Origin of the sequence: Paenibacillus sp. FSL P4-0176 (assembly GCF_037975265.1) — a bacterium.
Taxonomy (GTDB): domain Bacteria; phylum Bacillota; class Bacilli; order Paenibacillales; family Paenibacillaceae; genus Paenibacillus; species Paenibacillus amylolyticus.
In genome coordinates, this window is the sequence record NZ_CP150242.1 from 4,094,676 (window position 1) to 4,152,346 (window position 57,671).

The 57,671-nt window shown below is 40.7% G+C and carries 55 protein-coding genes and 2 pseudogenes (1 of these 57 only partly in view); 5 read left to right on the top strand and 52 right to left on the bottom strand.

The annotated features are described in order from the left end of the window. From MKY95_RS18440 to metH, 15 genes are all read right to left on the bottom strand, one after another. Nucleotides 1–1,826, bottom strand: the 5' portion of a protein-coding gene (locus tag MKY95_RS18440; protein WP_339193732.1) for a hypothetical protein. Its footprint begins 241 nt before the window's first position; 1,826 of the gene's 2,067 nt are visible here — the first part of the coding sequence; its start codon is at nucleotides 1,824–1,826; its stop codon lies beyond the left edge, outside the window. Next, the gene (locus tag MKY95_RS18445; protein WP_339193734.1) at nucleotides 1,816–3,642 is read right to left on the bottom strand and encodes an ATPase, T2SS/T4P/T4SS family; all 1,827 of its coding nucleotides are present in this window, start codon (nucleotides 3,640–3,642) and stop codon (nucleotides 1,816–1,818) included. Before MKY95_RS18445 ends, MKY95_RS18440 begins: the two co-directional genes overlap by 11 nt. Nucleotides 3,643–3,649: 7 nt before the next feature. After that, nucleotides 3,650–4,480, bottom strand: a complete 831-nt coding sequence (locus tag MKY95_RS18450; RefSeq protein WP_339193736.1) for a hypothetical protein — start codon at nucleotides 4,478–4,480, stop codon at nucleotides 3,650–3,652. After that, entirely contained in the window at nucleotides 4,477–5,190 is a 714-nt protein-coding gene (locus MKY95_RS18455) for a hypothetical protein (protein ID WP_017688052.1), read from the bottom strand. The genes MKY95_RS18450 and MKY95_RS18455 overlap by 4 nt, the downstream gene beginning before the upstream one ends. Before the next feature lie 75 nt (nucleotides 5,191–5,265). Then, entirely contained in the window at nucleotides 5,266–6,285 is a 1,020-nt protein-coding gene (locus MKY95_RS18460; protein ID WP_339193738.1) for an SAF domain-containing protein, read from the bottom strand. A 24-nt stretch (nucleotides 6,286–6,309) separates the two neighbouring features. Then, nucleotides 6,310–7,788, bottom strand: coding sequence for a serine/threonine protein kinase (locus tag MKY95_RS18465; protein ID WP_339193739.1), 1,479 nt, complete (start codon nucleotides 7,786–7,788; stop codon nucleotides 6,310–6,312). A 230-nt stretch (nucleotides 7,789–8,018) separates the two neighbouring features. Continuing rightward, complete coding sequence (locus MKY95_RS18470) at nucleotides 8,019–9,068, bottom strand: SAM-dependent methyltransferase (RefSeq protein WP_339193741.1); 1,050 nt, start codon at nucleotides 9,066–9,068, stop codon at nucleotides 8,019–8,021. A 6-nt stretch (nucleotides 9,069–9,074) separates the two neighbouring features. After that, nucleotides 9,075–9,848 (bottom strand): ATP-binding cassette domain-containing protein, encoded by a 774-nt coding sequence (locus tag MKY95_RS18475; RefSeq protein WP_339200007.1) that lies wholly within the window; start codon nucleotides 9,846–9,848, stop codon nucleotides 9,075–9,077. 2 nt (nucleotides 9,849–9,850) lie between these two features. Beyond that, nucleotides 9,851–10,168 (bottom strand): thioredoxin family protein, encoded by a 318-nt coding sequence (locus MKY95_RS18480; RefSeq protein ID WP_036673857.1) that lies wholly within the window; start codon nucleotides 10,166–10,168, stop codon nucleotides 9,851–9,853. Next, nucleotides 10,168–10,506: a cyclic-phosphate processing receiver domain-containing protein gene (locus MKY95_RS18485; protein WP_017688046.1), complete on the bottom strand. Its 339-nt coding sequence runs from the start codon at nucleotides 10,504–10,506 to the stop codon at nucleotides 10,168–10,170. Before MKY95_RS18485 ends, MKY95_RS18480 begins: the two co-directional genes overlap by 1 nt. 19 nt (nucleotides 10,507–10,525) lie before the next feature. Then, nucleotides 10,526–11,374, bottom strand: coding sequence for a deoxyribonuclease IV (locus MKY95_RS18490; protein ID WP_076317611.1), 849 nt, complete (start codon nucleotides 11,372–11,374; stop codon nucleotides 10,526–10,528). After that, nucleotides 11,364–12,185: a DNA-formamidopyrimidine glycosylase family protein gene (locus MKY95_RS18495; RefSeq protein WP_076317610.1), complete on the bottom strand. Its 822-nt coding sequence runs from the start codon at nucleotides 12,183–12,185 to the stop codon at nucleotides 11,364–11,366. The genes MKY95_RS18490 and MKY95_RS18495 overlap by 11 nt, the downstream gene beginning before the upstream one ends. 6 nt (nucleotides 12,186–12,191) lie before the next feature. After that, complete coding sequence (locus MKY95_RS18500; RefSeq protein WP_076317609.1) at nucleotides 12,192–13,001, bottom strand: TIGR01457 family HAD-type hydrolase; 810 nt, start codon at nucleotides 12,999–13,001, stop codon at nucleotides 12,192–12,194. 357 nt (nucleotides 13,002–13,358) lie between these two features. Continuing rightward, the gene (gene rnz, locus MKY95_RS18505; protein ID WP_076317608.1) at nucleotides 13,359–14,297 is read right to left on the bottom strand and encodes a ribonuclease Z; all 939 of its coding nucleotides are present in this window, start codon (nucleotides 14,295–14,297) and stop codon (nucleotides 13,359–13,361) included. 77 nt (nucleotides 14,298–14,374) lie between these two features. Then, the gene (metH, locus tag MKY95_RS18510; protein ID WP_253509140.1) at nucleotides 14,375–17,815 is read right to left on the bottom strand and encodes a methionine synthase; all 3,441 of its coding nucleotides are present in this window, start codon (nucleotides 17,813–17,815) and stop codon (nucleotides 14,375–14,377) included. A gap of 179 nt (nucleotides 17,816–17,994) precedes the next feature. Here metH and MKY95_RS18515 point away from each other — a divergent pair, with 179 nt between their 5' ends. Next, nucleotides 17,995–18,540 (top strand): cupin domain-containing protein, encoded by a 546-nt coding sequence (locus MKY95_RS18515; protein ID WP_047843398.1) that lies wholly within the window; start codon nucleotides 17,995–17,997, stop codon nucleotides 18,538–18,540. Between the two features lie 96 nt (nucleotides 18,541–18,636). On the opposite strand, the gene MKY95_RS18520 is transcribed toward MKY95_RS18515, so the two are convergent. The 8 genes from MKY95_RS18520 to MKY95_RS18555 all read right to left on the bottom strand — a co-directional run bounded on the left by MKY95_RS18520 (nucleotide 18,637) and on the right by MKY95_RS18555 (nucleotide 25,726). Then, a complete protein-coding gene (locus tag MKY95_RS18520; protein ID WP_076317606.1) occupies nucleotides 18,637–19,311 on the bottom strand; it encodes a GntR family transcriptional regulator in 675 nt (224 codons plus the stop codon). A gap of 102 nt (nucleotides 19,312–19,413) precedes the next feature. Next, nucleotides 19,414–21,048, bottom strand: coding sequence for an extracellular solute-binding protein (locus MKY95_RS18525; protein ID WP_076317605.1), 1,635 nt, complete (start codon nucleotides 21,046–21,048; stop codon nucleotides 19,414–19,416). Between the two features lie 137 nt (nucleotides 21,049–21,185). Then, nucleotides 21,186–22,058: a carbohydrate ABC transporter permease gene (locus MKY95_RS18530; protein WP_036613592.1), complete on the bottom strand. Its 873-nt coding sequence runs from the start codon at nucleotides 22,056–22,058 to the stop codon at nucleotides 21,186–21,188. 12 nt (nucleotides 22,059–22,070) lie between these two features. After that, on the bottom strand, nucleotides 22,071–23,033 hold the full coding sequence (locus tag MKY95_RS18535) for an ABC transporter permease subunit (protein ID WP_036613590.1): 963 nt from the start codon (nucleotides 23,031–23,033) through the stop codon (nucleotides 22,071–22,073). Between the two features lie 555 nt (nucleotides 23,034–23,588). Continuing rightward, the gene (locus MKY95_RS18540; RefSeq protein ID WP_101313670.1) at nucleotides 23,589–24,380 is read right to left on the bottom strand and encodes an HAD family hydrolase; all 792 of its coding nucleotides are present in this window, start codon (nucleotides 24,378–24,380) and stop codon (nucleotides 23,589–23,591) included. Nucleotides 24,381–24,408: 28 nt separating this feature from the next. After that, nucleotides 24,409–24,918 (bottom strand): hypothetical protein, encoded by a 510-nt coding sequence (locus MKY95_RS18545; RefSeq protein ID WP_017688037.1) that lies wholly within the window; start codon nucleotides 24,916–24,918, stop codon nucleotides 24,409–24,411. A 125-nt stretch (nucleotides 24,919–25,043) separates the two neighbouring features. Next, nucleotides 25,044–25,253, bottom strand: a complete 210-nt coding sequence (locus MKY95_RS18550) for a DUF896 domain-containing protein (protein ID WP_017688036.1) — start codon at nucleotides 25,251–25,253, stop codon at nucleotides 25,044–25,046. 95 nt (nucleotides 25,254–25,348) lie between these two features. Then, entirely contained in the window at nucleotides 25,349–25,726 is a 378-nt protein-coding gene (locus tag MKY95_RS18555; protein ID WP_076210088.1) for a LysM peptidoglycan-binding domain-containing protein, read from the bottom strand. A gap of 297 nt (nucleotides 25,727–26,023) precedes the next feature. On the opposite strand from MKY95_RS18555, the gene lexA reads away from it, so the two are divergent. Next, nucleotides 26,024–26,650 (top strand): transcriptional repressor LexA, encoded by a 627-nt coding sequence (gene lexA / locus MKY95_RS18560; RefSeq protein WP_017688034.1) that lies wholly within the window; start codon nucleotides 26,024–26,026, stop codon nucleotides 26,648–26,650. A gap of 104 nt (nucleotides 26,651–26,754) precedes the next feature. On the opposite strand, the gene MKY95_RS18565 is transcribed toward lexA, so the two are convergent. Further along, nucleotides 26,755–28,056 (bottom strand): aldehyde dehydrogenase, encoded by a 1,302-nt coding sequence (locus MKY95_RS18565; RefSeq protein ID WP_339193744.1) that lies wholly within the window; start codon nucleotides 28,054–28,056, stop codon nucleotides 26,755–26,757. A 731-nt stretch (nucleotides 28,057–28,787) separates the two neighbouring features. Here MKY95_RS18565 and MKY95_RS18570 point away from each other — a divergent pair. Further along, nucleotides 28,788–29,099 (top strand): hypothetical protein, encoded by a 312-nt coding sequence (locus tag MKY95_RS18570; RefSeq protein ID WP_036673874.1) that lies wholly within the window; start codon nucleotides 28,788–28,790, stop codon nucleotides 29,097–29,099. Between the two features lie 104 nt (nucleotides 29,100–29,203). Here the strand turns inward: MKY95_RS18570 and MKY95_RS18575 are convergent. From MKY95_RS18575 to MKY95_RS18585, 3 genes and pseudogenes are all read right to left on the bottom strand, one after another. Beyond that, nucleotides 29,204–30,504 (bottom strand): annotated as a pseudogene (locus MKY95_RS18575) (IS3 family transposase). A gap of 148 nt (nucleotides 30,505–30,652) precedes the next feature. Next, nucleotides 30,653–31,072 (bottom strand): hypothetical protein, encoded by a 420-nt coding sequence (locus MKY95_RS18580; RefSeq protein WP_339193746.1) that lies wholly within the window; start codon nucleotides 31,070–31,072, stop codon nucleotides 30,653–30,655. 1,733 nt (nucleotides 31,073–32,805) lie between these two features. Continuing rightward, nucleotides 32,806–33,825, bottom strand: a complete 1,020-nt coding sequence (locus MKY95_RS18585; RefSeq protein ID WP_047843405.1) for a phosphotransferase — start codon at nucleotides 33,823–33,825, stop codon at nucleotides 32,806–32,808. 1,345 nt (nucleotides 33,826–35,170) lie between these two features. Between MKY95_RS18585 and MKY95_RS18590 the strand changes: the two genes are divergently transcribed. Together MKY95_RS18590 and MKY95_RS18595 are read left to right on the top strand one after the other, a co-directional pair. Continuing rightward, on the top strand, nucleotides 35,171–35,317 hold the full coding sequence (locus MKY95_RS18590; RefSeq protein WP_339193747.1) for a hypothetical protein: 147 nt from the start codon (nucleotides 35,171–35,173) through the stop codon (nucleotides 35,315–35,317). Between the two features lie 27 nt (nucleotides 35,318–35,344). Further along, on the top strand, nucleotides 35,345–36,355 hold the full coding sequence (locus tag MKY95_RS18595; RefSeq protein WP_339200009.1) for a site-specific integrase: 1,011 nt from the start codon (nucleotides 35,345–35,347) through the stop codon (nucleotides 36,353–36,355). A gap of 68 nt (nucleotides 36,356–36,423) precedes the next feature. Here the strand turns inward: MKY95_RS18595 and glnA are convergent, their stop codons facing one another. The 25 genes and pseudogenes from glnA to MKY95_RS18720 form a co-directional block, all read right to left on the bottom strand. After that, nucleotides 36,424–37,752 carry a type I glutamate--ammonia ligase gene (gene glnA / locus MKY95_RS18600; RefSeq protein ID WP_036613569.1) on the bottom strand — a complete coding sequence of 443 codons (1,329 nt, stop codon included), beginning with the start codon at nucleotides 37,750–37,752 and terminating at the stop codon, nucleotides 36,424–36,426. 129 nt (nucleotides 37,753–37,881) lie between these two features. After that, nucleotides 37,882–38,295: a MerR family transcriptional regulator gene (locus MKY95_RS18605; protein ID WP_017687924.1), complete on the bottom strand. Its 414-nt coding sequence runs from the start codon at nucleotides 38,293–38,295 to the stop codon at nucleotides 37,882–37,884. Nucleotides 38,296–38,377: 82 nt separating this feature from the next. Then, nucleotides 38,378–39,631 (bottom strand): methionine gamma-lyase family protein, encoded by a 1,254-nt coding sequence (locus tag MKY95_RS18610; protein ID WP_339193749.1) that lies wholly within the window; start codon nucleotides 39,629–39,631, stop codon nucleotides 38,378–38,380. An 83-nt stretch (nucleotides 39,632–39,714) separates the two neighbouring features. Continuing rightward, nucleotides 39,715–41,001 carry a GTPase HflX gene (gene hflX / locus MKY95_RS18615; protein ID WP_036672754.1) on the bottom strand — a complete coding sequence of 429 codons (1,287 nt, stop codon included), beginning with the start codon at nucleotides 40,999–41,001 and terminating at the stop codon, nucleotides 39,715–39,717. Between the two features lie 124 nt (nucleotides 41,002–41,125). Then, a pseudogene (locus MKY95_RS18620) lies at nucleotides 41,126–41,542 on the bottom strand (AAA family ATPase); the annotation flags it as partial. Further along, nucleotides 41,517–43,181, bottom strand: a complete 1,665-nt coding sequence (locus tag MKY95_RS18625) for a recombinase family protein (protein ID WP_339193751.1) — start codon at nucleotides 43,179–43,181, stop codon at nucleotides 41,517–41,519. The gene MKY95_RS18625 and the pseudogene MKY95_RS18620, both read right to left, overlap by 26 nt. A 205-nt stretch (nucleotides 43,182–43,386) precedes the next feature. Next, nucleotides 43,387–43,956: a Holliday junction resolvase RecU gene (locus tag MKY95_RS18630; protein WP_339193753.1), complete on the bottom strand. Its 570-nt coding sequence runs from the start codon at nucleotides 43,954–43,956 to the stop codon at nucleotides 43,387–43,389. 4 nt (nucleotides 43,957–43,960) lie between these two features. Further along, nucleotides 43,961–44,188: a hypothetical protein gene (locus tag MKY95_RS18635; RefSeq protein ID WP_339193754.1), complete on the bottom strand. Its 228-nt coding sequence runs from the start codon at nucleotides 44,186–44,188 to the stop codon at nucleotides 43,961–43,963. Next, nucleotides 44,160–44,294 (bottom strand): hypothetical protein, encoded by a 135-nt coding sequence (locus tag MKY95_RS18640; protein WP_339193755.1) that lies wholly within the window; start codon nucleotides 44,292–44,294, stop codon nucleotides 44,160–44,162. Before MKY95_RS18640 ends, MKY95_RS18635 begins: the two co-directional genes overlap by 29 nt. Beyond that, nucleotides 44,295–47,510: a PHP domain-containing protein gene (locus MKY95_RS18645; RefSeq protein WP_339200011.1), complete on the bottom strand. Its 3,216-nt coding sequence runs from the start codon at nucleotides 47,508–47,510 to the stop codon at nucleotides 44,295–44,297. Between the two features lie 81 nt (nucleotides 47,511–47,591). Then, complete coding sequence (locus MKY95_RS18650) at nucleotides 47,592–48,566, bottom strand: AAA family ATPase (RefSeq protein WP_339193756.1); 975 nt, start codon at nucleotides 48,564–48,566, stop codon at nucleotides 47,592–47,594. Nucleotides 48,567–48,665: 99 nt separating this feature from the next. Continuing rightward, nucleotides 48,666–48,941 carry a hypothetical protein gene (locus MKY95_RS18655; RefSeq protein ID WP_339193757.1) on the bottom strand — a complete coding sequence of 92 codons (276 nt, stop codon included), beginning with the start codon at nucleotides 48,939–48,941 and terminating at the stop codon, nucleotides 48,666–48,668. Next, nucleotides 48,932–49,876: a ParM/StbA family protein gene (locus tag MKY95_RS18660; RefSeq protein WP_339193758.1), complete on the bottom strand. Its 945-nt coding sequence runs from the start codon at nucleotides 49,874–49,876 to the stop codon at nucleotides 48,932–48,934. Before MKY95_RS18660 ends, MKY95_RS18655 begins: the two co-directional genes overlap by 10 nt. A gap of 501 nt (nucleotides 49,877–50,377) precedes the next feature. Next, nucleotides 50,378–50,644: a hypothetical protein gene (locus tag MKY95_RS18665; protein ID WP_339193759.1), complete on the bottom strand. Its 267-nt coding sequence runs from the start codon at nucleotides 50,642–50,644 to the stop codon at nucleotides 50,378–50,380. A gap of 409 nt (nucleotides 50,645–51,053) precedes the next feature. Further along, entirely contained in the window at nucleotides 51,054–51,611 is a 558-nt protein-coding gene (locus MKY95_RS18670) for a metallophosphoesterase (RefSeq protein WP_339193760.1), read from the bottom strand. Between the two features lie 232 nt (nucleotides 51,612–51,843). Then, nucleotides 51,844–52,095 (bottom strand): hypothetical protein, encoded by a 252-nt coding sequence (locus MKY95_RS18675; RefSeq protein WP_339193761.1) that lies wholly within the window; start codon nucleotides 52,093–52,095, stop codon nucleotides 51,844–51,846. 42 nt (nucleotides 52,096–52,137) lie between these two features. Next, entirely contained in the window at nucleotides 52,138–52,293 is a 156-nt protein-coding gene (locus MKY95_RS18680) for a hypothetical protein (RefSeq protein ID WP_339193762.1), read from the bottom strand. A 1-nt stretch (nucleotide 52,294) separates the two neighbouring features. Continuing rightward, on the bottom strand, nucleotides 52,295–52,675 hold the full coding sequence (locus MKY95_RS18685; protein WP_339193763.1) for a hypothetical protein: 381 nt from the start codon (nucleotides 52,673–52,675) through the stop codon (nucleotides 52,295–52,297). A gap of 288 nt (nucleotides 52,676–52,963) precedes the next feature. Then, a complete protein-coding gene (locus tag MKY95_RS18690; protein WP_339193765.1) occupies nucleotides 52,964–53,602 on the bottom strand; it encodes a sigma-70 family RNA polymerase sigma factor in 639 nt (212 codons plus the stop codon). After that, complete coding sequence (locus tag MKY95_RS18695; protein WP_339200012.1) at nucleotides 53,592–54,353, bottom strand: metallophosphoesterase family protein; 762 nt, start codon at nucleotides 54,351–54,353, stop codon at nucleotides 53,592–53,594. The genes MKY95_RS18690 and MKY95_RS18695 overlap by 11 nt, the downstream gene beginning before the upstream one ends. A gap of 137 nt (nucleotides 54,354–54,490) precedes the next feature. Continuing rightward, entirely contained in the window at nucleotides 54,491–55,594 is a 1,104-nt protein-coding gene (locus MKY95_RS18700) for a hypothetical protein (RefSeq protein ID WP_339193767.1), read from the bottom strand. Nucleotides 55,595–56,169: 575 nt separating this feature from the next. Then, nucleotides 56,170–56,526: a hypothetical protein gene (locus MKY95_RS18705; protein WP_339193768.1), complete on the bottom strand. Its 357-nt coding sequence runs from the start codon at nucleotides 56,524–56,526 to the stop codon at nucleotides 56,170–56,172. 2 nt (nucleotides 56,527–56,528) lie between these two features. Next, nucleotides 56,529–56,939, bottom strand: coding sequence for a YopX family protein (locus MKY95_RS18710; RefSeq protein ID WP_339193770.1), 411 nt, complete (start codon nucleotides 56,937–56,939; stop codon nucleotides 56,529–56,531). Nucleotides 56,940–56,952: 13 nt separating this feature from the next. Beyond that, on the bottom strand, nucleotides 56,953–57,339 hold the full coding sequence (locus tag MKY95_RS18715; RefSeq protein WP_339193772.1) for a hypothetical protein: 387 nt from the start codon (nucleotides 57,337–57,339) through the stop codon (nucleotides 56,953–56,955). Continuing rightward, a complete protein-coding gene (locus MKY95_RS18720) occupies nucleotides 57,340–57,516 on the bottom strand; it encodes a hypothetical protein (protein WP_339193774.1) in 177 nt (58 codons plus the stop codon). It abuts the gene before it with no gap. Nucleotides 57,517–57,671: the final 155 nt, after the last annotated feature.

Genomic DNA, 57,671 nt, shown 5'->3' on the forward strand with positions numbered 1-57,671 from the left:
TGTAATTTATCAACCAGTCGCTGGAACTCCGGCAAGCCCGCCTCCTCCTTTAATTGTTCAAGTGCAAGCTCTGGTCCATGTTCAAAATGCAACAAACATTTTTGCAGCGGGCGCTTGAAAATGACGGCAAATCGATTAAGCCACTCCAATATCTCCTCAACTGACATCCGGTCCATCTCACGCAAAATGGAAATCACTGTCTGGAATTGATAGATTTCATGTCGCATATCCAACCTTCGCATTTTCCGCTGAAATAACATAAGCCATACGGGCATGTAGTACCCCGCTGCACCCATGAGAATGGCTATAATCATTTCCCACCAGCGTACATATTGATTGTTATACACCTCAAGTTTCTGCATAATGCGCGTGATGGTCTCATTCTGGGTATCATGGTCCATCTGAACGGGAGATAACTGCTGTAACGCGTTGGCGACTTCTTCGTATGTAGCTCCTCGGTTCATTTCTACACTTTCCAGCACGGATTGATCCAATGCTGTTTTTTCCTCAGCTTTCCTGAGATCCGCTTCAGCCATTGCACCAAACATTCGATCATCCCGGATCGGATCATACAAGATGTGGTTACGTTCAACCTGGTGCAACAGCAAGATGCACACCATTGTAAGGACCAAACAACCTGCGAATAACATTACTCGTCGAATGGCAAGCCATTCGTATTTCAACTCTGAACTGCTCTCCCTCATGAGCCGTATCGTTTGACTGTACTGTGCACTGCCAGGTTTCGCTGCAAACAACATCGTCAATTTCCGTATGAAGGTCTGCCTGTACAGAAACTGATCCAACCATGAATGCTTATGCCCTGACCGGTAACGGGTCTCATCGTATTGCTGGAGCCTTTGCAGAAGCAAATAAGCAAGGATAATGATGACATAGATCGATATTTTGGTAACAAAACCGATTTTGCTGCGATAAAATTCATCCATCGTTGGGAAACTGACTCTGGCCCAGCGTTCGATTGGAGCGGTGAACAATACCGGAGCTAGCGCGATGATATTAAGTCCTTTGAGCAGGTAATCCAATTTATCACGCCGCAATATCTCCAGATGGATCTCCTGAGTCAGGTTACCCAGTCCGTTAAGATAAATAGAGCCTTGTGCTCTGTCCTTATCCCCAAACTCCATAACCATGTAAGAAACGCCGGCGAATCCTTTGAGAAAACGGTTGGGAGCCACTTCATAATAACGCTCAAGTGCTTCATTTGGATCTGGAGAAGTTAGAGCTTCGTAGATCAGTCTTACCTGTTCTGCTGCTTCTCCTGTACCTGCTTCAGCGGCTTCATAGAGCGCTTCCTCAACCATGCCATGCTGATGATACCGATGCCTTACATCTGCAAAGACATCCAACATCTGCACCAGCAACCTTTTTTCCATACGACTGAGGCACATATCCAATACCAAGCTGTTTAGCACCACAGCACAGAGTACGGAAAGTATTACAAAAGCGATACCCGGCTGCAGAAGAAATAGAATGACACTTATGCCTCCATAACCTCCAAGAATAATCAGAACCACTGTCATCGTCAGCCTGCGAAGTGAGGGCTCATCCCCAACATGGCGGAATGAAATACGTTTCTGCACCTGTAGAATATAAGCTGATAGCAGTGGCACTTTCATTCCAAGACGGTAGGACTGCAACAAGATTGATCCCAGTCCCTTGAATCCCTTCCCGGTAGGAGCAAAAATCACGCCGGATTGACTTGTTGAACCACCTCCTCTGTGACGTAACATGCTTAAAACCAGAAGTGTGATCAGCAAACCTCCTGCACAAATACTTAATACGAGGAGCAAAATCCATTTAATTGTCATGCTGATCACCCCAGTGTTGCTTCATAAACAGTTCAAACTTCTCGGCATCCTTTAATGTCATCTGTTCTCGCATATCCACCATGCTTCCAGAAGAGATTGGAGCTGTTGCAACATACGCTCCATCTCTGTACTCCACAACATTATGAAATGTAAAACCTGCCCTCTCTTCCACGCTATCACCTTGATTCGCACGAGGAAGACACTCCGTAATTCGTTCGATATATCTTCGTCCTTCAGCATCTTTCTTCATATGAACATCGAAGTTGATTACACTCACAACCTGCTCCTCAGCAATATGCTCATGCTGGAACATACCTGTCTTGAGCAAGGAATTACGGAGGGAGAAGACCAGATCACGAAACGTTTTGGCATGGTGGGTAAACAGGGTGAACAGACTGGCAACCTGAGACATTTGAATCATCCATGCGGCCACCTCATCACTCGCAACCTCACCGAGAATATTGACGGTACCATCCGTTTTTTTCTGCAAATCAAGCCCTTGTTGACCTGAAATGTGTTCGGTCTCTCGGAAACTCAAAATATTACGCCGACTATAGATCCGTCTTAATTGAAGTTCAAACGCCATTTCCTGCACCCGAAGGGTGTACGATGCATAGATGTGTTTGACCATAGCCATAAGCAACGTTGTTTTACCAGAACCCTGCGCCCCGGTCACAGCTGTGATCCGGCTTCCTTTCATCAGGTATTGAAGCAATGTAATTGGCAGATCTGCGTTGTTACCCGTAATTAACTGTTCAAGTGAAGCATTCGGAATATCGAACTTCCGGACGAAGAACGCCCACGATTCTGCAAAAGGAGGTCTAACCACAACGACACGGGAGCCGTCTTTCATCTCGTTCACCTTGTATCCACTTGCTTCCGACAACTGTCCGGGATAATTGTATTTGTATATATTCTGGCATACCCTTTTCAGTTCACGGATGCTTCCGAATGACAGAAAGGATAGATGAATGGACTTACCTTTATAGAAAATCCAGACACTTTCCATGCCGCTAAGCGGTTCTTCATGTGCATCATCCACCAGTCCTTGATCCAGCAAATCATTCCATGATGCCGGTTTTCGAAGTCCCATATTATGAAGAGTATCAAACATACCGCTAACACCACCACTAACACCGTCAATACGTTGGTCCCTTATCTCATCAACAACCGAGAATCCTTTATAATGTTGGTAGATACGTTGAACGATGATATCCGTCTTTTCTCTGAATCCAAGCTCTCGATATTCACACTCGAACACATACTGAATATCCTCCTCAGAAATATAATAACTTCCTCCATCGTCCGTACCTTCCTCCATTCTCAGTCTGCCAAGATCGTAGGTATCAATCATTCGGGAGAGTGCATCCACACCGAATTGCTGTCGGTACAGATAAAACACAATCTCGAATCGGTCCTGGATCGTCAGCAAATCTGGTTCTGCAAACAAAATAACTTCATCTACATTTGATTGGTTCAGCCCTATGCTTCGGGTCAGGAGATCCCCTATCAGATTTTTGACATACGTTTTGTCGCTGATACTGCCTGAGACACAGCCCTTCAGTGCTTTTCTCATCTCGGCACGCTGATTAATTCTTCGACGATACTCTTCTTCATGCAGACCCGCATCCGCGAGCTGACTATGACTAAGCTCATGAAGTGAGTTCTTCACCTTCTCAATCAACATGTCAATCGTGAATGATTCCTGTTCAGGAACACGAGCACTCTTTGCACGAAGAAACGTTCTATACTTGACCCAGATATAAGTCAGGCACAGAATCAAAATCAAACTTATCCATATGGTATTCCAGAGCATCGGAGGTTCAGGCTCCCCTTTCCAGCCTCTTCAGAACTGTGCGCATACCTGCACCGTCCATAATCAGGCGAGCGAGTTCGCTCATGCTTGCAGCAAAACTCCCTTTACGAATATCCTTATCCTCAGTCAAACTTTCCAACTGCAAGTATCTAGCGACATCTCGCCGATTCATTGCATCCAGGTATCCGGTTGTGTACGGTATAGCAGATATCGTGCCTTTATATCTGAACTGGCGCCGAATATTGGAAAGCGTTGCACGGGAATGCAAATCGTATTTGTTAATGACAACATGTATATTCTTATTGTTCATTCGTTCTGGCAGGATTTCTTCAAAGAACAACTCCAGATTCCGCATATTTTGATCGAGATTAATTACAACATAGTCCGCCTGTTGCAACTTAAGCTGTGAATCAACACCAGCATGATCCGCATCCAGAAGAACCAGATCATAATACTCGTTAGCTACATTCAGCAGCTTTTTCACAGTCTCACCATGTTCCTGCGTGGAACGTTCCATCTCATCAATTCTTCCGGTTAGGAAATCAAGTCTTTCCTTCAGAAGTGGCTTGGTATAATCCCTGAGATTGTGCTTATTCAGACTGCCGCTCGAATGCAGCCGTTCAATCGCATCCCAGCCACCCTCTTCAAAGGAGAACATAAAATCCGCTGAATCCGTATCTTTGGATGGTAGAGCAGCTTCTGTGCCAGTTCCGGCAAGACCTGTATTAACAAGTAACACTCTTGTCCTATAGTGAAGTGCCATCGCATAAGCACTAATTAATGTGCTCGAAGTGCAACCTGTTCCTGCAAAAGGGCTCCAAAAGGTAATGGTGCTCATGCTCTCATCCTCTCTGCTTCTTTCATCGCACGGCGACTGCGAACACTTTCCCAACCTGTTAACTGCTCGACCACGCGACACAACGATTTTTTGTAATTTCGTGACAGAGGTCCAAGATGAACTCGGCGATGATGCTCATTCTCAAGCTTAACCGCAGCTGTTAACTCATCCCACGGAAGCACTAAGGATTCTCCTGTCCACACAAACGGACTGCCTTCCAGATACGCCCATAGATAACGAGCTTCAAGCTTGCAGTCAACCCCGTTAATTAAGAGCCGCTGAAATGACAGCTCACCAGGTAATGACTGTTCTTCAAGCAACCGCTTCAACCATCCCTTGCCACGTTCCAGATTGTAACGTTCATAATCACTCACCCAGACTCTTACATCAGCGGTTAGCCAGAGATTACGTGAAGCAAAATGCGAGGTCTCCATGTCATATAACACATAGTCATAACTGTCCAATCGCTCTCCATTTACTTCAAGATGATTCTCTACAGCTGCTGAAGTGACAAAATGACAAGCGATATCAAATCCTTCAAATTCCGTAATTCGCAAAGACTGTTGACTGTCACCTACACCGTACCCATACTTCTGTTGTAAGGTTCCATCTACGAGTAAGACCTTGTTGCCTGTTGAAGCCAATATCTTGCAAAGATATAACATCAGATCATTCTTCTCACATAAACCCGCAAAGATCCATGTATGCATAGATGTTACAACTCCTTTCTTTTTCTCAAACTCCTTGTTATCTGAATTATTCTAAAGTAAACCTCAGATTTCACTCTATTCTCCACCCGTTAGCAAGCTCTGCTGTTCTGTTTGTAAAGCTTCAGCAGGATCATTTACGCTTCCAGAATTAGCTCCTGCTCCGTTTCCTGAACCATCATTCCACATCACTCCATCCGACGTTGCCGGATTATTTGATGATGGACGACTGTTATATGTAACTGAGGATTGTGCCACATCCTGTTCAACCCCTTTTGACGGTGCTGTCATGGAAGCGGCCAGTGAACTTTCAAGCGAACTTCGCACCTGTCTGGATAATTCCTGTTCGGCTCGTCGAACAATATTCGGATCACTCTCCAGCAGTTTTAACACTTCTGAATTGGCAGGATACGTCGCGATTGCAGGTGTCTGAAACTGTGGTTCTACATAGGTTAAGGCATAGATTGAAGCTTTATGTAAATAGGCATCTACAATTGCACTTGAGAGTGACAGAATTTCTTCCTCCGTCATCGTAATCCATAAGGTAGCTGCATTGAGTCGTTCCACTTTTTTCTTCGATAAGAGAACATAGTCTTGTCCGGTAGGGAATTGGATACGAACATCAATAATATCTCCCTTAACAAGTGAGGACGGCAGTAATACAACTTGCAGCTCTCGATTTCTTAAATCAGGCGGAGCCGGTACATCCTCATACACCATCTCGGTGGTAATGGCTGTTCCTTTTTTCAACTCTATTTTGGCCACTTGGCCTTCCATCTGCTTCGTACTGGACCAGAGGTTTCTCGGTGCTTGTGCATCCGGAACAGCAATGAGCTTCAGATCCTCCGGTAATATCGGTTCACCTGCTTCAATATCCCGAATCGTAACCCATCCTTGTGCTCCCGAATCCCATTGTTGCTTTAATTCAGCTTCCTTTTCCTCATATGCCGATAAATAACGGGCTTCTACAGCTGACCTGACATCCCCCATCGTTTTGACATTGTAAATAACATATCCTCCGAACACCAACCCTACAGCTCCTGCTCCGATAAGTCCGGCATAGATCAGTTGACGGCTTTGTTTTCTTAATTTAGACAAAAGAGGCTCTCCTTTCGTAATCTTCTAATCATGTACTTTCCTTCGTGAAAAGAACGAACGTTTCTTGGGCTGCTGTCCCATCATATGCGTTAAAATATGAGAAAACACTTTATCCATCTGTGCGTCCTTGTCAAAAGGGTCAATATGTAACGGCAACCCATATACACTTGATGTATCCAGAGCTTTACGAATGCGCTGAACTGCTTCACTTGCTGCCAGGGGCAGACAATATATCCATTTCTCTCGTGGATACCGATGATGTGATCGAACAAAAGCACCAATCTCCGCCTGTCTCCATTCGGCACCTGAGCCAATAACAATAGGTAGATCTGCACGCAGGAATTCTTCCAGCCGGTTCTGGTCCTGACCACTACCGAGATCCATCACGATGAACTGATAACTCCCCCCAAGCAAAGACAAAATATCCGCTCGCCCGGATTGTTTCCAATAATGCACACCATCCACTGCAAACTGTCTGCCTGCTGGTACCGGTTTACCCGCTTGAGCGATTTGTTGAATCCTTGCAAAGGATTGAGAGCGAGGTGACATTTCAATCACAGCTACTTTGAAGTTTTGCCTTTCGAGATAATGACTGATAGCTATAGCCGTGTGGGTAACCCCTACACCAGATGAAGCACCAGTCAAGGCAATAACTCTTGTTCCCCCATTCAAGGTCATCGTTGTATCTCCACCAGACGTTGTTCCGCCAGGTATTCGGAGCAGTTCCTTCCTTACCTCATCGGCAGATTGGAATCGCTCCTCGGCATTATACCTTAACAGTCTTCTCGCCACAGGGATGTATGTCCGCGGAACATCACTTCGGATAGAGCTTTCCACACCCTGAATCCATTCCGTATACGCACCACTTGTGATAAGATACAGGAGCAATGCTCCGAGTCCATAAAGATCTGAACGCGCATCGGTCTGACCCGCGCCATACTGTTCTGGAGCGGCAAAACCAGCGGTACCCAACTTAACGGTATCTTCAGCACTTTGCGGTTTGTAACTTCTGGCGATGCCAAAATCAATTAATCTTACTTCATGTTCCGGCGTGATCATGATGTTTGATGGTTTCAGATCCCTATAGATCACAGGTGGATTCAGATTATGCAAATAACTCAACACATCGAGCAATTGAAGTACAAGCTCCGTCAACTGCTCCATCGGGATCTTCCCACGACACTGCTTGAAATACTCACTGAGTGTTAACCCGTCGATGTATTCCATCACCAAGTATGTGTACCCGTCTTCATCCGGAACAAAAAAATCAACAATTTGCGGCAATCTTGGATGACGAAGAGATGTTAGCAGTGCTGCCTCCGTCTCCATACTGCCTTCATATGGCATAATCGTTACACTTTCTTTAATTGCCCATATCTTGCCCGGCAACTTCAGATCCTCCGCCTCGTATACATGGCTCATTCCGCCTGTTCCCAGAATGGATACGATACGATATCTACCTCCCAGCAGGCTTCCGCGTTCCAGCCTGGCCGGATGTCTCATACCAATTCCTCCTTCAATACACAACAAAAAAGGGAAAGCTTCACCGAAGAAGAACAGACCGGATATCCGGTTTCGTTCACTTCGGGATGCTTTCCCTCAGGTTTGTTATGGTTAATATTGGTATCATTATAGTACAGGCAGGAATAGATTGTAAAGCACAAAATAAAATGAGCTTAATCGAATCAATTTCATAATGCTGCCTTTAGCTACTTTAATCAAAGCTAGATCTCTTAATATTTGACCATATAGAGTGTAATCTCTTCTCGGTTATGGAACAACTGCTTGGAACGTTGAATCTGCATCCGCGAACGCTCAAACGTATCAATAACATCTTTAATGAGCGCTAGCGGTTTTTTATGCAATAACTTCACGGTAACAATCGCTGTTCCTCCGGGTTGCAGGCTATATAAAAGATCCGATACAAGTCGGCTCATCAGCTTCGGACTCCAACTCATATCACATACGAGCAGGTCGAATTCTCCTTCGCGGAAGCGCACATCCCCTGCATTCTTTTTCAAGAAAGTCAGTTTGGGTGATGCCAGCAGCGTTGCATCCATCTTCGCCGGATCTACCGCCGTTACTTCAAGCCCGCGTTCAAGCAGGAACGAGGTCCATCCACCTGGTGCAGCCCCGATATCAAGTGCTTTATGAAATGAAGTAAAGTCAATGCCAAACGTTAGCTCGGCTTCAAGCAATTTGAATTTGGCCCGCGAGATCTGCCCATCTTCTTTTTGAAAACGTACGGCTCCCCCGCTCCAATCTGACAGGTTCTGTTCAGGTCTGGATATGCCAGCATACAACATATCATTCGTTGCAAATACAGAAATGACATATTCAGCATCACGTACAACCCATTCACAGCCTAACTCATCCAGCTTTTCAGTTAGCAGTTGCTTCAATGAGGCTGCATTTTCTTGCCAAAAGGCCCCTTCTGTCTTCCGTACCTGTAGCACGACAGAGGCACCGTTCAATTCCTTATGATTCAACACAAATGCAATCAATTTCTCAATAGACTGCTCCGAATCTTCTGTATTCTCCTGAAACTGAACAGGTTGAATATGACGTAAAAACGTTGGATACTCTGCCCACAACTTATCTGCAACTTCTTCCTCCGCTACAGGCAGACCCGCAAGCAATATTTCTCCTGGTACGAGTACCGTGCTCTTCACCGCACCAAACGTACGGCGCAACTCTTCCTGAGCATAAGGGGCAAAGCCATGATTGGCCGTGCAGATAAAACGGGAGAAGTTGCCTTCTTCCCAAGACGATTGTGTACTCAAATTGTGTTACCCTCCAGAACGTATGCGTATCCACGGACGACCATTATCCCACTGGATATCGACCGGAACATCGTACGTATGCTTAATTGTATCTTGTGTCAAAACTTCATGTTTGGGGCCGGCTGCCGCAATACGTCCATCGCGGATCAAGGCCACATGTGTAAATAAAGGTACGATCTCTTCAACATGATGTGTTACATACACAACTGTAATGTTACGCTGGCGCAGACGATCAATCTCAGCCAGCATTTTCTCACGTTCATATAAATCTAGGCCGGCACAAGGCTCGTCCATAATCAGCAATTTTGGCTCGGCCATTAATGAACGAGCGAGCATGACTTTTTTGCGCTCCCCTTGGGATAACGTTCCAAGCGGGTTGTTAGCCAGGTTGGCAAAATCCATGTCATCCAGCAAACTCATTGCCTTTGCTTTTACTTCATCCGGAATTGTCTGATAAAAACGCAAAAAAGCATAAGCTCCTGTAGCGACGACCTCCCATACCGGATCTCTTGGTGTGAGTTTCTCAATCAACGTTTGGCTGATATAACCGATTTCCTTACGAACTTCCCTGACGTCACATTGTCCATACAGATTACCGAGTACTTCAATACGTCCCTGGCTTGGAAACATATATCCGTTCATCATTTCCAATAACGTTGTTTTGCCAGAACCATTCCGACCCAGAATAACCCAATGTTCTCCTTGTTCGATGCGCAAATGTACGTCATCCAAAATCTGATTCTCTTCTCGTCTAAGTGAAACATGTTCCATCGAGATTATACTCATTTCAGCACCGCCTTCCGGATCTCCGAGAGCAAATGCTCCACAGAGCTCATCCGATAAACCATTTTTGGAACATCTTGCTGGCCGTCAAAAAGCATCACTGCTGGAACGCTTGAAATTTGAAATTGTTGTACAAGTTCAGGAATGTCATGAATGTTCATTTCGAATAAAATACCTTCTGGCAGCATGTGCTCAACGACCTCTAACATACGCCGTGCTGCCGCACATGTCCCACATAAAGGGGTATATATAAATACAGCCTGTGGCATGCCTTCCCAAACACTACGCATTAACATTTTGGATGTAATTGGCTTCATTAACTTTCTTCTCCCGCGGCAACACGCAGCATGACCTCACCCGTCATTGGTCCATTATGAATGGTTACCGAATCGGGTTTATTGCTATATAACATCTCGTACATCTGGCGTTTCCCAAACATACTGGACGTATGCAAATAGATCTCGCGCGGAAATAAACCTTCTCGTACAATAGATGCCGCGACCTCACCGCCATTGGGCGAATCTGGACCAAGCTCATAATCCAGAGACAAAATGTCCACGTCACCTTCTCTTAGCAGCATCAGGCACTCTTCTGCATTCGTTGCCAGAACAAATCCTTTCGGACATGCCCGATAGTCATCCAAAAAAACATGCATACAATCGCTCCTCTCCCCATTATAACCAGGAACGCATGAGCGCTATATCATCACGGTGCGTTCCATCTTCGCCCGTTTCTGTCTCGAGCACAACAACCGCATTTTGGAACTCAGGCGCCTTTAACAATTCTTTCATTGATTCATTGCCGATATATCCCTGTCCGATCCTCGCATGTCTATCCTTACACAAACCAGACGCATATTTGGAATCATTAAAATGGACAGCAGCAACATTATCCCAATACCCGAGCATCCTGCCCTTATCGAGCATCGCCGCTTCGTTGCCTGACGACCACAAACCTGAAGCAAAAGCATGGCATGTGTCAAAACAAAAAGCAATATGCTCCGGATAACGGCTTAATTTGCGAATCTGTATCATTTCTTCCATTGTCGTGCCCATCGGGCCATGATCACCTGCCTGATTTTCAATCAGCACCTTTGAGTGTCCATTCCAATTCTCCAAGGCGGTATCCAGACAATGAATGAGGTTCTGATAACCCTCCAGCGGATCGTTTGTTTTGATATGTCCAAAATGGACCACCGTCCCAACAGAACCGCAAGCATTCGAAATTTCAAGATCATTGCGAATAGAAGCTATTGTAGCATGAAACCCCGCCTCTCCACGGGTCATGCCCAACGCCGGATTCGTGGGATAGGGTGAATGTGCAATCGAAGCAAGTCCCTGCTGTTCACACCAATCCCTGCACTGCTCAGCATCCTTGAGGTCCAGACTTTTCAGGCTGAGACTACGCGGGTTCTTCGGAAAATACTGAAACGCCGTTGCCCCCATCTCATACGCTCTCTTGGCTGCCTGAAGAAATCCGCCTCTGGTGCTGACATGTGCCCCGATACCGGTTTTAGGCCTCATGCTGGCATTTCGGACAGAAGAACGCCTTCTTGCCCGTAATTTCCACTCGTTCAATCGTTCCCCCGCAGCGCGGACAAGTCTCGCCTTCCCGATCGTATACGCGACATTGCTCGTCAAAACTTCCTGTCTTCGTATCCCCTTGCATCAGCGGCATTTCCATATAACCGCCCTCAGAAGCTGCTTCACGCAACACGGACTGCATCGAATGGAACAAACGCTCCGTCAACTCTGGTGAAGTCGCGATGCTCTGCGTTTTGGAGCTTGGTCTTAGACCGGCAGCAAAAGCAATCTCATCCGAATAACAATTGCCAATCCCCGCAATAATATGTTGGTTTACCAATGTTGTCTTGAGCGTACCCCGGCGACCTTTCAACAGGGAAGCAAAACGTTCCACATTCATCCGTCGATCCAAAGGTTCAGGTCCAAGATCAGACATCGCCTCTTCGGTTTCTTTTGAAGTAAGCAGATGTAAATAACCCAAGCGCAGTCCGATAAAGAATAAAATGTGATCGCCAAACTGAATTTCCACTTGCGTGGAACGATCAGGACGTTCTTCTTCCGTGCCCCAGAAAATCATACCACCCAACATGAGGTGCAGTACCAGGCGTTTGCCATTAGCCAAGTGGAAAATCAGATGCTTCGCTCGGCGCTCAACAAATATGATGCGATTACCTGTAAGTTCATTGATAAACAGATCAGGCTCCGTATTTATCGTTTTATCGCGGTTAATTACAACACCTGTAATCAGTAGATCAAGTATTTTCTCGGACAGCAAGGTCCGGTAATTTTCCATTTCCGGTAGTTCCGGCATCGTACATTACCCCTTTTTGGAAGCTTGGTCTGCCTCTTGCGACAGCCACTCCATCAATTTATGCAAATCTTCAAACACATGATCAGGTCGAGCCTTCGCTGCTTGAATGTGTCCATCCATATTATCCCGTGTTGTCACACCGGTTAGTACCAACAGCGTCTCACACCCTGCTGCCACTCCAGCTGCAATATCGGTTCGCATATTATCTCCGATCACTGCCACTTCATGAGACGCCAGGTTTAACCGGCTAATGGCTGATTTCATTATAACACTCGATGGCTTGCCTATAACTGTAGGATGAACTCCGGTCGCAGCTTCAATTGCAGCTCCAATAGTCCCCGCCCCAGGTGTCAGTCCATCATCGGAAGGAAGCTGCAGATCCGGGTTGGTCATGATGAATTTTGATCCCGCATTAATCCACCTTAGCGCCTTAGTCAGTTTATGATAGGAAAATTCACGATCAATCCCCTGTATGACGTAATCTGGTGCATCTTCCGTAAGCTGTAGTCCTGCTTCTTCTATGGCTTGCAGCAGTCCTGCTTCTCCAATACATGCCACTTTTGCACCCGGGGACTCTTCAGCAACATATTCAGCAGCCGCCACAGCAGAAGTACATACTTGAGACGCGTCGGCAGGTATGCCCATCCCGTTCAGATGATCTGCCACACCTTGTGGGGTACGGGAAGAATTATTTGTTACGAATAAATACGGCTTTCCTAGCTCTTGCAGTGTTCGAATAAGCTGATCGGCTCCTTCGATACGATGTCTGCCATGATAGAGCGTACCATCCAAGTCAATCAGATAGGCCTTAATCACACACAGCACTTCCTTTCTTCATTCCATTAACGTTTCATGTCCTTAATCAATTTACCTCGAACTTGAACGCGAACCTATGTATTCAGGCAAAAAATAATGGCTTGCTGACATATGTACGCAACAAGTCGAACCGGATCGAACACCGACGGTTTAACTCGCGCGTCTTCTGTACAAGCTTGTCATTTCCTGCGCTTTCCCGGAAAATAATTTGAATCATTTCCCTCTTCATATTGCCCATCCTACACGCTTTCTGACCAGATTGCAAAAGGGACCGCGGGAGTTCCTCTCCCTCAGTCCCGTGCAATTACCCGGATCTTTATATGACGTGTTTAGCCGTGCACTGGTTCGCAATCAGGGTTAAGATTCTTGCTTGCGATGCACGACAGGAATAAGCTGGTGTTCGTTTGCAAGTCTGGTATTCGGGAATACGGACTGCGCCTCTTCCAAAAGTGGTTGAAGTTGATCCTCATCCTTATAGCGTGAACTGAAGTGAGTCATGATTAGTTGCCCTACATTGGCTGCTCTAGCCGCTTCTGCCGCTTGTTTAGAAGTACTATGATAGTACTCATGCGCTGTATCGGCCAGATCATGCATGAATGTAGCTTCATGTACAAGTACATCTGCATTGATGGAAAGTGGCTGTACGTTGTCACATGGACGTGTATCACCCAATATGGTGATCACCATACCACGTTTTGGCGCTCCCAATACATCTTCTGGACGAAGCGAATCACCGTTATCCAACGTAATGATTTCTCCACGTTTCAATCGGCCGAACAATGGGCCTGGTTTCAGACCATATTCCGCCAGTTTGGCTGGATCCAGGCTTCCTGGACGATCTTTTTCGGTGATCCGGTATCCATAACTATCAATCCGATGCTCAAGCAAAGCAGCTTCCACGATAAAACTGTCATCCTCGAACAGGACGCCGCCCGTATGTTCCACGATATTCAGATCATAGTTAACCCGGGATTGGCTCAGCTCCATTGTTGTACTGATCATTCGTTCCGTACCTGGCGGACCATATACGGTTAATGGTGTGGTGCCACCTTGATAGGCTCTGCTCGAAAGCAGTCCTGGAAGTCCAAATACATGATCACCATGCAGGTGAGTAATGAATATTTTCTCCAATTTGCTCAGTTTAAGCGGAGAACTTAAAATCTGGTGCTGCGTTCCTTCCCCGCAGTCAAACAACCACAAAGCTCTGCGCTCATCCAACATGCGTAGCCCAATGGAAGTTACATTCCGTTGAAGCGTAGGTACACCAGCATTAGTTCCCAGGAAATATAGTTCCATTCTGGATCGCACCTCTTTCTATTGCCAGCAAAAAACCTCCGACAATGCGGAGGGCTTTGCCTGACACTCTACTGAATTTATGCCTTCTCTACATTAAAATACTTAGCTTGCGGATGGCTGAATACCATCGCTGATACGGAAGCTTCAGGTTCCATCATGAAACCTTCCGTCAATTCCACACCGATATCCTCAGGCTGTAGCAACTTGAACAGCGGCCCTTGGTCTTCCAGATCCGGACAAGCCGGATATCCAAAAGATACTCTGATCCCTTGATAGCGTGCACCATGACGTTGCTTCATGGTCATCTGGGCAGAATCCGGGAATCCCCATATATCTCTCATCATATGATGCACACGCTCAGCTAATCCCTCTGCTACTTCAAGCGCTACGGATTGCAGAGCATGCGAGCGAAGGTAATCCCCTTGATCTTTCCACGCCGTGGATAGTTCACGCACACCGTGTCCAGCCGTAACAACCATGAAACCAACGTAATCCATCTGACCGGATTCAACAGGTTTCAGGAAGTCGGACAAGCACAGGAACGGCTCGACTTTTTGACGTGGGAACGTAAATGTATGCAAAATATTACTGGTGTCCTTTGGATCATAGATGATGACGCTGTTACCGCTGGACTGAGCCGGGAAGAAACGATACATGGCATGCGCCTGAATAATCCCGTCACGAACAGCCTCTTGCATGATATCATCCACGACTGCTTTCAGGTCGGTAGCCTTCTTATCACCTGAAGCAAGCAGTTGTTCTACTGAACCGCGCAACCCCAGATGATGTCCAAGCAACATCTGCATGTTCACGTATGGCAGGATATGTGATAAAGGATAGTTACGCATCGTATGCCGATCCAGATCAGGCGGGACAAGAACCGGATGATCTACAGCAATATCCGAACGCTCCACTCGCGTAAGCTCTGGAAGAGCCTGAACAGCTACAGCACCTGAAGCATCAGCCTCTTTCTCAGCTTCCATCTCCAGTTGCATCACTTCACGTGAAACAGGATTCATCAATTTGTTCGCCAGATCCAGACCATCCATCGCATCTTTGGCATATACAACCATTCCGTTATATTCAGGACGGATACGATTTTTGGTGAATTTGCGTGTTAGCGCCGCGCCGCCAACCATAATAGGTACATCAATACCTGCTGTTCGCAAATCCTGAGCGGTAAGAATCATCTGTTGCGCTGATTTTACCAGTAGACCCGAGAGGCCGATCGCATCGACTTTTTCTTCTCGGTATGCCTCAATGATACGTTCTGGTGGTACTTTTATACCCAAATTAATGATCCGGTAACCGTTATTGGACAGGATGATCTCAACCAGGTTCTTACCGATGTCATGCACATCGCCCTTGACCGTGGCCAGAATGATCTTGCCTTTAACCGAAGTTTCGTTCTTCTCCATGAATTGCTCCAAATATGCTACAGAAGCCTTCATAACCTCTGCACTCTGCAACACCTCAGCTACAATCAACTCATTGTTGTTAAAGAGACGACCTACTTCCTCCATCCCTCGCATCAGTGGACCGTTAATTACTTGAAGTGCTGTATATTTGGCAAGTGCCTGTTCGAGATCTGGTAGCAATCCTTCTTTACTTCCTTCGACTACATATGAAGCGAGACGCTCTTCTAATGAAAGGTTCGAGATTTTTTCCTTCTTCTCAACCTTCTTGTTACGGAACGCCGCTACGAACGCCGCCAGAGTGTCATCATTCGTGTTATATAAAAGCTCTTCGGAGAGTCTGCGTTCTTCTTCAGGAATGGAGGCATAACGCTCCAGTTTCTCTGTGTTCACGATCGCATAGTCAAGACCTGCTTTGGTACATTCATATAAGAATACTGAGTTCAGCACCTCACGGCCCGCTTCAGGCAGTCCGAATGAAATGTTACTGATCCCGAGGATCGTATGACATTCTGGCATCGCTTCCTTAATCACTCTTATACCTTCAATAGTTTCTTTGGCTGAACCGATGTACTGTTCATCTCCGGTACCAACTGGGAACACCAACGTATCAAAAATCAGGTCTTCTGGTTTGAGGCCATATTTGTTCACCAGCAAATCGTAAGAGCGTTTGGCTACGTCAAGCTTGTCTTCCCGACTAATCGCCTGACCCCGTTCGTCAATCGTTCCGACAACTACTGCACCACCATATTTATGAAGCAACGGTGTGATCAGCTCAAATTTCTCTTCGCCATCCTCAAGGTTAATGGAGTTAATTATCGCTTTACCTTGCGAGTACTGGAGGGCCAGATCAATTACTGAAGCATCTGTCGTATCAATCATGAGAGGAACCTTCACTTTTTTTACAACCAATTCAAGGAACTTCACCATGTCTTCAGACTCTTCGCGGTCCGGATCTTGTACACACACGTCAACAATGTGCGCTCCATTTTTCACTTGAGCACGAGCAATTTCCGAGGCTTCTTCATATTTACCTTCTACAATGAGTCGTTTGAATTTACGTGATCCCAGCACATTCGTACGCTCACCAACCATGTATGGACGATTGTCCTGTTCGATGTAGATCGGTTCTATACCAGATAAAGCCGGTGGATGTGTTCCGTTCATTTCTCTTGGGGGGTACTGGGCAAGTGTGTCGCGCATCGCTCGAATATGTGCAGGGGTTGTCCCGCAACATCCACCAGCAATATTCAACCAGCCCTGTTCGGCAAAAGCACCAATCTTCTGAGCAAGCGAGTCTGGTGACTCATGGTAATTACCATTCTCATCCGGAAGACCCGCGTTCGGGTAACAACTAACGGCAACCGATGCCATTCCGGAAAGCGAGCGAATGTGATCACGCATGAACTCAGGACCTGTAGCACAGTTTAGTCCTACCGAAATTGGGTTAAGGTGTTCTAAGGATATATAAAAGGATTCGATGTTCTGACCTGCAAGGGTCGTTCCCATCGGTTCAATCGTTCCTGATATCATCAGGGGCAGTGTAACACCACTCTGTTCGAAGGCCTGCTGAATTCCAATGCTGCCTGCTTTTACATTGAGGGTATCCTGTGAGGTTTCGAGTAGTAGCGCATCAACGCCTCCCTCTATTAAAGCAAGCGCTTGCTCCAAATAACTGTCGATAAGTTCCTGGAACGTTACTCCCCCAGTTACAGACAGTGTTTTGGTTGTTGGTCCCATCGCACCTACCACATAACGTGGAGATTCAGGTGTAGAGAAACGATCAACCGCAGCTTTCGCAATTCTGGCTGCTTCCAGGTTGATCTCGCGTGCCCGATCCTGAATATCGTACTCAGCAAGCACAACGGATGTGGCACCAAATGTATTGGTTTCAATTAAATCGGCGCCCGCCTCCAGATATTCTTCATGAATGCGCTGGATCAGTTCTGGACGAGTAAGCACTAACATTTCATTACATCCATCCAGATCTTCGCCGCCAAAATCTTCGCCAGTCAGATCAACTTGTTGAATCATGGTCCCCATTGCACCGTCGAGGATTAATATTCGTTGTTTTAATGCATCGTGTAGACTAATCTTATCCAATATCTTCACCCCCGCAAAACGTTAGATCTTAGTTTAACAGAAACTAACTTAATGTGAAAGATCGGGTTTGGTCCCGAAAGATGGCGGGTTTGCACGACTATGAACGGAATTTGAGAATCGACAAAAACAAAGCAATCCGATATAATTCAATTAAACCAAGTGGAAAAGAGGGAAAGAACATGGCTGAAATTGTTATCCGAAATACGAACGAACGCATCACTGGTGACGAAAATGTTCGAAATTTCTTAAACAAATACGAAGTATTATATGAGAAGTGGGACGCTTCCAAACTGAACACTGATCTGCAAAATAACTTTGGATTAACTGATGAACAGAAAACCGAGGTTTTGGAAACTTACGATTATGAAATCAGAGATTTGGCTGCACGTCGCGGATACCAGATCTGGGATGTCATCACGCTGTCCGAACAAACACCAGATATCGAAGAAAAGCTCGCCAAGTTCGAAGAAATTCACACCCACGCTGAAGATGAGATTCGTGCAATTGTTGCTGGTAAAGGAATCTTTGTTATCAAAGCTACAGATGATGTGGGCTACTTTAATGTAGAACTGTCTCCAGGAGACGTTATCTCTGTACCTGAGAATACACCGCACTTCTTCACATTAATGGAGAACAAACAAATTATTGCTGTACGTCTGTTCATCGAAAAAGATGGCTGGATTGCAGATCCATACCCTGATCCTACATTTATCAAACAAGCCTAACACTCTCGTGTTACAACTTGCTTAACCAAAACCCCTGTTCAATTGAACAGGGGTTTTCGCATATGCATATGGAGAGTAGTATACAACATCGGTGCATTATACAAAATAATGCGGGTATTTCGCCCTTATCGATTCCTGTTCAATAACAACGAGTCTAAGATGAGCTTCCATCACCTGAACAGCTTGCTCGGTCTGACGCTCTGTGATAAGACGATAAATCTCTTTGTGCTGGGAGATAATGACCTCCAGGTTGGAGTCCTCCGCTAGACGTAATAAACGCAACCGATTAAACGGAATATTCAGTTGTTGCAACATTTTCCATGTTCTTAGCTTACCCGTGCCCTGGAACAAAATCTGATGAAACTCTTCATCCAGTTCAAAAAGTCGATAGAAATTGTTTTTCCCTATACAGACTTCCTGCATTGCAATGTTGGTTTCAAGTCGAAATCTGAACTCTTCTGGAAAAGAAACACAAGCCAAAGTCACGATTTCCTTCTCCATCTTCTCCCGCATAAACCTGCCTTCTTCCACATGCTCCAGATTAATATGAGAGACGATCGTTCCACTCTGGGGAATAATGTCCAGCAGTTCTTCTTCAGCAAGCTTCATGAATGCTTCTCTCACGGGTGTTCTGCTCACCTGCAGTTCATCTGCAATCTCTTTCTCTGAAATCTTGGTACCCGGCTTAAGTTCCAGGTGAAGAATTCGTTCTTTTAACAGGTTATATGAATATGCCCGGGTCGAGCCTCTAATTTTTTGATTAAGTGACATGCCTAGACCTCTTTCTATCAGCCGTATTCATTCATCTTAGCACAAATTACCGTTCCACTTATATATCGGTGTGAAACGGTAATCTGGCCAACATCAACTATATTATTGCTTGTTTTCTTTGTAGGCTTTGTACGTGTCATTTGCCAGCTTCAGATAATTAGATAATCCTTGACTATCCAGCTCTTTGGCAAACGTATCGAATTCAGACAAGTCCCGTTCACCCAAGATAAATTTAAGTGTATTTTGATCCGAATAATCTTTCAGTGGTGTACTCAGAAGTGTCACCCGTTCACGGTCCTCTGAAGAGTAAGGAATTGGTGGTTCTGCCGGGATCACTTCCTTGGTATCCTTCATGTCTTGTTGGAATTTCAACTCTTCTTCACTAAACATCGATTGCAGCAGATCTGTCGTACCACCGTAGGCAAATACTCCACCAGAGAAACCAAAGTCAATACGCAGATCCTTCGTGCCTTTAGGATTCAAGCCATTGTAGTTCACATCTTCTACCAATTTACGTTTTCCGCCCTCTTTGGTAAATGTTTCGCCTTCAACGCCCCATTTGGCAAACTCTTGACCCTCATCACTGTAGTATAACCAATCCACAAATTGCATAATAGCTTTGAAGTTTTCGCTTTTTTGAATTTTTCCGGATATCATGACACCGTTTTCAAGTCTGGAGCCAGACATTAATTGCCCTTTTGGCCCACCAGGAACTGTAATCTTCGCAACAGAGTATTTACCTTCTCCCAGCGTTTTGTTCATATCATTTCGGTGCAGCACCACCGTTTGGGAATTACCATTAATCATGAATGATTTGCCGGATACAAATTTCTGTACAGCCTGATCATCATCCTGTGTGAAACTTTCTTTGTCCAGCAATCCTTCGGATACCAACTTGTTAAAGTACGTTAGCATTTCCTTATACTCCGGCGTAGTAGCCGTGTACACAAATCCATCCTGATCTTCCTTATACGTCAATCCGTTACCAAAACCCCATCCAGCCTTGGTACCAAAGCCGGTAGCAGCGATGTTCAATGTACTATTGAATTTAAATCCATCCGAAAATGGAATGGAATCCGGGTAGATTTCTTTCAGCTTTTTGGCTGCATCATACAATTCGTCCCATGTCGTCGGGATGGCGATGTTATTTTCTTCAAAAACATCCGTTCTTACCAGTAATGTATAATCCGGCCATACTTCTTCATGCAGACCCGGGAGCACATAGTACTTTCCATCTTCTTGCCGAAGTCCTTCCAGTTCATCTTCCAAACCCCATTTTTCCACTTTATCCTTGAAGTTCGGCATCAAATCAATGTAATCACTAATGGGCAAGACCGCACCGGAAGATACAAATGCAGATTCTTCACCAGGATAGGTTTTGGGAATAATCAGCGGTGCATCGCCTGAACTGATTAGAAGGGATCTCTTCTGAGAGTAGTCACTCATGGGAACAATCGTTGGCTCAAGCGTAACACCCGTCAGTTCGGTAATTTTATCGAAAAGTAACCAGTCTTTTTTAAAAGGATAAATAGGATGATCACTGTATAGTATGGATAGATTAAACGGCTCAGTTGCCTTGAATGTGTCACCTACATTGTACGTCTCCATCGCTGCCTTGGTTTGAACTTCTGTGACGTCACCTCCAGCTCCATTACCGCTGCTACATGCTGCCAGAACAACGGTCATCATTGATGCCAACACCATTTTACCAACAAACTTACGTGGCTTTTGATTCATTTAGGTTATCCCCCTGAATTTGGTTTAGGTTGACCTTGACTTAAAACTTTTTAATCAATAAAAAGCGAGCGCTCGCCTTTATCACCGGAGTGTTCCGTGTAAATCATCTTTAGTTCAATTTATATAGCTGCTAGGTATTACTGTTTAACAGACCCTAACATGATACCGGTTACAAAGTATCTTTGGACAAATGGATAGATGGTGAGTATCGGCAAGATGGTTAATACCATCGTTACTGACTTAATATTCGCAGCAATCTGTGTCAGGTTATCAGCTGAAGTTGCACCGGCAGATGCCCCACTTGTCGCTCCTGCAATCATATTGCGCAAATAAATGGTGACCGGGAACAGTTCTTTTTTGTCCAGATACAGAAAAGCTGGGAACCAGGAATTCCAATGACCTACTGCGTAGAACAGCACCATGGTTGCCATAACTGCTTTACTAAGCGGCAATATAATGCGTAACAAGATTCCGTAGGTGTTCAAACCGTCAATGGAGGCAGCTTCCTCCAGTTCTTCAGGCATATTTTCAAAAAATGACTTCATGATCAGCATGTTGTATATGCTAATTGCGCCAGGAACAACAAGTGCCCACATAGTGTTGTTGAACCCAAGAGAATTAATCAACACATAGTTTGGAATCAATCCACCACTGAAGAACATGGTAAATACGGCGAACATCGTCAGAAACTTGCGACCCATCAATCTCTTTTTGGACAGGGCATATGCGAAAATAGTCGTCATAAACATGGAGATTAACGTACCTACTACAGTATAGATAATCGTATTTTTATAATTCGTCCAGAACATGCTGTCACGTGAGATGGTCTTGTATGTCTCCACATTGAATCCTCTTGGGAACAAACTAACCTTACCCGAATTAATGTAGGACTCACTACTGAAGGATTGTGCCACGACATTTAAGAATGGATAGAGCGTTATAAATACCACGAACAGCAGAAAGATGACATTGAATACTTTAAATACCTTGTAAGATCTGGATTCCTGCATGGTTCTCCTCCTTTACCATAAGCTTCTTTGTGTCAGTCTGCGTGAAATGGCATTTACGGAGAACACCAGAATCAGACCGATCAGCGATTCGAACAAGCCAATTGCGGTAGCATAACTGAAGTTACTGGATTCCAGTCCAACCCGATACAGGTAAGTGGAGATCACATCAGATGTTTCGTAGATCAGCGGATTGTACAAGAGTAAGATTTTTTCAAATCCAACTGCCAGGAAATTACCCATGTTCAAAATCAATAACGTCACAATCGTTGGCAAGATCCCTGGTAACGTTACATGAATCGTTTGCTTCCACCGATTGGCACCATCGATACGTGCAGCTTCATACAAAGAATCATCAATGGTTGTCAGTGCAGCCAGATACAGAATTGCCCCCCAACCCATACCCTGCCATACCTCAGAAGTGATATAGATTGTTCTGAACCATTCAGCCCGCTGCATAAAAGGAATATTGTCTCCGGTGAAGAAAGCCACCAGTCCATTAATGGAACCATTCACTGCTGTCAGCTGCAGGATCATACCCGCAACGATAACGATGGACAGAAAATGAGGCAGATAAGACGCGGTCTGTACAAACTTCTTGAATCGTTTACTTTTCACTTCGTTAAGCATCAAAGCAAAAATAATTGGAACCGGGAATGTAAAGAGTAACGCAAGTCCGCCTAACATCAGCGTATTACCGAATACTCTCCAGAAGGTAGGGTCCTCAATGAACATTTTGAAGTACCTTAATCCAACCCACGTTTCTCCAAATATACTTCCCCCGGGAACAAAACGTCTGAACGCAATCACATTACCAATCATCGGTCCATATTTGAAAATAAGGAGATAAATGATGGGAAGGATTAATAGTGAATACAGCTGCCAGTCTTTGCGGAACAAAGTTGCTGCCGTTCGTAATCTGCTCTCTTTACGTAAAGATGTCATGGTTAACGTTGTTTTAGCGGTTTCCGACTCCATGTGTTTTCACTCCGATCCAGGACTTGATAAGTAAGAGTAATTCATGTACATTTCCCATCGTTTCTCCTCTTGTAGAAGACAACAACTCCTTTAACTTCACCCCCACTGCGTAATAGATAATCGCTAAATGTAAGCGATATCAATTTGATGCATTATGTAGAATCACACAATCCAAGGTGCTTCACATCATTCTTTAGCACTTACTAAGTGGTGTGATTTCCAAATCGGAAGAAGATACTCTAAAATATTAAGCGCTTACAATCAATCGAAAATAATAAGCAATAACTCCCTGCCTCCATTTAATGAAGTAAGTCAAAAAGATATTGCTTTATGACAATCTAAATACTAGTCATACTAGTATGTTAGTTACATTCTAATCCAGCTTCCCCCTAATTTCAATAACTTTTAGCAAAATAAATGAAGATCTCATTTAACAGGGTAATTTAGTCAACAAAATCAAATAAAAAAACATTGGTAACTTCAAGAACGACATCATCGTTCATTGAAGCTTCCAATGTTTCAGGGTGCTGAGGAAAGATGTTATAGCTGATCTGCTTAGAAATTAGCAATAAGCTGATTTAATTCCGATAAATGTGTTATTTCATGGTCTGGCGCATACGTTTCGTTGTTGGTCTTATGCTCACGGTTAATCCATACGGATTGGATGCCAGATGATAAAGCACCACGAATATCAGTCGTTAACTTGTCTCCAACCATCATGCTCTCTTCGGGTTTAACACCCAGTTTACTCAAAGCATGTTCAAATATCGACGGATCTGGTTTTCCTTTTCCGAAGTTACCCGAGATAATAATCTCATCAAAGAACGGAGTCAATTCAGGTACACCATCCAACTTTTCTTGTTGCAAAGCAGGACAACCGTTTGTTAACAATAACAGTTTGTACTTTCCTTGTAACTGACGCAAGGTATCCATCGTTTCTTCGTACACATGAGGTCTGGATCTCCGTTCTACTCCAAACTGCGCAGCAAGTTGTTCAGCAAGATCTTCCCGATCTATACCCAACTTCAACAAGCCACGACGCCAGGATTCTTTACGGTAAACTGGAGCAAGCTGTTCCAACTGACGGAACTCAGGTTGATCCCCACCAGTAAAGTTTGCCCATAGGCCTTCAAACGGATTGATTCCAATCATTTTGGTAAAAGGAAAGGTTTCATATGATTCATACAGCCCACGTGCCTCATTACGAACAGCTTCTTCAAGTTCTTCTGGTTTTACCCCAGTCTCTTTCGCTGCGATTAGACAAGTCTCATGAAAAGCTTCTCGAACACTACGCTCATCCCATAATAAAGTATCATCCAGGTCGAACAAAATCGCTTTTAACGCCATTCCGATCATCTACCCCTTTATGCAATAATTACTTTTCGACGGTTTCCACGGTGATCTGGTGTGCTTTTGCAAATTTCAGCAAACGTTCTGCAATCGCATCTGTATCGTAACGGTTCAATAACTTGGTAAACACCCATCTTTTCCCGCGACTGTTATGTTCGATAACAACTGTACCTGGTTCAATTCTGAATTTGACGATATCGTCAACCCCAATTGAACGTTCACGATTACCCTTCGTCGTTATAATCCGATTACTGCTAATCTTGATGTATGGACGGCGAAGCATGAAGATGACTGCCAAAAATACGTAAAGCAGCATGGTCACCCAGTCCCAAGTTGTCATTGGAGCTTGCACAAGGAATGTGCTCATAAACAGATACAAAAAGGCGAGACCGATCAAAAATATTGGGAACAACAAGCTGCGTCCCTTAAAGACTTCTTCACCTGGTGTACCAGTGATTGGTTGACCACTTTTTTTGCGTTGCTGATTTAACTGCTTGGAATTTTTCTTAACCGTTCTCTCGAACGAACGCGACATGAGAATCCCCCTTATGTGTCTTTGTATCGGCTTACATAACTGTAAACCAACATTTCCCCCTATAAATTGCACACTCAAAATAACAGGAAGAAACCTAAATATCATAATGATATCATTAGGTTTCGTTAGTGTTTGAGTTTGCCTTGGTGGCCTTTGTCATTCTCATCATCAACAATCTCAATGGTATCCAGTTGTTGTCTGAAATTGCTGCGAATATTACTCAAATAAATCTCTCTTAGTTCGGCACGTTCAGCAAGTTCTTCCTCCGACAATCCAGTGGACTTTTGCTTACGAGCCAATTCGTTAATGCGTGCTACCAGACTATCTATATCCAAGCTTGTCCCCTCCAAAAATACAAAGTCATATTAACTTTGCCATTATAAAGGCTGCTTGTCAAGCTGACACGCGCTAACACTCATTGATGTGCATTTTATTCTGCAAATTGCGGTAGAGCTAGTACTTGTCCCACTTGGATGGATGTTGTATGAAGTTGATTCACTTTCTTAATTGCTTCTATATAAATACGTGTATCCATATTCGTCGGTTTATGTTCCAAAGAAATACTCCATAATGTTTCCCCTTGTGAAACAGCTATCTTTCCTCCTGGCAGAACATCATTCTCATTGCCGGCAAATACAGTTAAAACGGTGCTGCATCCAATAAATATAATCATAGAAGTAATGGCTACCTTTAACATCCATGAAGAAATCTTGAAACGCGCTAAAACCTTCTTGTAGTTCCCTATGTTAGACTTCACCAGTTCCGAATTCATTGGTTCATAAATGCTTTGATAAGTAGAATATCTCATTAAATGCCCGCCTCCAAACGTTTGTTCCTATCTGTTGAAATCAATATAACACGAACACTTGTTTTGTTCAATAGATTTTCAGAACAATTGTTCGCTTCTTTTTTAGAAGGAACAATATCTTATTTCAAGTACTTGTGCAAAACATTTGCAGTATTATGCTCTGACTTTTGGACAATTTCTGTTCTATAAGCTAAAAAACACTGATTTAATGCTATTTTATTTAGAACTTATGTTTGTACGAACGGAGGTTCTATGTTATAATTTTCCCAAACGTTACTAAAATGGGGTTGATACGGTATGTCGAAGATATCCAGCAGGCAGCAGGCTATTCTGGAGTTTATACGAAATGAAGTCCGGTTGAAGGGGTATCCTCCTTCCGTACGGGAAATTGGTGAAGCGGTTGGACTGGCTTCCAGCTCAACAGTACATGGACATTTGGATCGTTTGGAGAAAAAAGGTTTGATCCGACGCGACCCTACCAAGCCAAGAGCCATTGAGCTTTTGAGCCAAGAAGAATCTGAGCATTCTCATCAATTTGCTCATAGCGTTGCACGTATTCCTGTTGTTGGTAAGGTTACAGCCGGGGTTCCAATCACTGCAACCGAGAACATTGAAGACTACTTCCCTCTTCCTACACATTATGTAGGCGAACAGAAAGTGTTTATGCTTTCGGTAGTCGGAGATAGCATGGTGGAAGCTGGAATCGTTAACGGAGATTACGTTATTGTCCGTCAACAGCAAACTGCTGATAACGGTGATATCGTCGTTGCAATGACTGAAGACGATGAAGCTACAGTGAAAACGTTCTATAAAGAGAAAGATCATATTCGCCTTCAACCGGAGAATGCGACCTTCGAACCTTTACGTTTGAAACATGTTAGTATTCTGGGTAAAGTCATTGGCCTTTTCCGAGATATTCATTAATATTTAACTTGAGTAACAAAACTAGATGTAATGAAATACGAAAGAGGTTATCCTGATCAACAGGACAACCTCTTTTTTCATGTTTATGTTATTTTAGCGGCTAATTATTCACTGCGTTTCAGAACACTCTTGTGATGCGAGAACACATCAAAGCTCTGTTGTCCGTGATATGAGCCCATACCGCTCTCTCCTACACCACCAAACGGGAGGTAGTGTGAAGTCATATGAGAAAGTGTGTCATTAATACATCCCCCACCGAAGGATACTTGATTCAGAACCTGATCCTGCAGCTGCTCATCCTGTGTGAAGAGATATAGCGCCAATGGTTTTGGCCGGCGAACAATCTCATCTAGCATAGGATTCAGGTCACTGTACGTAAATACAGGAAGAATCGGACCAAAGATCTCTTCTTGCATGACAGCTGATTCCCAGTTCACATCTCCAAGTACAGTCGGCTCAATGAGCAACTGCTCTCGTACAGAACGTCCACCAATCAGCGTTTTGCCATCTGTTAGGAATTTCGACAACCGATCAAAGTTACGCGAGTTAACAATATGCGGGAAATCAGCGTTCTGTAACACATCGTCCCCAAATTTATCTTTGATCTCTGCGCCAATCAGATTGATCAATTCGTCATGAACTTGTTCATGTACAAGCAAATAATCCGGAGCAACGCAAGTTTGGCCTGCATTCAGGAACTTACCACGAACAATACGCTGGGCCACCAGCTTCAGTTCTGCATCGTTATGGACAATAGCAGGACTCTTGCCCCCTAGCTCCAGGGTTACAGGAGTCAAATGCTCCGCAGCTGCCTTCATAACAATGCGACCAACACCTGTGCTTCCTGTGAAGAAAATATAATCAAACTTCTCTTTCAACAATGCTGTGCTAGCCTCAACTTCGCCTTCCATAACCGCAATATACTCCTGAGGGAAGATCTCCTGAATCAGATCATACGTCAGACGAGATACGGCTGGTGTTAATTCAGAAGGCTTGATAACTGCACAGTTACCGGCTGCAATTGCTCCAATCAGTGGACCAAAGGCCAGTTGGAAAGGATAGTTCCAAGGTGCAATAATAAGAGCCACTCCGTATGGTTCAGGGTAAATGGTACTCACCCCATCCGGCATAGCCGAATTGGTTGGGACTTGTTTTGGTGCAGCCCATTCCTGCAGGTGTTCTAATGCAAAATCCAGTTCACCCAGAACAATGCGAATCTCGGAACCGTAAGCTTCCGCCTCTGATTTGTTCAAATCTGCCCGAAGTGCATCTTGAATCCGTTGCTGATACTTTTCAATTCCTTTTCTAAGCTGTTGAAGCGCATTAATCCGATAATCAATATTTTTAGTTTGACCTGTATAAAAAAATGTACGTTGTTCTGTCACCAGTTGTTTTGCCTGATCCATATTAACATCTCCAATTAATTATTTAAAATTAAATTGTTCAAAATTTAATTAAAGTATATCTCTTCTATATGAAACTTTCAACATACAAATGAAACATCCATATTGTATGTATTTGAACGATGGTTGGAATTTTGAAAGAGTGAAAGCTAGTATTCCCTCCTATTCGTGGCTATCAGAATTTCTAAGGAAGTTTGATTTAAATCTTTTGCTTCAGACAGTTTAATATTAATGAAAAGTGAGTTTTGCGATTATCTAAATCGACGAACGAATATGTTTGTTATAAAGGTAAGCCTTGGTCACAGATAAACACAAAAATGTTACGTGGGCAAGTGAAGAAGAATCAGGGGACATGTTTTGGCAATTTGCTTTCAGATGATTTATCCATTCCCGGCCACAACTTCACAACGAGCAGATTTTAATCCAACAACTACTCCTGAGAGCTGTCTTCGAAGAAAGGGTTAAATAATATCAAATCAACTTGTACTACTTCTATTAAAAAAAGTCATCTAGTATCTCACTCATCCGCTGCATTTCATGATCGTCCAAATCTGTTTAGATTGGATATACTACTTAATCAGTTGGAGGAATTTTTGGAAGTTACGTTAGTAGATCTGTAGGGGGTGAAATACAAATCACAATGTAATATATATCATAATTTTACATAGAATTATATGGTATTTTTAGAAAGTAAAGTTTTATAATTCATTCAAAAAAATTTAGGAGGTATTTACATGAAAAAGAAACTAGCCACAATTGGAGCGCTCACTGCTATAGTAGCAAGTATTGCTGTTCCAGCATCACTTGCTTCTGCCTCATCTTCTGTTCAAGGTTCTGTAACTGCACAAAGTGTTACGATTCAGGCGACGCAAAAATATGTGAGATATTCAGATGCTAACAATAAGTATGGAGATGCGAAGTATGTTCCAAAGACATATACTTATGCTGATGGAGTTTGGTATGGAGTACTCAATCTAGCATCTACTACCTACTCAAACGGATTATATTACGGAAACTATGAAGGTTACGTAACGAAAATGGAGTAATTTTGTCATCACAATAAAATTCACGTATATTAAATATAACAATACTAAAAGAAGGCTTCTGAATTCTAAAGTGTACCCTTTGTAAAGGACATTTTGAAAAAAAACTAGGCAACTTGTTGAAGCTGCTGTCTGTATTTTACAGGCGGCAGCTTTTTCAAATTCCATTGCCCTCGATAATGATTGTAGTACGTCATATAACTCTTAATTTCTCGTTTTACTTCTTCTAATGTTTCGCAATCTTTGATATTCGTTTCATCCTTAAAATGCCCAAAGAACGATTCTTGGGGAGCATTATCCCAACAATTGCCTCGACGTGACATGGATTGTCTTAATCCCATTTTCTTCACTACGGATTGGAATTGTGGTTTCGTATAATGAAAGCCTTGATCAGAATGGATCAACGCATCTTTGGTTAAATGGCGATGCTTCTGTAATTTACGAAGCGTGTTTAGCGCAATTCCTATACTTAACGAAGAAGAAACTTCATACGCTAAAATTTCATTCGTCTGTGCGTCTTTAATCGTCGATAAATACGCACGTTTATTGACTTTTTACGTTAAATATGTGATATCGCTTAATAACACCTTTCCCGCCTCGCCTGGCTTAAAATTGCGCTGTAATTCGTTTGGACAAGTGCGATGTTCTTTCGTTGCTTTTGCCATTCTACGGGCTGGATTAGACTTTCGAATGGGACAGATGATCTCAAATTTCTTCATGATCCGGCGAATCCGCTTCAAGTTGTACGTCATTTTGTACTGATTTTCTAACGTCATTTTGATTTGGTGTGCTCCTTTTTTTCGTCCACGAAAATGATACGCCTTTACAATCTTATCTGTTTTGGCTTTAGCTACACGCTTCTGCACTGATTTTTCAGAGAAGCAATTGTAGTATCCAGAACGTGATACTTCCATAACATCGCATAGATAGCTGATTAACCGTTTCATTTTATACGTTCTGATCGTCCGATAAATGAGTTCAAACTTCAGCTCTGGTGCCACTTTTATTTCTTTTTCAACATCTGCCTTTCGAGTAGATCGAGTTTTTTTAGCAGTTCATTTTCCGCTCGTAACAATTGATTTTTTGCTTCTAATCGTTCAATCTTTTGTTCTAATGTTAATTCACGTTCCGATGGGCGACCTGAATTTGTTTTACGTGTATCCTGTAAGCCTTCTACACCCGCTTCACGATACGAAGCACGTCAACGTTTTCCGGAAGAACGAACACGCTCCAAACCAATACATTCAACATCTAAGCCTGCTTCTTCAAAAATGTCTCGTGGCAGTTTCCCCTGTTCATTTTGTGCAATGAAATGGCGCTTAAATTCATCGGTGTACGTAATCGCCTTTTCGCTAACAGCGATTACATTTGGATTCCGTTTTAGCAGTTCTTGTTCTTTCTTTGTCAGTAATCTTTTCGTCGTAACATTTCCGCTCCAACCTCTTTTTTTTCATTATAAACAAAATACCCTATAAGATGGGCTTTTTTCAAAGTGTCCATCTTATAGGGTACATTTTAACTTTAATCGGCTTTTTCTTTCCCACAACATAAAAGAATTAATACTCGTTTACTGGACCACAACCAAAAGGTTGGCAAGTCTGGATTGTCGATGCTGTTTCAATGAAACCTGTATAATTATGATATTTATAATAGTGATGGTCCTTCCTGATGAATAATGTCGCACTAAAATCACTATGCCTAACATCTCTAGTGTATGTTTTTGTTACCCAGTAGGCTCTAGGAGCATCCTTAGAAAGATAATAACCACCGATACTTACAAGTATACCTGCTATTTTTCCACCTACAGGTCCTCCAATAAAGGAAGCGAGTATACCTGCTATTGCAGAAGCAGTGGCATATATTATCTCAGTGGAATTTTCCACTTTGCCTTTATATACATAACCGTCCGCTAATGCTTGTGGTGAGAAACTGAGATCTTCGTGAATAGGTTTTATTTCGTTTGTAGCATAATTCACTTCGCCAGTTTGAAGATTTTCATACTTTACTTTAGTATCATCAACTTTTGTAATTTTTAACTCATCTTTACCATTTAAATCTGTTGCAATATAATAGCTGTCATATTGAATTAATGTAGAACCGTCTTTAAAAGTGATGGAATTATCGGTTGTAATTTTCGACTAGTTCTAAAAGGCTATTTTCCACTTGAAGTGCTGGTAAAGAATTTGCCTGATCTTGAGCGAATACTGGAATTGAGATAGATGTAGAAAGCATGACTCCGGCTAAAATGTTTTAGCAATTTTCATTGTTTGTATCATTTTAGTCCTCCATTCAATTCTAATCTTTCTTTTTTCTAAAAAAATCGAATTTGATTACGTAATCAAACAAAGATGTAATCACAATAGCCCCAATTGGAATAAACAAATAAATCCAGAACGGATTATTTGGAGCTTCGCCAGGCGGAGAATCTGTTAAAATAAAGTAAAGAACAATGCAATAGATTATAGCCAATACAATACCTGTTATGTTTCTATTTTTCATAGTTGCTCTCACCTCTTGTTCACAGAATCAAGTATTGTATTTCCAACTCAAAAATATTATGACATAAATTTGGTATAATTTCTCTTATATACCTTAAAGTTTTTAAACAATATTTATGATGATAGCTTTAACCAGTATAATTCCCTTTGCTTAACAGCTATTTTCAGTACTATATTTCGTTTTTTAATATCTGACTCCCTATCTCAGCGTTTCAGTTGCTATATAATAATATGTAACTTCTCATGCGCTAGGATACTAAATGATATTTTCAGTTAAACGCACAATGATTAGACACATCTACATTCCAAAAATTGGTACAAGGTACAAGTTATGGTATAGAACTAAGGACATGAACTATAAAGCTAAAGTATGGTCAAATTCTCTGAAATAGGGTAGAATTGTTATAGTTACTTTCTCAGCGATAAAACAAATGTAGTAGACTAAACATAACTTTCGGAGCCAAATATGACTCCTGCACAAACGAGCCTTATATACAAAGGCTCGTTTTTTGATGTATCTTGTAAAATATCTTTTCCGTTACTAATTCGAAGATTTTCCTTTTTACATCTTTCAACAACAACATTTTACTGCTCTGTTCGATACTTTGATTAACTTGCGCTTACACCGCTGTAAGGCGGTTTTACATACACAAAAAAAGAAATAACGTTCTATACAGTACCCGTTCTCTCGACATGTGCCATCATCTCTTTTCAGAAGTTTTCCCATCATTCCTACAGCTACCCATTCTGGACGCTCCGTATAGGACGGATGCTTTCCATATAAAAGCTCGATCTTCCATAATGCCTCAACCGTTTTTGGCATCTCGCTGAACTGAACATTCGGCGCAAACCATCAAGCCCCTAGAAAAGAAAAAAGACGACCCACCAATTCGAGTCGCCTTCATTCCAACTCAATGCCAGTTTAAAAAATCACGAAACGACCCAAACAGCTCCGTCAAAATACACCCCGAAAATGAAGGGGAACTAGAGAAGCTGAAGAACAATTGGATCGGACAAACTTCATGAATAAGCATAAATCTTCATAATAAACAGAAAAGTTTCAGCGCTAAGTACACAAGTAGATCTTATATAAACTCGAAGTCATAGCTCACGTTTTTAAAACTTGATGATACGAACAAACACTCTAAACAGCGACCTATTGTAAATCATCACCATAAGATATCATTATTTTAGCCCGGTATCGGTTAGTACTAATCCACATTTACAGGCTCGATCACTTCGAATAAAAATGGATTACCATTTAAATATTCTCTTATGTATGCTTGGGCATACTTTTGTTCAGCGATTAAACTAGTTGTTTCTCTTGGATCAGAGGAGTGATGGCAGGAGTTCTCGATTATGAACATGACAAAAAAACATTCCAGATCCCGAATATAGTCCGTTTCCAACTTCCTAATACTCTCATAACCTTGGATAAGCATCCATCGATGCTTTGGCCAAAGCTCCAATATGGTGCCTGCCATATCGTAGAGATAATATCCGTACCCACATCTTCCAAAATCAATCGGATAGGGTTGATTATCCTCAAATACCATATTACCGGTATGTAAATCAGCATGAATGAGCCCATAGTTATGTTCACTTGGATGCATCGTGGTAAGTTGGGATACAACCTTCTCAGCTGCATCTTGATAGAGCTTCCATCCCTCTTCGGATAAAAAACGCTCATAGTAACGTTCCAACTTAGCCATTTCACGTTTAAAACTTTCTACTCCCCAAGTAGGTCTTACAAAATCAGAAGGTGGATTGAAATCCTTTGCTGCTTCATGGAGCCTGCTCATCAATACACCCATATTATATGCTTGACTATCTGTAAATTCACCTGCTGCTTTTTCACCCTCTATCCATCGCATCATCGTTATATAAGGGCGCCTATATCCTGTCTCTGTTTCGATGTCCAATACATAAATACCATCACAATTTGCCATCCCTTCTGGTACTTTTAGATCTTTCGATTTGTTCAGTGCTTGTAACAGTAGGAGTTCCGAACGAATTTCCTCTCTGCTTAATCGGTCCGAATGAATGCGAAGTAAATAATTGTTATCTGTACTGGTTTCAATTTTATACGTGATCGTATCGGATAGTTGAATAAACTGGATGTTATCCCATTCTAAGTTATACTTTCGAATTGCAGATAAAGCGACTTTCCTTGCTCTGATTAATAACGCCCGCCGTTCTTCATCAGTATCAAATCTAAAAAAATCATTCATTTGTTATCCCCCCTGGCAGTTTTTATGAAGTAAATCAACTACTTCTCTTATATGTTATTATAACGATAGTAAAAGCTTGAAAATATGTAATAAACAATTTAAACTATACTATACACAAAAAAGTCACATTAGGATTTCTTCCAATGCGACTTTTGTTAAGCTATTATTTTGTATAAACGATCTTTTTAATAGTATCGCTTGAAAGGAAAAATCGATCTGAAAGTTTCTCGATAGTGTCACCATCGAGAAACTTTCGCCGGATTTCATCATTTCTAAGATTATAATTTTTCTGCTGCCTGAATTTTCACCCCGATTTTTAACGCAAACCTTTTGATTTAGGGACGTAAACCAATCCACCGTTCATATACTTTTGTATTTCATTTAGTAATTCTTCCGGAAAGATGATGTCGGCATTTACATATCTCATGATAGCCGCTCCTTAAAATAGTTGAATTTTAAGGTAGCAAAGTCTACACTATAACAATTATCACTATCCGGATTTAAGCGGTTACTTATATTATTAGCTCTATACAAACAACCGCCGTTGTTCATAAAATAGACTTTGCATAGAACATATCTCGAACATTGTCATAGTGTCTCTCCTTCATAAATAACATTCAAACTATCTTCATCGGAAATAGAATGCTATCTCAATAGTAACATATTACTCCAAGTGGGCGAAGTGTCAACACTATACAATTAAGTCGTTTGAGCTAAACTGTCACATCTCATCTATTCCTTACGGACCATCAATATTAGACATTCCGCATGTATCGAGTACGTGAATACTTTAAGCTCCTTCCTGCAAACTCAGCGTTGCCGATGCGATATCCAGTTCAATTCTCTGCTTTATCACTAGCGATGATATGGTTCACCTCAGTTAATCTTAAACTAAACTGCCCGCCAGCTTAATGAATTAGAGCAGTGACAAGTAGTTAAATACTTATCTAATCGGTAATCAGATCATTTCCTTTTCGGCAATCGGTACAAGTTCTGGTCTCGAACCAAGGACAAGAACTTTAAAGCTAAAGTATGATCAAATCCTGTGAAATAGGGTAGAATTGTTTTAGTTACTTTTCCGCAAGAAACCTCTGCACTAATTTAAACATAGTTATTGGAGCCAAATATGACTCCTGCACAAACGAGCCTTAGTTACCGAAGGCTCGTTTTTTGATGATTTTTTTAAAATATCTTTTCCGACTTTAATTCGAAGCTCTTTCTCCTTTTTCATCTTTAACCCAGAATATTTCACTACTCTGCTCAAAATTGATTAACTTACGCTTATATTGCTGTGAGGCGGTTTTACATACAGAAAAAACTAACGTTCTAGTAGGGAGGAATGAAATTGGCAAGTTTTAAGAAATTAAAAAGTGGCTGGAGGTATCGGTTAAAATACACCGATCCGTTCACTCAACAACAAAAAGAGAAATCCGAAGCGGGTTTTCGAACTAAACCAGAGGCTGAATTTGCTGCTGCTGAATTTTTAAGGTAGCTAAAGCAAGGGTTCGAACAGAGCTACATTCCTTTGGTCGATTACATTCGAAATTGGATAAATAACTACAAAAAAGAAGTTGTACGAAAGAATACGATCAAACTACATGAAAACAACCTTAACACCCATATCAAACCTTATTTTAAGCGTCTGATGCTCAAAGATTTAAAACCAGATATGTATCAGGTCTTTTTAGACTCTCTATTTAAAAAGGGACTCAGCAAACGTACGGTTGAGATCATCAACTCTACTGTATACTCAGCCATGGAACATGCACTGATTCAAGGAAAAATATTACGCAATCTATGTAAAGGTTCAATTATTAAAGGAGCGCACAAAAAGAAGACGATCCAATTCATTGATTCAGAAGACATCCCCAAATTTCTTCATACGGCTCGAGGGTATGGGTACATTTATTGGCTTTTCTTCAAAGTGCTTATTGAAACGGGGTTACGAAAAGGCGAAGCTGCCGCTCTAAAGTGGTCGGATATCAATTTCAAAGAAAAGATGATCCGTGTTGATGTAACACTCGATTTTCAAGCTGAAGACGAGGACGAACTTTTCGGAGATACAAAAACCGGAAATTCTACCCGCACCATTAATGTAAGTAACGGAATCATAAATGATTTGAGGTATCATGCTTCATGGCAGAATCAAAATAAGATCAATTTAGGGGAGTCCATGTACAGACACGATTTAAATCTCGTCTTGTGCAGGAATGATGGTAGTCCGATGCCTAAATCTAGTCTTTTTAATGCTTCGAAGAGAATTTTGAGAAAAGCGGGTTTAAGTGAGGATTTAACGATCCATTCCTTCAGACATACCTATGCCGTGATCATGCTTGAAGCTGGGGCCGACATAAAATTTGTACAAGAGCAGCTTGGGCATGGCAGTGTGCAAATTACATCCGATATGTATGCTCATATTTCTAAAAAGCTAGAGAAGTGTAACATTGATAAATATGAAGAGTACACTTCCCGTATTTTTGGATCAGAAAATCAAAAACCGGGGGACGTTTGGGGGACGCAACCTCAATAGAAGTGCAATTCCCTCAAAACGTTCCCCGGTTCATTCCTTCAAAACCCGTAGTTACAAGGTTTTTTCGACTAGTACAATGTGATATATTGATCGCGTTCCCATTGGTGGACTTGTGTTCTATACATATCCCACTCAATTTCTTTCAGCTCATAGAAGTGAGCCAAGGCGTGGTCGCCGAGAGCATCACAGATGACTTCGCTGCGGATCAATTCATTCAATGCTTCTTTCAGGTCAGCTGGCAAGCTTGGAATGCCTTCTTCCACACGCTCTTCTTCTGACATGATGTAGATGTTACGGTCAATTGGAGTTGGTAAGGAAAGCTCACGTTTGATTCCGTCCAGACCTGCTTTTAACAGAACAGACAAAGCCAGGTAAGGGTTAGCAGCCGGATCCGGGTTACGAACCTCAACACGTGTACTCAGACCACGGGAAGCTGGAATACGAATCATTGGGCTACGGTTACTAGCAGACCATGCTACATAACAAGGTGCTTCATAACCTGGTACAAGACGTTTGTATGAGTTCACAGTTGGGTTAGTAATTGCTGCAAACGCACGTGCGTGCTTCAGAGTTCCAGCCATGAAGTGACGAGCAGTTTTGCTCAGACCCAACTCGTCCGACTCATCAACAAATGCGTTCTCATTGCCTTTGAACAAGGATTGGTTACAGTGCATACCGGATCCGTTCATACCAAACAGTGGTTTCGGCATGAATGTAGCATGTAAACCATGCTGACGTGCAATCGTTTTAACAACGAGTTTGAACGTTTGGATCTGGTCAGCAGCTTTCAGAGCATCAGCATATTTGAAGTCGATCTCATGCTGACCTGGAGCTACCTCATGGTGGGAAGCTTCGATCTCAAAGCCCATTTCTTCAAGTGTGATAACGATGTCACGACGACAGTTTTCACCAAGATCCGTAGGCGCAAGGTCGAAATAACCACCTTGGTCATTCAGTTCGTTAGTCGGGTTTCCTTTTTCGTCTGTTTTGAACAAGAAGAACTCGGGTTCAGGACCAACGTTAAAGGAAGTGAATCCCATATCTTGGGCTTCCTTCAGGTTACGTTTCAAGATACCACGTGGATCTCCTGGGAACGGATTACCATCCGGAAGATATACGTCGCAAATCAGACGTGCAACACGGTTCTCTGCAACCCATGGGAAAATAAGCCAAGAATCTAGATCTGGATAGAGGTACATGTCGGACTCTTCAATACGTACATAACCTTCAATGGAAGATCCATCGAACATCATCTTGTTATCCAGAGCCTTAGTCAACTGACTCACAGGAATCTCGACGTTTTTGATAGCTCCAAGCAAATCAGTAAATTGCAATCGAATGAATCGTACGTTTTCTTCTTTCGAAATGCGGAGAATGTCTTCTTTTGTATAACTCACTATAACCTCTCCCTTTCTTATCTGCGTATTTGGCTTGCCTGTTATATTTGTACATTAGAAAGTTCCACGGGTCAAGGAGTCTCACACCAAAAGTACGTGTTTTCCCCTCACTCGCCAAGTTATGCGAATTTAATTTTTATTAAAGAATCGGGAAAGCTCTCCCTGAATGAGAGATACTTGTCCTGGTCTCTTACCTGATACAAGCTGCTGCTTCAGCAAGCGGTGCAACTGCGTATCGGACAGCTCTCTGCGTTTAACTTCAGTATCTGGCGTGATAACTGTAGCTTCCTCGGATTCTTTTGAAACAGGATTCATCACTTGTTTGATGCCCGCGATGTTAACTCCTTTTTCAATCAAAGCCTTGATCTCTAGCAATCTCTCTACGTCATTAAAAGAGAATAACCGTTGATTACCTGACGTTCTCGCAGGAACGATCAAGCTGTGCTGCTCATAGTAACGAATCTGACGTGCAGACAGATCCGTAAGTTTCATTACAATACCAATTGGGAATAAGGCCATATTTCTGCGGATTTCATCACCCATGTTCATCAACCTTCCAGTCATCTATTCTTCACCCTATTGTACATTTAGTTATTACCAAGTGTCAATGACGTGTTAGATAAACTCACAATAATTTACGATCTTTCATAGTCTGTAACGCCATCAAAACGCCATATTTGACATGAGAGTACGTTAATCCGCCTTGCATATACCCGATATACGGCTCCCGAATAGGCGCGTCGGCTGATAATTCCAGACTTCCACCCTGAATGAACGTACCTGCCGCCATAATGACAGGGTGCTCATAACCAGGCATATCCCACGGTTCAGGAACCACATGACTATCCACAGCTGCTGCTCGCTGAATCCCCTGCACGAAGGCGATCAGATGCTCGGCAGAGCTAAACTTAACAGCCTGGATCAGATCTGTGCGAGCTTCATTCCAGGCGGGTTTGGTTACAAATCCGGATTCAGCAAACATCGCAGCAGCAAACGTACTTCCTTTGATAGCTTGTCCTACAATTGTCGGTGCCATGTAAAGTCCTTGGTAGATGCCACGTGTTGTCCCCAGCATTGCTCCCACCTCTCCCCCAATTCCAGGGGCTGTTAGACGATAAGCTGCCAGCTGTACGTATTGTTCCTTCCCACATATGTATCCACCGGTTTCCGCAATGCCTCCACCAGGATTCTTGATCAGTGACCCGGCCATCAGATCAACTCCAACTTCTGTCGGTTCACGTTCCTCCGTGAATTCACCGTAACAATTATCTACGAATACGATGACATCCTCCTTAAGCGCTTTAACACGCGTAACCATGTCAGCAATCTCAGCAACACAGAAGGATGAGCGCCAGTCATAACCACGTGAACGTTGAATCCCAATAACTTTTGTAGCCGGTGTAATGCTTTTTTCAACTGCTGCCCAGTCCACTCCACCTTCATCAGTTAAGGCCGTCTCACGGTAACCGATGCCAAAATCGCGTAATGAACCTGTACCATCACCGGGTTTGCCAATAACTTTATGCAATGTGTCGTAAGGCTTACCCGTGATGTACAATAATTCGTCACCTGGACGCAAAACTCCAAAGAGAGCTGTACTAATCGTATGAGTACCTGAAGCAAAATGAGGACGTACCAACGCGGCTTCCGCGCCGAAAACATCAGCATATACTTCATCAAGCACTTCACGGCCACGATCGTTATAGGCATAACCTGTTGAACCTGCAAAGTGAAAATCACTTACTTTTCGCTGTTGGAAAGCATGAATCACCTTCCATTGATTGTGATCTGTGATCCGATCAATCTGTTGAAGTTGTCCTTCAATCTGACGCTCCACTTGACGTTGAAGTTCAGTTATTTCTGAATCAAAGCTTACCATCTTACTTCATTCCCCTTCATAGCACGAATCTGACGTCGAATATCCATTATCGTGTAACTTATCACATCAATATGTCATGAATATTACAATTCAATGAATTCTTCAAGCATATAACCAAATTTCTCATATTCACCTTTTTGCAATTCAACTTCATAAATGACATCATTCTCTTCAAAGCTGGTATCCACTACATCACCAATTTTATAGAGTACCGACGTAAGATCACCACGTTCTGCCGGAATACGGAAGCGCTTCGTATCACCTGTCAGCTCTGTCTGAATGAATTCACGGATTTTAAGCAGATCCTCCGAGTCTAATGCGCTTACTTTAATATGGCCTTTATCCAATGGAAGCATCTCAAGCTGCTCTGGTGTGCATGCATCTTTTTTGTTATACAGGACTAACTGCGGCTTGTCCCCTGAACCAAGTTCTTGCAGAATCGTATTAACCGTCCGCATCTGATCTTCACGCATAGCTGATGAGGCGTCCACAACATGCAGGATCAGGTCTGCTTCATTCACTTCCTCCAACGTTGCCCGGAATGCTGCAATCAGATCATGCGGTAGATTTTGAATAAATCCAACCGTGTCGGTAAGTACGATTTCTTTTCCACTCGGAAGTTCCATCGTACGTGATGTAGGATCCAATGTAGCGAATAGCTGATCTTGAATATACACATCTGCAGCCGTCAACTGCTTGAGCAAGGTTGATTTGCCAGCATTGGTATAACCAACAAGGGCCACCTGAACAATACCTGTTTTTTTGCGGCGTTCACGATGCAACTTACGATGACGTGTCAATTCTTCCAGATGACGTTTCAGATCATCGATACGACCACGAATGTGACGGCGGTCTGTCTCCAGTTTGCTTTCACCTGGGCCTCTTGTTCCGATTCCGCCCCCGAGTCTGGACAGGTTCTTGCCATGACCCGACAACCGTGGCAGCAAATAGCTATGTTGAGCCAATTCAACTTGAATAATACCTTCTCTAGTGTTGGCCCGTTGTGCAAAGATGTCCAAAATCAATTGGGTACGGTCAATAATTTTGAGATCGAGTGTTTCTTCCAGATTACGAACCTGTGCACCTGACAATTCCTGATCAAAAATAGCCGTAGTTGCTCCGAGCTCCTCCGCGATTGCACGGAGTTCTTCCACCTTACCTTTACCAATGAACCATTTGGTATCACGTTTTTCCCTGTTCTGAGAAAGTACACTTAGCACTTCCACTCCAGCTGTCTCAGCAAGTTTCACCAGTTCCTCTAAAGAGTACTCAGGGTTGATACCTGTACGTTTTACATCATCCGTAACAAGACTCACCAAGACGGCGCGATCTTTTTTGACCATATCTGTATCATGCGTGCCATTTGTCATGTATATGTTCACTCCCTCTAATTACTTAATCAATCCGTTGATATACATTGCCACGAATATGCCATGGCATGCCTTAAGCCGAACCGGTTGGCCCGGCCGGCTGGTGTAAAAACTATATTATCGCTTACTTTCGCTCAAAGTTCAAATCCTCTGTACGGATTGTCATCAGCTCCAGTTTTCCTGGACTGCCTTCCGAGTATTGTTCCAACAAACGAACCGCCTGATGCCTGATCGAACGCTCAATGGCATTACGAACGTATCTGGCGTTACTGAACGCATGCAGCGAATCATTTTTTTCCTGAAGCAAATGTTGCTTTAGCTTGAGTATGGTCTGAGGCATTAGAATATAATCACGCTCTTTGGCCATAATCTCAGAGATTTGAATCAACTGATCAATGCTATAGTCTGGAAACTCCACTTGAATGGGAAAGCGGGAAGGTAATCCGGGATTGGTCTGGAGAAAAAAATCAATCTCATCTGAATAACCAGCCAATATGAGAATAAACTGATTTTTGTTATCTTCCATTGATTTGGCTATTGATAGAATTGTCATAATAATTGCTAGACTCACTATCTCTATTATCGGTATTTAAATTGAATCTATACACTATCTCTATCTTTTTTTCTTGATGCAAAACTACTTTTTCAATTAATAATCGTACAATGCTTCTCTTGTCCTCTATAGTTAGATCCTTATTTATAATGTTTTTGTATTTATTCAACATATTTATAGCAACCTTCATACTATCATCTTTATGCTGATTGATTTTTAAACTTTCTTCTATAGAGTGCAATTCTCTTTTTAAGTCGTCTAACTCAGTCTCTACTGGTTGAATTTTTTTTGCTAGATCATCTTTTGATTGAATAATGCCATCTGCGTACAAATCAATATATCTAGCTTTGGATATTTCCTTCTCTTTAATGGATCGAAGCAAGCTTTCTTTTTTACTAATGTTCTCGTTTATCTTTTCACTGTCAGACATCTTATTGATCATACTAAAAATGATCACCTCTGGATTTCCTATGATTTTCAAAACTTCATTCCATATCAGAGAATCAATCATATCAACTCGCCAATTCGATCCCTTGCAAGTAGTATTGGATAGCCCAGTTTCTACACTATATGATTTTTTTGTCTTTCTTGTACATGTGTAGTATTTTAGTATGCCATTCTGGGTTTTAGTTACTACTCCTGAAGATACAGCAGCTCCACATCTTCCGCATCGTACAATGCTTCTTAATAAATAATCCTCCGATGGTCTCCCACTATTCTTAATATTTCCATCCAATGTCTTTTGCAATCTCTCGAACGTAACCTCATCTATATATTGAGGAATATCAATTTTCTCCCACTCGTCCCTTGGCTTTGGTACTTGTTTCTTCTTGCCATCAACTCGAACAACTTCTGTTTTGCCATGATAGTATGTGCCTTTATATGATTCATTTCTTAGAATTCGACTGATAGTGGCTTGATACCAAGTGTCTCCTTTAGGTGCTGAATACCTTTTCTTTGCTAAATACTCTGCAACCTCTGAGCCAGTGCTACCCTCTAATATCATCTTCACCATCATTAGGTATCGTTCTTTTTCTTCTTTATTCTCAACGAGAGTATTTAGTTCTTTATCATAGGTGTATCCATATATTCTATTCATCCCCGGAATCTTATTGTTTGCCACCATCGTTTTTCGTCCACGCTTTGTGTTCGCAAGAATCTTTGCCTTATTGTATTGAGCGATGGAGCCTTGGATGTTATAGTTGAGCATTGATTCTGCATTTCCTTTTTGTAAGTCAAACTCAACAAAATGTAAATCGCAACCCAATTCCCAAATTTTATGTGTGATTTGTTGCTGTAGGTGGAGATGTCTACTCAACCTGTCTGGATGCAAAAAGATAACTCTATTCCCTAGACCTTTTTCAAGCAGAAACAGTATGTAATTCAGCATCGGACGGTTAGGATTATCTCCAGACTCTGCCTCTTCACGTAAGACAATAATCTCATCTTCATTAATATCAAACTTTGTTTTTGCTTCCTTTACACATATATCAATCTGTGACTCTAGTGAATAGTTATCAATTTGGATATCAGATGATACACGAGTATAAACAATAGCCCTGATCTTACCGATCAAGGCCGTAATTTGAGTTGTAGATAATTTTTGCATATCTTTTAAAACAATCATAGCTTCTTCTCCTTTTAATTCATATATTCACTCTTATATAATAACATTATAATCACCTAAATTCTATCTATATCAGAGTGTTTAATAATCATATCTTCGATCCAATTAGCTATCTTCGTTTCTACCTCTTCTCGACTACATCTGCTCTCGGAATATGTATTTACAATTGTGTACTCAGCCATTCTTTTTTCAGTTAAGTTTTGATTCACTTTGAATTTCCTTCTTCCTTGTTAGCATATGTATTAATTGCCTCCATAACAAAATCTTTTAAATGGTAGTGCCATCTTGTTCTAGGTTTAAATCCTTTAATCTCAATTCCTATTTCTTCGCAAATGGCTAGTGAAATACTACTTTTATTTACTTTACTTCTATATGTATGTTCCTTGATTTGATTCTGTGCAATGTTCTGATACTTTAAGAACTCTTCTATGTGTATAAAGTACACCTTGTTCTCAGGTTCACGAAAATTCATAATGAATCCCGATATTACACCTTCATATGTATTTGCTTCTGATAGTTTATCGATTTGATGTTGCTTGATTACACTTTCTTGAAAGCTAATTGACTTATCCTTTGTTGATTTAAGTTCTAATGTGAATAAATGATTCTTTGCAAACATCATACAGTCATAGTCATTTTTAGTTACTCTAACTCGCGAACGAAGATCAACGGGGATGTGAGTGTCTTTTAAGCGTACAAAGAATATCTTCTCTACACTTTGAGCTGCTGACTTTTGGAAGTCCTCTTCGAATAATTTTCCTTGATTTGTAGCCAATCAATCATTCCTCTCCTGCAATTAATCGTTTAGCGTCTACTGCCTTAAACAAACAATCATATGTATCGTGTACACACATTCCATAAACATCTAAAATTTCTTCACCCACAATAATATCCGCCTCACACCCATAACAGGTTGAATACTTCACCTCATTTTCTTGCGGATCAGGAAAGCGGATATAGTGGTAATCATTATCGAACCTATCCATTTGACTTCTCAACTTTTTCATTCAGCAATTGATTAAGAACTGTTCCTACAACTTCTTTGTATTCATCCTCTGTCAGCTTACGTCCAATAATTTGTTCAATCTTTGATTTGCTAAACTTGTTTCCCATCTATGTATTCTCCTTATTCTTATACTTGTTGTAACCAGTGATCCAAGTTTCAGACTCATTTGTTTCTATGAAATTTCCATTTCCATCAGGAACAGATTTCATTTTTTTCTTAAACTCAGTAATCTCAATTAAATCACCAATATCTATTCTTAAATCTCTATCCTTAACGTTGAATGTCTTTTTGCTCATTTTGAAGATCCGTGTTTCTCCTTTTTGAACACCATACAATGTTAATTTTGGAGAATATTTTGTATCAATATCCGTTACTACACACCAGCCAGAACTTGTCTCAGGATATTTAACATCTGCATAACCCATGTGCTCAATCTGAAACATAACTGTCTCATTTGGAAGAATCGCTGGTACTTCCTGATTCCTTAATTCAGTTTCAATCTTTTTCAACTCAATAATCCTTTGTTCTATTGTTTTTTCTACATATGTTTTTTTATATTTATACTTACCATCTGAGAATTCCTTGAACAAGGCAGAGAGATACCCACTGTTACCAAACATATCAAAATAATTAAGCATAATGAGTATCTTTAATTGTCTAGCATTAACTGAAGTTTTTAGATTTATGTCAACTAATAAGTCTACAAAGCTTTCATATATATTTTTGCCAATCTCAAATAGTTCTTCAGCTACTTTTACATTCATGAACTTAATGCCTGATAGATCGGCATAGATTGAATTTCTCTTCTCATCTGCCACAAAACTTCTATTATCAGTCCCAAGCTTTATGCCACCATCTTTAATTCCGAACCCTTTCTGCATTTCTTCTTTAAGAAGACCAACTTTATCTTTGTTCTTCTTCTCTGAAAAATGTCTCAATAATGATTCATAGAAATAGATCGGATAGTGGCTTTTGAGATATGCACAATATACGGAATCAAGCGCATAACTGTACGCATGTGACGCATTAAAACCGTATCCACTTGAATCCTCAATAATTTTCCATACTTTATCACTCATATCAAATGCTTCTTGTTGAGTTACAGTTTCTCTCTCAAGGATCTTGTCACTGAAACCTTTTAAGAATCGTTCTTTCAACGGCTTAACTACGTCTGGCTTTTTCTTGCTGATTGCCTTGATGATTCCGTATGTTTCGTCAGAAGGGAATCCTGCATAAGCGAGTGTTGCCATGGTCTGTTCTTGGTACAGTACATAAGAATTCTTCATTTCCTCAGTCTGTATGAGGTCGTCAAAACTACTAATTCCATAAGTAAAAGGTTTTCTGCTCTCAAACGTATGATACATTGATTTAAAAGATGGTCTGATAGCTGCTATAAATGCTGTTAACTCTGAAATATTGCTTGGCTGATACTTCATTACTTTTTGTGTGGTCGAGTACTTTTCCACCTGATTTACTCCAACAGTTAACCCTTTAGCGTAAATTTCCCATACTTTATCGTTGTCCTTAATAGTATTTAATAGTTCGGTTTCTGTGTGTATTGGTAGTCCAATTCTTTTATATGTATCATGTGTTGTTTTAACTACATCAACTTTAAGTAAGTCATTCTTGAGGAATTTTTTACGTTCTGCTATTTCACCATCAATTAGTGCAGCAATCACTTCTTTTTTAGTTGACTCACTTTTTATCCTTATTAAGCCAATCTCTTCTTTGATATTCCCTTGATAAATTAAATGTCCACAAGGATGTGGTTTTTTGTCTGAGATTATCCCTGTGTACTTCTCACTTTCTTTTATAAGGTGATGATATTTTTTATCAACATAATCATAAACATCAATCAGATCCTGCTCGTCATCCTCGGCATATTTTAAGTCATTCTCATACGCCTCAAGTTGTTTTGATACTTCATTAGCGATTTCGAAGTCAAGATTCTGCGATTTGGCATATAATTTGAAACCTGATTTACGTTTGAATGTGCCATAAGCAATCATTGGATATGAATGCCCTTCTCCCAGTACTTTGGTTTGTGCTGCAATAAATACTTCTGGGTTACCCAAATTCAAGTCTAAGTCAGGAAGTGATTTTGTTTCCAATATTCGGCTTTCACTCATAAAACGTTCAGGGTATAAATGTACGGGAGCAGAAATTCTGTCTACTTTCGAAAATCCCAATAATGTGTTCGTATAATATGATACTCCTGAGCCCCGGCCTGTAGGAGTTATAATTCCCCCTTTATCAACAGCTTCTTTAACAATTTCGTGGTCAATCAGAAAGTAATCCGACATTCCCGTGTTTACTACTACAGAACCTTCTTTTCTAATTTCATCTATGTATTTAGCGTGCCTCTCTTTTGGAATGCTGCTCTTGGCTTCTCTCCACTTTTCATTCAATAATTGCTTATATTTATGATCACGTTGTTCTTGTGATAGCTCTGGATATAACGTAGGAAGTTTAATATCATTGCTAAATACTTTTATTAAATCAGAATCATAATCATCAAAATCCATAAAGACTAATGTATTATTTATTGCCTTATCAATCTGTTCTTCATTAAGGACACCTTGATCAATAAAACGTCGTTTTAGTGTCTCACCATCGGGATAGTCCATAAACCAGCCATCTTCATTTTCATATACAATTCCTTTTGCCTCTAAAACTGCATCTCGATCCTTTGCTTGTTCTGGATATATGAAGTGACTATCACATCCAGCAATCAATTCAATGTTGTGTTTAGACGAAATATCCAATATTCTGTTGTGTAATTTTTTCTGCGTTTCAGTATGATGGGCTTGAACTTCTAACATAAAATTCTTTCCAAAGTATGAGTTAAGATCAAGAACAATTTTCTCCACATCTTCGTATTGCCAAAATGCTATGCAAGCACTTGTTACAAAGACTTCGTTAGGATCTAATGTTGAAATTAAATCTAAGTCGATACGAGGCTTGTAATAATACCCTGTCTCGTTTGCTTCAGAGAGGATACGGTTTATATCGCGCCTCCCTTTCTCTGATTTGGCAAATAGGCACATGTGACCGTTTGTATTATCTTTTTCGAATCGATCTTTCACCCAGTATGCTTCAGTTCCAAAGATAAATTTCAAGCCTTCTTTTTTAGCGACATCATAGGTATCAAAGTACCTTCCTTGAAATCCATGTTCCATACTGGAGAGAATTTTATGGTCAAGTTCCTTTGATCTTCTTACATAATCATCTATTTTAACTGAACAGTCAGGAGTAAAAATATTTGAGTAGTCCCTGTGATTGTGATAGTTGCAAAATACACAAATGGTTATCGACCTCCTTATTCTTAATCAAATATTGATTTCATAATGACTTGCGTTACATGTTTACATACCTATCACCTCCTTTAAGTCTCATTAGAGACTCTACACTGTAAAAATTCCTTCTACTTTTTTAGTTTCATTTAAGTTAGATGTAATGTCTCGCGCTGTGATCTCCATAAGACTTTGACGAGATATCTTTTCACGTCTCCTCATTAATCTAACAGCTTGATGACGAATTGCTTTCTCAATAACATTACGCACATATCTGGCATTGCTAAAGTGAATTCTCAGATCCTTTTCCTCTTGTATTATCTGTTTAAGCTTATCTGCTGCATCACCAGTAAAGTTGTAGTCCTTCTCAGAAGACATCTTTAGAGCGATCAGCATTAGTTCATCAGTAGAGTAGTCGTCAAAGTTGATTTGAATAGGGAATCTTGAAGGCAATCCTGTGTTGATCTGAAGGAAGTCATCCATCTCTATGGGATATCCAGCCAGTATGATAATTAGGTCATCACTTTTGTCCTCCATTACTTTTACAAGTGTGTCTATTGCCTCTTTTCCGAAATCTTTTTCCCCTCCACGAGCAAGACTATATGCCTCATCAATGAAGAGTATCCCACCCATTGCTTTTTTAACAAGGTCGCGAGTCTTTAGGGCTGTATGACCAATGTATTCACCAACCAAGTCTGCACGTTCAACCTCAATCAAGTGTCCTTTACTAAGAACTCCCATTTTGTTGAGCATTTTTGAGATAATTCTTGCTACTGTAGTTTTGCCAGTGCCGGGATTACCTTTGAAAATCATGTGGTATACCTGTTTGCTGTTCTTGAGACCTTCCTCATTCCGAAGTTTATTGACTTCTATGAGTGCATGAATCTCATATATAAGATCCTTTACTTTTTCAAGCCCAATCATCTCGCCCATTTCTCTAAAAATGTCTGCTGTGGATTCATTCTGATTACTTATTGGTGAAGCTTGATCAGTCAATTCAGGAGACAGTTTATATCCCTCGTCTGCATTGAATACAATGTTAATCCTTGATTCGTTTACGGTTATACGTCTGACGCCTTCGTCCACAGTCATCACCTCGTTAAGAAAGTATATGGGCGATGTAGCGTTAAAATGCTCAACTGCATTGGCGAATAAAATCTATGTATAAGTAGGCCGAAGCCTACATTAAAAAGAACCAAATAGTTCATCCAACTTCTCTTCATATACTTCTACATTCTCTGGCTGTTCGGGTTCACTCTGAACAATGAATTCATCAGTTTCTTCATTAGAGGGAGGTTGCGAATAAGTGCTGTTTAGGTAAGGTGCACTGCCAAAGAACAGTAATCTTAATGCCCTCCTTACAACATCGCTCTTATCTTCGTGTGGAGGCAGTTTTACCCATGCCTCACGGAGATCTTCATCTTTTACTGGTCTTAATCTTGCTCTAGCTGCTATTTCCATGATTTCTTACCTATCTTTCCATACCCTCGCACTTGAGCCAACTGATCCATAAGGACTTTATTCGGGAGATTTAAATATTCATAAATGTATCTTGCAGCCCCGCCAGCAATCAAATATATATCGAACTCTGTGTTTAAGCTTTCTATTTCATTTTTGATTTGAGATGCTAACGATTTAAACGCTCTTTGAATTAATGGGACGATATTGTGTCCCTGATATTGCCCCGATATAACATAAGGATCTAACTCATAGATTGCTGGGGTGTGTCCCGTCAATTTCTGTATGTAACCTTGCAAGAGTGTATATGCTCTTTCTACGCCAACTAATACACTTTTCGATTCCTTCATGATGCTAGATTTACTAAAGCCCAATAAATTGAGAGTATAGAATCCCAAGTCAACAGTTAAAATCTTTTGTTGAGCCGCCTTCACTTTTGCGATACGCCCATCTTCATCGAGCAAATAATCCATTGTAACGCCCAGTCCTTGCGGAACCATTTTGCAATCTTCTACAATGGGCTGGACAGTGAAGTTCTTGCCTCTTCCCTTGCGAATCGTGTACTCCCCTTCATCTGCTAAACCCAATAACTTTTCTTTAAAAGACTCTTTCTGAGTAAAGTAGAAATTAATTGGGAGACCACTAACTAATTTAACTCTATCTTTGCGCGCCAAGTATCCCAATGTCGTCTTCATTACCACATCGCTCGTCTCTGCTTCTGCTTTCTTGTTATTAAGAGAGAAATATTTGATGTCGCTATATTCCAATGCAACATTGCCTACAAAAAGTTCATCGTTATATATAAAATGGTCTGACTTTATGTTCTGTTCAAACATGTCCTTCGCTTCACCTACTATGGTTGGTTGACGATAAAACTTCCCTCCTCTCTCTGCTTTAGTCCACTTAAACCCCAGATCTAAGTTCAATGTATTAAACAAAATGGTACAACCTCCTTAGAGATACGCTACAAATGTACTAGAATGACACACTTGAGTATATTTGTGTACAACTGTAGCCTCAAATCTAAATTGATTATACCATAATAATATAATAGTGTACATATTTTTATTCTTATAATTGACTATCTATTCTTTTTTTATATATTATGTACATATAGCCAAAATAAAAGGAGAGCAATGAGATGATTATTGATTATGGTAATGTTACTGGGTATAAAAGAGTTACAAGGCCTGATAAGACCGAATTGGCGATCATTAACGTAACACTCAATGATAAGACTAAGTGTGTTGTTTACTATGATGGTTTCAATAACAGAATCATCAAAATTTTGAATCAGAGCGCCCCTTCATACTGTAGGGTTTGCAATAACCATCATTGTAACTGTCTGGACGACTTAATACCAGATATCGAGAAGGCTCTATTATACCAAAGTCTGCATTTAACCTTAAAACTAAGGTGATAGTAAAATTGATGTTTCATCAGGAATTTGCGTTCAAAAAAGGTTGATATCTCAAGGATAATTCAGTTAGCCATTCTTCATTGTCACACTTTTTACTACGAGTGATTAAAGCAAGGTCAATCATCGAGGATAATTGCTCCCCAGTAAGTTCAACATCGTCAATTTCTACATCGCAGTAAAAATTCACTATCTCATGATACTTGCTTGGATTGGCAACAGCATTCAATTTGTTTTCTATGTATAATTCTAGATTAACTGTAGCTTCTGGATATTCTTTCTTAATCATGTTGACTGCCTCATGGTATGTAAACTTTCTCAGCCGATCTCCGTCAAATTGAAAGTAGATAATGAAACTATTGAAGTGAAGTCTTCTTAATTTATAGTCATATGTTACAGTGTTCTGATCGAAAATGTACTCCATGTTTAATGTCTTATCTTTAAAGGCAGGATAGAATACTCTCAAATGCTTATCAAAAAGCTTAAACAAGTCTTTATCATTTAGTTTTATCATATGTATTTACCTTCCTTAATTAAAATGGATCATTTTCACTTTGATAATATTCTAGGCCGTAATTCAATTGCCACTCTGCCAGCTTTGCTATGTATTTGTCATACTCTTCTTTCTCGATCGTTCCCTTTTCAAGTCTACTGTTAAGTATTTTTGTGTAGTTTTGAATTTGAATACCACTGCACCTCTACTTTCTATTTGAACGTAACTCCAATACCTGCTCCTTCCTTATCTTCAGCTCTTCCATAATTAACTCTTCAGGAATCAGTTTCCCAAATCCAACTTTATCTCTAGTAAATGGACTATCGATACCTACATTGATCTGATTAATATGAGTCGATGGTCTATTATGAATGTGTCCATGAATTGAATAAGCACTTGGAGTTAAACCAATTTCAATTGGATAATGGAACAGGAATAGATGCTGCTTATCAATTTTTCTAACAATCATATTCTCAACTTCTTCAAAGTGATGGGCCATATTCTTTACAGCATTAGCATTGTCATGGTTACCAACTGTAAGATGAATCTTGCCCTTTAGTCTTGGAATGATACTTTCCCATTTAGTGATTCCACCAAACACAAAATCTCCAAGATGATATACTGTATCGTTGTTATTTACTGTTTCGTTCCATTGTTCGATTAAGAATTCATTCATTTCTTCTACTGAATTGAACGGCCTGTTCTCATGTTGGATGATATTTTTATGAGAATAATGAGTATCTGAGGTGTAGTATACTGACAATTTTGCTAATCCTCCTTTACTTTTAGTGGTGTATAACAATCAGAACAAATGATCCATGTGCATGTATCTAAACAATTTGAAAACTGATACCACTTAGATGGTATAAAGTACTCTTTGGTTGATGTAAATTGCGGTGTAGTGTTACAGTTCTTACAAAACAGCGACTCGATGTTACTATGTATTCTTGCTGATGGCTTGTAACCTAGTATGCCTAGGTGTTTATTTACTTTTTTCATTCATTAACCCCACATACTTTGCACAGATCATGGATCAAATGAGCAGTATAGCATTTGCTACCATCTTTTTCGTATCTGCCTTCAAAGTCTAATTGAGCACTATTTAATTTTAAATAATCACACCACGTAGATGATACATTGCCATAGCCATAAGCATCATATTTATATCTTTTGTCTTCACGAGAATAAGGACAATACCCCTTATCGTCATAGCAGTACATTCCTTTGGGAATTACACTTTCATCCATATATATTGATATTCCTTTCTGAGTAAGAATGAAATGCATCTTCTACCGCCTTATAACTTTAGCGACACAGTAAAAATCTTCTTCATCTACAGATGTTGAATATGAAATAGCTTCTGCTTCGGAACAAAATTCTTTGATACGATATTCAGAATCATTAAAATCATCATAATAAGTAATCACTATCCACTTATCATTCATCCTAATCCAACCTCCCTATACTGAATCCCTGCATCTGAGATAATCTATATGAGCCACTAAGTGAAACCATTGTGCTCAAGTCTTTAAATATCTTGATCTGCTGAACCATAACTTCTGAAAACGGAATAATTCCATCATGCAACTGTTTGCTTTTCCAACTGACCCTATTAACAGGATCATATACATTCAAATTAAAGAACAGAGAATCATTGTAGCCATTTAATTCACCATTTAGCTCATATGTGTCTTTGACTGGATACAGATGGAGGATTGGGTTTTCTACTAGACTTGGCAATGTTTCAATTTCGCTATACTGCATAAATACTCTCTTCATGTAGCTTACACTGTGTTCGTGAAGCACAACCTCATTTTTAACAATCATTTATTTACCTCCCCGAAGTAATCATTAATTGCCTCTTCAATATAGCTTTTTCCAATGTTTAATGAATAATGTGTATTGAAGACTGTTTGGTATACTAATAGACATATTTTCTTTTTGATTTTTACATTGTGACTATGAAATAATCCGATTCTATCAATCCACTCTGAATTATTTTTATACGTGATTTTATATGTAATATTATCATGCATGTAATACTTGATCATTTTATTTCCGCTCAAAATACCCCTTCTTTTCTATGTAAAATATAAGTTTCATTTAAACTATGTATTATGCAAATGCTGGAGTTAATTTCTTCAAAACATTTTTATATTGAAAATGAGTTGTTTGTCTTGTTTGATTAATCTCTTTACCAATATCAGAAATCCCCATACCATCGAAGAAGTATTTTTGAGCAACCACACGTTCCTTTTCGTTAAGTTTTGATTCCATAAGTCCAATAAGCTGATCATTAAATTCGTCCTCTTCGATCTGGCTAAACCTTGAAAACTCTTCGTTTGATAAAATATCGGCAATTGTCTTATCGCTTTCATCGCCTGATTTTCCAATGGGTGTTTCAATGCTTACTGCTTGAAATGAACCACGACACTTCATGTGTTTATAGCGTTCTGCCTTCACAAACTCCATCCATACAATTCGACCAGCATACGAGACAAACTTAATCTTCTTTGTTAAATCATATGTATCAAACGCAACAATCAAACCGAACAATCCTAAACTTACCAAATCATCTAAGTCGTCCGTGTATCCAGCTTTCTTCCACTTGTTTGCCAACTTTACTGCGATACGAATATTATTGTTGATTACCTTGTCTTTCAGCTCTTTACTATCTGTTTCTTTTGCGACCTTAATCATTTCTTCATTATCAAAGTTAGGATCATATTGTTGTAGCATCATTTTAAAATTCATATAATTCACCTTTCTGTACATTATGTTGAATGTACAATCCCTCTTCTGTAATTTCTAATAGATTTAGTTGTTTACCGTATGCACATGCTCCATCAATACCTATTTTGTCACCTTTGGAATCAAACCAGATATCAGCAGAACCATGTAAATGCATTGCTGGAGTATGTCCAAAAATCACTTTCTTATCTAAGCCTGTGTCGTTTCTAAAAAACTGCTCTCTGATCCAAATAAAATCATCATTGGATGTGTTCTTCCAATTATTAAGCAATGGATTAATCCCAGCATGAACAAATATGTGATGGTCGTCTTCGTAATACAATGGAAGCGAATCTAGAAAATCTATATGATGTTGATAATGTTTACGTATATACTTTTTTACTTCTATGTATTTATCCCATTCAAATCCTTCTTCAAAATAATCTCCACCAATGTAACCAATCAGTGTTGTGAATCCACCGTTATTTAGCCAGTGAGCGTCATAGGATTCATCGTCATGTTTTAGTGCAGCTACCATCATGACATCATGATTTCCTTTTAGTACAATAGCGTTGTGTTCATTTTTTAAGTTCATAACATGCTCAACAACTTGTTTACTTTTTAATCCTCTATCTACATAATCTCCAATTAGTATCAGTTGGTCTGATGTGGGATCGTATTTGCACTTACTGAGAATACAATTGAATTCATCGTGACAACCATGGATGTCGCCAACTACGAGTTTTCTGATGTGTATGGCCTCATTTCTATTGATTTATTGTGTATGTACTATTAGAATTATTGTATTGCAGGGGTGCAATAGACGTAGGTTTAACCGAGAGCTGTCATTACCTTAATTGGTGTGACAGCTCTTTTTTTGTTGTAAAACACTTGTTTTATCATCTTATATAACTACTCTGTAATATCATCTATAATATCTTCAAGATGCTTAACGGCCTTTTTGGATAAGCTTTGTTTATGCATATCTAGCCACTTAACTAAACGTGAATTTATTGTTTCTTTTTGATCTACCTTGATGAGAGGTTCAGTATACTTATAGCTCTTCTTGATTGAAGAAGCATAACTTTCCGACACATACACAGGCTTATGAGTAGTCGATTTCGATATTCTATTATAGTCATCTTGGTTGGTTACTGGTATTGCGCTTTCTCCATTTTCATCCAAAAAGTCGTCATATACTTTATCGAATATCTTATTAGATCCATCTACACTTGCTATGTATTGTACGTCTGCTGCATTGTTTTTAATTAAATCTACCGTCTTAGCTGATTCAACACCCTTCAACATTTTTGATGACAGCCATCTTAGTTCGAATGAATCAGCCAACTTACGGTCTCTGTCTATATTTATGTATTCGGGCTTAAAATCGTATCCTTGTGTATATTCTTTGTAATCGCACACAAACAATCCATTAACGAAAACCATACCTCTATATTTTTCTTCTTCAAGTACTCTTCCCAATTTGCTCTCAATTGTCTTACCAACATCCTGCAAGTGGAGATTGGATTCTACAATTTCTTTGTATTCGTCCTCAGTAACGCCTTCAATTGTAATTGTTAGATCATTATCAGGAACCTTACTCCATATGAACTTTTTATCAATAAAAAATGTAAGAATTTCTTCTCCGCCATATCTTCTAGCTTTTACAAATCTAGGGTTCCATACTTCCCTTACTCCATAGTTGTAAAAGGTCACTTTCTTATCCAATCTAGTAAGTACCAAAGTTGCAATTTTATATCCTTCACCGAACTGACCAATAGTATTTGGGTCGTTTCTTTTTGTGGATGAACCAAGTAGTAGGGTTCTAACGTCCAAGATTGATGATTTGTTTCCAATGCTAAGCACCTGTTTATCGTTGTCATAGTCAAAGAACATTTCGTTGTCCGATTTAACCGTTTGCTGATCAAGTGCATTTTGAAAGAGTTCCCGCACTGCGTCTACTACAGTCCAACTAGGAACATAGTCTTTAGACAAACTCAACTCATACTTGCTCAATTAATCAATCCCTTTACTATTAGAATTTGTCATATTTACGATGCCAACCACACTTGGAACATGTAGCTGAAATTCTGGTCTTGGATGTTGTTTGGTTATAATCTACATAAAGTGTTTTAAAAACACCTTCTTCATACAACCACTCATGATCACATGACCAAGATCTAATTGTCCATATCAGCCATTTCAACTCAATCTCCCCCTTTTATTTCTCTGTGAAACAGGTAATTCATCTAAACATGTATACATCTGAAACTAAACTGAAGGACATTTGAAAAACTTTTCTCCATCGGACACTAACTTCTGCATCTGACCTTAAAAATCGCTGATATGCATCTACATTCCTTTGAATCTATCTAACAGATTGGAGGAATATGCATGATTTTTAAGAGCTATGAGAGTGTTAGTGTGCATTTGGGGGTAAAACTCTATGTAAAAGTGATTTTTAGTAACAAAATTCTGAGATGGTTCTGGAACAAACATGAGTTCGTTGCAGAAGTAATTCTGTTCTTGTATGCTTAAGTTTATTTATTCCCCCGCCCTTCTCGGTTGAGAGGGGCATTTTCTATTTAAAACTAGACTTTCATTGACTTTTGTTGATTAATAAAAGTCTCAATTTCTTTTAATTGTGCTAGGCTCAATGAACTAATTTTCTCTTTAATGTTGGCTGTCAGATTTTGATGTTCTTTTGCCCGATTGATCTTGCCCCAGTAATCTTCCGCATTAACATATGCCTTGTAATGACCTAAGACTCCATTATTGTTAGTCAGTGTTTTCTTGTCTAATCTAAGAGGATGCTTGTCTCCTTCTTGAGCAACATATACACTAGATGTGTTAACTTTTTGTACTTTGTATTCTTTTAAATTTGCCTCTTTATATAGGAATCCACTGATGTTTACATAAAGGGTCTGACCAACTTCAATATTTTTCATCTTTAGACCTCCAATAATTCAGGATTATCATGAATGTTTCCAATCTTATGAGACATATATCCAATGTCATAGCCAGTCCAACCACCATTACCAGCATTAATTAAATACATACTCAAAGGTACTGCTTTGTATTTTGATTGATTTCTGTCATAACAAATGATTTTCACTTCATGCTCTTTGAGTGCCCAATTGGGAGAGAGTATATCTCCCTCGAACAAATCGTCAGCGGATTCAATATCAACCTTACCAATACTTTGTCCCACCGTGTCTGGATCAACCAAGTACCAATATTCAGTACAGAAATATTGCTCATCCCATTCAACAATATCTCCAACAATTGCACTGTCACCGATCAAATAACCGTAAATCCATTCGGCTGTTTCAATATGTTTGCCACGATGTTTATTGTTCATCTTTAACATCCTCCTAAATGTCCTGTACAGCCAATAGCGCGGCTTTGCAACGTTGTTCTGGTGTTGCGTGGATATAATCAAACATTCCAACGTACTCACCTGTGCCAATCACGACCTGCTTTAATGCTATGCAATATTTAGCCTGTAACCTCAGTTCCTTAATCTTCTTTTCAACTTCCCACGCAGATGAAATCTCTAAGGAATAAGCTAGACATTCTCTCCATACCGTACTTGAATCAGTCTCTTTAACAAACACGCGTCTGTTGGGTATTGTATAAGTTACATGTTTGTACTTAAATTCTGTTAAATCTTCACCATCAAACAAATTTGAATGAATATAGCGGTCGATTTCCACTGGCTCCATCACCAATACTTGTTCCCGGGTCAATGTTTGTGTCATTTATGTATCCTCCCTCGGTTGATCTGGTTTGAATACGCCCATGTTGATTGCATCCATCAGATTGTCATATGCATCATGTTCATCAATATCTGGACCACCCTCACGCCAAAATCCAGCAGCTTCCGGAGACTCTTCTATCCATTTCAATAGCTTGTCAGCATCAATCAGTCTTGGCATGTGTTATATCCTCCCTAATCTATTTTCGTTTGAACTTTCTCTTTAAACTTTCAGTCACTCGGCACAGTGTATTTGATACATAAGCTCCGATTAACAAAAGGCACATTAACGGCATAGCCCAAAAATAGTGATACCACTTGGTATATGACTTAATG

Coding starts and splice junctions, on each gene's coding strand:
- MKY95_RS18675 (WP_339193761.1), bottom strand. CDS start 52,095: ATGGATGAAAGTGTAATTCCCAAAGGAATGTACTGCTATGACGATAAG.
- MKY95_RS18445 (WP_339193734.1), bottom strand. CDS start 3,642: ATGCTCTGGAATACCATATGGATAAGTTTGATTTTGATTCTGTGCCTG.
- MKY95_RS18545 (WP_017688037.1), bottom strand. CDS start 24,918: ATGTCGCGTTCGTTCGAGAGAACGGTTAAGAAAAATTCCAAGCAGTTA.
- MKY95_RS18485 (WP_017688046.1), bottom strand. CDS start 10,506: ATGCATGTTTTTTTGGATGACTATCGGGCATGTCCGAAAGGATTTGTT.
- MKY95_RS18555 (WP_076210088.1), bottom strand. CDS start 25,726: ATGAGATATTCTACTTATCAAAGCATTTATGAACCAATGAATTCGGAA.
- MKY95_RS18490 (WP_076317611.1), bottom strand. CDS start 11,374: ATGAGGCCTAAAACCGGTATCGGGGCACATGTCAGCACCAGAGGCGGA.
- MKY95_RS18535 (WP_036613590.1), bottom strand. CDS start 23,033: ATGGAGTCGGAAACCGCTAAAACAACGTTAACCATGACATCTTTACGT.
- MKY95_RS18665 (WP_339193759.1), bottom strand. CDS start 50,644: ATGATTAAGAAAGAATATCCAGAAGCTACAGTTAATCTAGAATTATAC.
- MKY95_RS18705 (WP_339193768.1), bottom strand. CDS start 56,526: ATGAAAAATATTGAAGTTGGTCAGACCCTTTATGTAAACATCAGTGGA.
- MKY95_RS18625 (WP_339193751.1), bottom strand. CDS start 43,181: ATGATTGTTTTAAAAGATATGCAAAAATTATCTACAACTCAAATTACG.
- MKY95_RS18710 (WP_339193770.1), bottom strand. CDS start 56,939: ATGAACAATAAACATCGTGGCAAACATATTGAAACAGCCGAATGGATT.
- lexA (WP_017688034.1), top strand. CDS start 26,024: ATGTCGAAGATATCCAGCAGGCAGCAGGCTATTCTGGAGTTTATACGA.
- MKY95_RS18610 (WP_339193749.1), bottom strand. CDS start 39,631: ATGGTAAGCTTTGATTCAGAAATAACTGAACTTCAACGTCAAGTGGAG.
- MKY95_RS18715 (WP_339193772.1), bottom strand. CDS start 57,339: ATGACACAAACATTGACCCGGGAACAAGTATTGGTGATGGAGCCAGTG.
- MKY95_RS18565 (WP_339193744.1), bottom strand. CDS start 28,056: ATGGATCAGGCAAAACAACTGGTGACAGAACAACGTACATTTTTTTAT.
- MKY95_RS18640 (WP_339193755.1), bottom strand. CDS start 44,294: ATGGGAAACAAGTTTAGCAAATCAAAGATTGAACAAATTATTGGACGT.
- MKY95_RS18525 (WP_076317605.1), bottom strand. CDS start 21,048: ATGAATCAAAAGCCACGTAAGTTTGTTGGTAAAATGGTGTTGGCATCA.
- MKY95_RS18465 (WP_339193739.1), bottom strand. CDS start 7,788: ATGAGACATCCGGCCAGGCTGGAACGCGGAAGCCTGCTGGGAGGTAGA.
- MKY95_RS18720 (WP_339193774.1), bottom strand. CDS start 57,516: ATGCCAAGACTGATTGATGCTGACAAGCTATTGAAATGGATAGAAGAG.
- MKY95_RS18655 (WP_339193757.1), bottom strand. CDS start 48,941: ATGGAAATAGCAGCTAGAGCAAGATTAAGACCAGTAAAAGATGAAGAT.
- MKY95_RS18455 (WP_017688052.1), bottom strand. CDS start 5,190: ATGCATACATGGATCTTTGCGGGTTTATGTGAGAAGAATGATCTGATG.
- hflX (WP_036672754.1), bottom strand. CDS start 41,001: ATGACAAATGGCACGCATGATACAGATATGGTCAAAAAAGATCGCGCC.
- MKY95_RS18680 (WP_339193762.1), bottom strand. CDS start 52,293: ATGAATGATAAGTGGATAGTGATTACTTATTATGATGATTTTAATGAT.
- MKY95_RS18480 (WP_036673857.1), bottom strand. CDS start 10,168: ATGAAGCCAATTACATCCAAAATGTTAATGCGTAGTGTTTGGGAAGGC.
- MKY95_RS18605 (WP_017687924.1), bottom strand. CDS start 38,295: ATGGGTGATGAAATCCGCAGAAATATGGCCTTATTCCCAATTGGTATT.
- MKY95_RS18685 (WP_339193763.1), bottom strand. CDS start 52,675: ATGATTGTTAAAAATGAGGTTGTGCTTCACGAACACAGTGTAAGCTAC.
- MKY95_RS18530 (WP_036613592.1), bottom strand. CDS start 22,058: ATGCAGGAATCCAGATCTTACAAGGTATTTAAAGTATTCAATGTCATC.
- MKY95_RS18495 (WP_076317610.1), bottom strand. CDS start 12,185: ATGCCGGAACTACCGGAAATGGAAAATTACCGGACCTTGCTGTCCGAG.
- MKY95_RS18570 (WP_036673874.1), top strand. CDS start 28,788: ATGAAAAAGAAACTAGCCACAATTGGAGCGCTCACTGCTATAGTAGCA.
- MKY95_RS18635 (WP_339193754.1), bottom strand. CDS start 44,188: ATGAAAAAGTTGAGAAGTCAAATGGATAGGTTCGATAATGATTACCAC.
- MKY95_RS18450 (WP_339193736.1), bottom strand. CDS start 4,480: ATGAGCACCATTACCTTTTGGAGCCCTTTTGCAGGAACAGGTTGCACT.
- MKY95_RS18540 (WP_101313670.1), bottom strand. CDS start 24,380: ATGGCGTTAAAAGCGATTTTGTTCGACCTGGATGATACTTTATTATGG.
- MKY95_RS18515 (WP_047843398.1), top strand. CDS start 17,995: ATGGCTGAAATTGTTATCCGAAATACGAACGAACGCATCACTGGTGAC.
- MKY95_RS18520 (WP_076317606.1), bottom strand. CDS start 19,311: ATGTCACTTAATCAAAAAATTAGAGGCTCGACCCGGGCATATTCATAT.
- MKY95_RS18690 (WP_339193765.1), bottom strand. CDS start 53,602: ATGAATTTTAAAATGATGCTACAACAATATGATCCTAACTTTGATAAT.
- rnz (WP_076317608.1), bottom strand. CDS start 14,297: ATGGAACTATATTTCCTGGGAACTAATGCTGGTGTACCTACGCTTCAA.
- MKY95_RS18585 (WP_047843405.1), bottom strand. CDS start 33,825: ATGAATGATTTTTTTAGATTTGATACTGATGAAGAACGGCGGGCGTTA.